We start from the raw sequence: 43,328 nt of genomic DNA on the forward strand, positions 1-43,328 counted from the left end.
GTCTTCCCGTCGGGCGTGCGAAGGAACTCGAGATACGGGCCGATGCCCTTGGCGGAGCGCAACCGCGCATGATCGTCGGTCACCTCGTGCGCACGCTTCGCCGACCCGTCCGGGCCTGGCCAGGAAGGACATGACGGAACCGCCGTACCGTGCACCCAAGCAGCAGCGGGGCAAAGACGGCGTCCGGAATTCACACTGCGGAACGGCAGCGCAAGGGCGGGAATTACCGGGGATCACAACGCACTGCGGACGCGGGAGAATGTTTCGGCCACGAGGTGTCCTGGCGCAATCTCTCCGTCCGGCACACCATTCCTTTCGTCCCAGGTGATTTCCGCCGTCCCCATGATTGTGGACCGGCGTTCGGGACGGTGGCATCTCCCGTGTTGCTCTTCCGTCACCTGCCGCGCAGGTCCTCGGAGTCCCACCAGCCGGGATGGTCCCGGTACCAGGCCACCGTCCGGGCCAGTCCCTCCTCGAAGGGGACGGAGGGCTCGAAGCCCAGCTCCTCGCTCAGCTTGGCGCCGTCCAGCGAGTACCGCCGGTCGTGCCCCTTGCGGTCGGCGACCGGCCGGACCCGGTCGGGACCGGCTCCGCACAGGGCGAGGAGACGTTCGGTCACCTGCCGGTTGGTCATCGGCGTGCCGCCGCCGACGTGGTACACCTCTCCGGCGCGACCCTTGGTGAGGATCAGCTGGAGCGCCCGGCAGTGGTCGTCCACGTGGATCCACTCGCGCACATTGGTGCCGTCGCCGTAGAGCGGCACCGACTTGCCGGCGAGCAGCCGGGTGGTGAAGAGCGGGATCAGCTTCTCCGGATGCTGGTGCGGCCCGTAGTTGTTCGAGCACCGGCTCACGGAGACGTCAAGACCGTGGGAGCGCCAGTACGCCCCGGCGATCAGATCGCTGCCCGCCTTCGTCGCCGCGTAGGGCGAACTCGGCTCCAACGGCCATCCCTCGGTCCACGAGCCGTCGTCGATCGAGCCGTACACCTCGTCGGTCGACACATGGAGCACCCGGGGGACCTCCGCGTGCAGGCACGCCTCCAGGAGCGTCTGGGTCCCGGCCACGTTGGTCCGCACGAAGGCCGCGGGGGCGGCCAGGGAGCGGTCGACGTGGGACTCGGCGGCGAAGTGCACCACCGCGTCGTGCCCCGGCAGCAGGTCGAGCAGGGTCGCCGCGTCGCAGACGTCGCCCCGGACGAAGGTCATCCGGGGATGGGCGGCGGGCAGGTTGCCGCGGTTGCCGGCGTAGGTGAGCAGGTCGAGGACGGTGACATGGGCGTCCTCGTAGCCCGGATACTCCCCCTTGAGCAGGGCACGCACGTACGCCGAGCCGATGAATCCGGCACCGCCGGTCACAAGGATCCTCATCGCCGCCGCCTCACCGGGCCGTCTGGAGGCGCACACTGGCGTGGTCGCCGACCATCAACCGGTGGCGCGGTTCGCGGCCGGACGTCACCTGGGCCGCCCGGCCGATCACGGAGCCGTGGAGTCCTCCGACACCGTCGACGGTCGCGGACTCCAGCACGATCGAGTACGACACCTCGGAACCGCTGATCACACAGTCGTCGCCGATGGTCGTGTCGGGGCCGACGAAGCTGTCCTCCACGACGGTGCCGCTCCCGATGCTCACCGGACCGGTGATGACCGAGTTGACCACCCGGCTGTCGGTGCCGATGCGGACCGCCCCGGTGATCCGGCTGACGTCGTCGACCTTGCCCGCCACCACGGGCACGAGCCCGCGCAGCATCTCCCGGTTGCACTCCAACATGTCGTCGACGCTGCCCATGTCGCGCCAGTAGCCGGTGTACCGGGAGGCGCGGACGTCGTGGCCGTGGTCGACGAGCCATTGGACGGCGTCGGTGATCTCCAGCTCGCCGCGGTCGCTCGGGCCGATTGCGGCGACGGCCTCGTGGATGTGCGGGGTGAAGACGTACACGCCGATCAGCGCGAGATCGCTGCGCGGCCGGGCCGGCTTCTCCACCACCCGCACGACCCGGTCACCGGCGCCGAGTTCGGCCACGCCGAAGGCGCGCGGGTCCGCGACCGGCTGGACGGCGAGCCGGGCGTGCGCCGGCCGCTCGCGGACGTCGCGGAGGATGCCGCCGATGCCCTGCGGGAGCATGTTGTCGCCGAGGTACATCACGAAGTCCTCGTCGCCGAGGAAGTCCCGTGCGACGGACACCCCGTGGGCGAGGCCACGGGGTGCGTCCTGCCGGAGGTAGGTGAGGCGCAGGCCCATGGCGCGGCCGTCGCCGAGCGCCGCCGCGATGTCGTCGGCGTACCCGCCGACCACGACACCGATGTCGGTGACGTCCTGGGCCCGCAGGTCCTCCAGGATGTGCACCAGAACGGGCTTGTTGGCCACCGGTATGAGCTGCTTGGGCATGGTGTGGCTGAACGGCCGCAGCCGGGTCCCGGTGCCGCCGGCGAGCACGAGGGCCTTCACGACACGGCCTCCGTCCCCGGCGCGGACCGCGACACGGGCTCCGTGGCGGGCGCCGCGGCCGACGGTGCGGTCCGGGTTCGGCCGTAGACCAGGCGGCGCAGCAGCGCGTCCAACGGGCCCTGACGTCCGGCGCGTTCCAGCGCGACGGCGACGGTGACGACGGTCAGCCAGACCGCGACGGCGATGGCGGCGGCCCCGGTGGCGTGGATGTGGTCGCCGACACCGAAGGCGACCCGGGCGAGCACCAGCGCGAGCAGCGAGGACTGGAGCAGATAGCTCGTCAGCGACCGGCGGCCGACCGCCGCCAGCGCGCCACCCACCCGTCCCGGGCGGAGCCCGCGGTCCTGAAGTCGGGCGACGTACAGACCGAACAGGGCCGCGTAGGCGAGCCCTCCGCCGAACCCGGTGATCACGTGCTCACCGGTCACCAGGCCGGTGGCCACGTCGCCGGGCTGCCAGACCCCGGCGCCGACGAGCGCCAGCGGCACACCGCCGAGCACGGAGACGGCCCCGCCCCAGACCGCCACCCGGGTGAGCAGCGTCCGGTGGGCGGCCGGGTCGTCCAGGTACCGCTTGCGGGCGGCCCACGCGCCGACCAGGATCGCGGCCGGGATCGGCCAGCCGATGAGGATGTGCACCGAGGCGAACGGCACCTGGGTCAGACGCTCGCCCAGCGCCGCCGTGTAGTCGTGGGCCCAGACCGTGCCCCGCGCCGTGGCCGGATCGGTCTTCTCCGTAGCGATGGCGACCGACAGCAGCACGGCGAGCACGGCGCCCAGCGCGGCGCTGATCGCGATGCCCCGCCCCAGCGCGCGGTCCCCGCGCAGGAAGAGCCAGCCGAACACGAGCGCCGCGACCCCGTAGGGCGCGAGGATGTCCGCGGGGAAGATCAGCACGAAGTGGACGAAGCCGAAGAGCACGAGGAACAGACCCCGCCTGCGCAGCAGACGTCCCGCGGCGCGCCCGGACGTGCCGGCGGCGCGCTGGCGGAGCACCAGCATGGCCATGCCGTAGCCGAAGAGCGCGGCGAACATCGGATAGGCGCGGTTGTCGACGAGGTCGAGGCCGAGGAAGGTGATGGTGCGGTCGAGCGTGTCACCGCCCTTCGGGTGCGTCACGGGGCCGGGGTCGGCGCCCGTGACGTACATCGGCGCGTGCGCCAGTGCGATGAGCAGCAGCATGAAGCCGCGGGCGATGTCGGGTGCCGGGGAGCGTTCGGCGGCGGTCACCCCCCGGCGTCTGACCGGCGTGGTCACAGTCCTGCGGGTCGCCATGGGGTCCTCCCAGGGATGGTGTCTGGCTCCGGGCCCGGCCCGGCCGGCCGGGCCGGATCCCCGCGACCGGGCATGGGCTTTCTGCTCACCGGGACAGGGCCCGGCAGGCGGCGTAGTCGGGCAGCAGGCCCGCCGCCCGCGCCTGCGCGAGGGTCGGCGCGACGGTGTCCCGTTCGGACATGACCGGTTCGATCCCGTCCGGGAGGGACAGCCCCAGCTCCGGATCGAAAACGGAGAGCGCGAGCTCGTTCGTGGCGACGTAACCGCTGGTCAGCATGTATGACATGACCGTGTCGTCTTCCAGCGCGACAAAGGCGTGGCCGACACCGACCGGGAAGTACATCGCCCGGAAGTCCACCTGGTCCATCAGGACCGCGTCCCACTTCCCGTAGGTCGGGGAGCCGACGCGGATGTCGACGACGATGTCGAGCGCGGCGCCGCGTGCGCAGTACACGTACTTCGCGGTCCCCGGTGGCGTCACCGTGTAGTGGATGCCGCGGACCACTCCGCGCTTCGAGCGGCTGTGGTTGGTCTGCGCGGCGACGAAGCCGCGGTGGCCGGTCGCCTTCTCGAACGCGTCCCCCTGGAACGGCGAGACGAACAGGCCGCGTTCGTCGGGGAAGACAGTCGGGGTGAACTCCACGGCTCCCTCGACGGCGAGTTCGCGTACTTCCATGACTCCTCCGGGGGCAGGACCCGTCGCGGACGGCCGACGGGAAGGACGGGGAAGGTGGCCGGCCACAGCACTAGAGCGCCGCCAGCACCTCGTGCAGGGCGTCGATCACTCGCTCCTGCTCGGCTACGGCGAGCGAGGGGTACATGGGGAGCGAGAAGATCTGGCCCGCCAGTGCCTCGGTGACCGGCAGGGACCCGGCCGGCACGCCGAGGCCGGCGAAGCCGGTCATGGTGTGCACCGGCCACGGGTAGCTGATGTTGAGTTCGATGTCCCGCTCGCGCAGCGCCGCCATGATCCGGTCCCGTTCGGGGTGGCGCACCACGTACACGTAGTACACGTGGTCGTTCCCGGGGGCGAGGGCGGGCAGCACCAGGTCGGTCCCGGCGAGGCCCTCGGCGTACCGCTTGGCGACGGCGCGCCGGGCGGCGATGTAGGAGTCGAGCCGGGTGAGCTTGCGGCGCAGGATCTCCGCCTGTACCTCGTCGAGGCGGGAGTTGTGTCCCGGGGTCTCGACGACGTAGTAGCGCTCCTCCATGCCGTAGTAGCGCAGCCTGCGCAGCCGGCCGGCGGTCGCCTCGTCGTGCACCAGCACCGCGCCGCCGTCGCCGTAGGCCCCGAGGACCTTGGTCGGGTAGAAGGAGAAGGCGGCCGCGTCGCCGGTGGTGCCGGCCAGGATCCCGTCGTGCCGCGCTCCGTGCGCCTGGGCGCAGTCCTCCAGCAGGACGAGGCCGTGCTGCTCGGCCAGGGCCCTCAGCGGTGCGGTGTCCACACACTGCCCGTAGAGGTGCACCGGCAGCAGGCAACGGGTGCGTGCGGTCACGGCGGCGGCCACCTGCGAGGTGTCCATGAGGTACGTGTCGGGGTCGACGTCCACGAAGACGGGCGTGGCGCCCACCGCGTCGATGGCGACCACCGTCGGCGCCGCCGTGTTCGAGACGGTGATCACCTCGTCGCCGGGGCCGACGCCGAGGGCCTGGAGCGCGAGCTTGACGGCGTTGGTGCCGTTGTCTACGCCGACGCAGTGCGGCATGTCGTGGTAGGCGGCGAACTCCCGCTCGAAGCCGTGGCTGCTGGCGCCGAGGACGAGCCGGCCGGACGAGAAGACGGTCTCGACGGCGTCGAGGAGGTCCTTGCGCTCGGCGGCGTACTCCTCCAGGTAGTTCCACACTCGGGTGGTCATGTGCGGTCCGCTCCTTCCTTCACGCCGAGGAACAGGCCACGGCCGGACTGGGAACCCTCGACGTACTCGGTGGCGAACCCCGCGTCGCGCAGCGTCCGCTCGTAGAGCGCGCGGGGGAAGAGCTGGTGGACGTAGGACTCGCTGAAGTGCCGGGCCCCGGACTTGGGGTCGGCGACGACGTAGTGGACGTCCATGCGCGAGGCGTCCCCCTCGCGGGTGGTGTGCGAGAGCCGGGTGACAGTGCGGTGGTCGGGCCGCAGGACGTCCGCGGCGACGTACCCGTCGATGAACGTCTCGGGGAACCACCACGGTTCGACGACCACGACGCCGCCCGGACGCAGGTGGCGTGCGAAGCACCGCATCGTGCCGCCGAGTTCGGACGGGTCCTGGTGGGCGACCGCGGCGAACAGGCAGACCACGGCGTCGTAGGTGCGCCCGAGATCGAAGGCGCGCATGTCCCCCTGGTGGAGGGTGGCCTCGGGCAGCCGGTCCCGGGCGACGCCCAGCATCGCGTCGGACAGTTCGACCCCCTCGGCGCGGTCGAACATGCCGAGGAAGTGACGCAGATGCCCGCCCGTCCCGCAGGCGACGTCGAGCAACGAGGAAGCCCCGGGCAGACGCTCGCGGACCAGCCCCGCGATGTACTCGCTCTCGCCCGGGTAGTCCTTGCCGCGCAGGGTGTACACGAGGTCGTAGATCTCGGCGAACTCCGTTCCGTACACGGTTCTTCTCCTCAGCTGTCGGACGTCGTGGCGTCGGCGAGGGCGGCCACGGTTCGCTCGAGCGCCGTGTGCAGCGGGATCCGGGGCCGCCAGCCGGTCACCGATCGGAAGGCGGAGGAGTCGATGGTCACGCTCCGGAAGTCCGTGGCCGGCGCGGTCGGCGGCGGTTCAACGGAGACGACGGGCACCGGCGGGCGGCCGAGCCGGGCGGCCACCAGGTCGGCCACCGTGCGGCAGACGTCGCCGAGCGGATCGCCCCTCCCGGCGCCGAGCAGCCAGTGCCGACCGACCAGGGCGTCCGCGTGGCCCAGCGCCACGACGAACGCCTGGGCCACGTCCTCGACATGCACGAGGTCCCGCTTGACCGTGCCGTCGTGCCAGAGGGTGAGCGGCTCGCCGGCGAGGGCGCGCCGCACCATGAAGGACACCACGCCCCGGTCGGCCGCGTGCGGGGCGTCGACATGACCGAAGACCGTCGGGAGGCGCAGACTGACGCCGCGCACCGCCCCGGCCGCGGTGGCCTCCTTGAGGACCTGCTCGGCGGCGAGCTTCTGTTCGTCGTAGACGGTGTACGGGGCGTCGGGCTCACTGCCGTCGAGGGGCCGGTCGTCGGTCAGACCGACCTGGGAGGCGGCGCCGGCGTAGAGGACCAGCGGGGGCGGCCCGGCGCGCCGCTCGTGCCCAAGGGTCCGGCAGAGGTTCTCCATCACGCCGACGTTGGCGGCGCGGGCGGCCGGGTCGCTCTCGGCCGCCCGCCAGCCGCCGCTGTGCATGACGAGGTGGACGACGACGTCCGCGCCGGCCACCGCGTCCGCGAGCTCCCGCGCACTGGTGAGGTCGGCCAGGCGGGTGTCCACGGTGGCGTCCGGGCGATAAGGGACGCTGCTGGGACGACGGGCGACGGCCCTCAGCCGCACCGGGTGGCGGGCCAGGGCGGCAGTCACGGCGGAGCCTACGAATCCTGAGGCGCCGAGGACGACGACGTCGAGCGGTCGGTGCGGGCCGTGTCCGGCCGCGCCCGGGCGTCGGGCCGTGGTGGTCATGAGGACTCCCCCCGCCCCGTCTCCCCCGTGCCGGGGTGCAGCAGGGCGTGCAGACAGGCCAGCAGGCTGCGTGCCTGCATGGTCACGTAGTGGCTGTGCCGCAGCAGGCCGGAGAGCTGGGCCGGCGTCAGCCAGCGGTAGCCCGGCAGGTCGGGACGTGCGTCGGTCTCGACGATCAGATGGCGGCTGCGGGTGTGGAACAGCCGGCCCCCCTCGTCCGACAGGACGACGTCGAAGAGGATCCGCTCCGGTCCGGCGGCCAGCACCTCGTCGAGGAACGGCGGCCGCTCGTCCTCGGGCTGTCCGCCGTCCGCCCGCGGCGTGCACTGCACGGTGGGGCCGAGTTCGACGACGTCCACGAAGCCCGGCTCGACGCGCTGCTGCACGAGCACGTGCAGCACGCCGTCGAGGCGGGTGACGAGGAAGGCCACCAGACCGGTGCCGTGCGCGGCGATCATGGGCTGGCCCCACTCGGCGACCTCGCGGCCGGCGGCCTTCACCCGGACGCCGATCACGTCGAAGTAGTGGCCGCTCTCGTGGCTGATGGCGAGCGGGTCGCGCCGCCACTGGCGCAGCAGCGGCAGTGGCAGGCTTTCGGTGGCGACCTCGATGCGGCTGCGGGCGTCGGTGATCCAGCTGAGGACGCTGGCCGTGGAGAGAGCGTGAGTCTGGGGGACGGACTCCGGCCCGGCGGGCTCGAAGGGCAGGCAGGCGAGGACACTGCGGGAGTCCATGCTCACCAGGTCGTCGAAGCGGAGCAGGCCGAGCAACTCGCCGAGCGGCAGCCACCGGAAGCCGTCGATCGCCTCGACCTCCGAGGTCACCTCGACGATCATGTTGCGGTTCCGCTTTCGCAGGAACCAGGAGCCCTGTTCGGACTGCCGTGAATCGGCGATGACCCGGTGCGGGGAGGTGTCGCGGAAGTATTCGAGATAGGGAACCGCTTTTCCGCGATGCACACCTGTGAAATTACTCCGGGTGGCCTGGACGGTGGGCGAGAGCTGTAATCCGTTGATGTTCCCGGGTTCCGCTTTCGCCTGCATGAGGCAGTGCAGTACACCGCCGGTCCGGCGCACGAGAATTCCGAGTATTCCCGTCTCCGGCTGGTTGATGATGGGCTGATCCCACTCCTCGACGGCGCCGCCGACATGGCGCGTGCGGATCCCCTCGACGGAGAAGAACCGGCCGCTGTGGTGGGTCAGAGCAGGTGCGTCGGAGGCACAGTGCCATCCACTGACGGAGGCGAGCGGGACCCTCTCGACATGGGTGTAGATGCTCTTGCGGGCGTCCTCGAACCAGTTCCGGAAAGCTGAAGGAACGGATGGAGAATCACCCATGGATTCATTCATCAGCAACTCTCGGGGACTAGGCCGGGACTGCGGCGGCGCTTTTCGTGTTGCCTGATTTTCTCGCAGTCCACGGCCGTGTGGCGTCTCCCAGATTGCTCATACCGGGCAGCGGGGAAATTCCATGCCGTGGCCCGGCGGCCGGCCGCGGCGAGCGGCCGGCCGGATCATTCCGGGACGCCGGTCAGATGGTGACAGTGACTTTCGTGGACCCACCGCTCCCACTCCTCCGGGGACCACCCGCGCTCGGTGACCAGCAGGTGGTACAGCTCGGGGCCCAGGAGGGCGTACGAGATGTCGACGGCCCGCTCCGGTGTGAGTCCCTCACGCAGCGCCTTCTTGGCGACCAGCGAGTCCACGAAACGCCGCTGGACCACCTGCCGCTGACGCTTGTTCGCCTCCCACAGCTCCGCGCCGTCGCCGCTGGTCGTCGCCGCGTTGCGCAGCACCTCCAGCAGCGGTCCGACGCGCTCGTAGACGACGCGCGTCAGATGCACCTGGAGCCGTAGCTGCTCACGCGGGTCCTCGGCCTCCAGGGCCTCGACGACCTGGGGGCGCTCCAGGGTCGGCACCGGGTCCTCGTCGCCCGCTATGTGAACGTCGATGAGCTCCTTGAGGATCTGCTGCTTGCTCCCGAAGGAGAAGTAGATCGTCTGGACGGCGACCTTCGCCTCACGGGCGATGGAGTCGATGGTCGTCGCCCCGTAGCCGTGTTCGATGAACAGCCTCATCGCGGCCTCGAGCATCCGGTTTCGGGTCTGCTGGGCCTTGAGTCGGCGGCCGGGGGACTTGCTCACCATTCGTCGATCACTTCCTCGTCACTGCTTGGCGTCCGGCGCCACTGGGTGGGAGCGGAGGACCGCCGGGCCGACCGCCGCCGCACCGGCGGACCAGCCAAGTATGACGGGCGGCCGCCGGCCGGGGCGGACGGCCCCGCCCGCGGGCGGGACGCTGCGGAAGGCGGCGGTCAGTCAAGGGCACCGCCCGCCGGGGACCGTCGCGCCGCGAGCAGCGATCGGACGACCCGGTCCGGACGGAACACCGCGGCGGGCTTGGCCAGCAGGTGCTGCACGTCGAGCATCACCCGGTGCGCGGGCACGGAGACATGGCTGGCGAGCATGGCCTGCCGGACGTAGCGATTGACCAGGTCGGTGCCGATCCCTTTGGCCCCGACCGTCTCCGGGTACATGAAGTCGCTGCTCGTCGACGTCCGCCACGGCGTGTCGATCACCCGGGCGGCCGCGCGGTAGTAGCGGCGCGCCATCGCGGGCGTCGCCGCCTTGTGGCGGTCGAGGGAACGGGCGAGGGCTACCGCTTCCATGGTGGCCGCGGTCATGCCCTGGCCGTACAGCGGGTTGAAGCTGCAGATGGCGTCACCGAGGGCGACGAAGCCCTCGGGCACCTTCTTCAGCCGCTCGAACCACCGCCTGCGGGCGGCCGGGTACGTGAAGCGCACGGCGTCGCCGTCCTCCACGGGCTTGGTGCGGGCCAGCAGGTCGGCCACGATCGGGGTGGGCAACTGCTCGGCGAAGTGGGCGAACCCCTCGGGGTCGACCGGGGCGTGAGCCCGGTGCCATCCGCCGAGGGTGACGATCCAGCGGTCGCCCTCCACCGCGAAGACGGCCGCGGCGCGCTTGTCGCGCGGCGGCACGGCGGACATGAGGAACAGCAGCCCCCCGTCCTGCAGTTCGCCGCCGGCGCGATGCATCATCCGGGTCGTGTAGCCGACGTCGATCTTGACGGTCGTGGTCCTGGGCGCCGGGCAGTCGAGTTCCTCCAGCCAGCGGTCGGTCCGTCCGGCACTGCGGCCGGTGGCGTCGACGACGAGGGAGGCGCCGAGGCGGGCGCCGTCGTCCAGGTCCACGCCCAGCACACGGCCGGACACGCCGAAGAGGCCGCTGACCGCGGTCTGGTCGCGGATCTCGACGTTGGGCAGGCCCGCCACCCGGCGACGGACGGCGTGCTCCAGGTACGCCCGTGTGAGGCTGATCCCGAGCTGCCCGCTCTCGAACCGACGGCGCAGCGCGCCCATCTGGTGGAAGAGCAGGTCGTACCCGGGGTCGAAGGGCACCGCGCCGCCGGCGATCAGCTCGTCGGTGAGGCCGGGGAAGAGCTGGTCCAGCTTCTGGCGCCCGCTGATGAGCAGCGCGTGGGCGTGCGGGCTCTGGGGCACTCCTCTGCGGTCCGCCGCGGTTTCGGGGAGCGTGTCCCGGTCGAGGACCGTGACCGACTCGAACCTGCTGGACAGCGTGCGGGCGGCGACCAGGCCCCCGATCGACCCTCCGATGATCACCGCGTGTCCGCCGATGACGCCCACGTGCCCTCCCCAGAACGACAGCGAATACGGCGCGGACGCACCGTTCGGCACATTCTCGGCGCCCTCTCGCGAATATGTCTTCTCCAGGGTTGCCCAGCCAACGGTGTTGCTCTCAGGAGGCGAAGAGTTCGGGGAGTGCAGCGCCGATGGTGGCGCGTTCGCGGTCGAAAAGCCGGACCCGGGAGGGTGGTTGGAGAACCAGGTCGACGATGACGTCCGAGCCGGGGGAAATATAGAAGGGTCCGGCCGTGCCGACCGCGATGGGCTGCTTTCCACCGCCCGCCCGGCGGGAAACCGCCTGAATGTGCCAGAGCCCTTCGGGGACGTATTCGATGCACCACGTCCCTTTTCCCTGGTTCATTCGGCAGCAACGGGCCGGCCGGTCCTGCCGGGTCAGCGGCGGAATGGCCGCGACGTATACCGGTTCACCCTCCTGGCCATCGCTGCGGAAAATCCTTCCGCGGAACGAACCGTAGGCGAAAGGCGCATCATCCTTGCGGCCCGCCGTGAAATAGACGGCGTCGGGGCCCAGTTGCGCAAGTCGCCGGAAACGCCCGGGTGAGACACCGACGCTCCGGGTGAACCTCGTCGTGAAGGTCCCGAGGCTGGAGTACCCCACCTGGACCGAGACGTCCGCGACGCGGTCGGAGGTGAACAGCAGCTTGCGCTTGGCCACCTCCTGCCGCACGGCCGTGAGGAAACGCGCCGGCGGCAGTCCTGTCTCCTGACGGAAGATCCGCGCCATGTGGAAGGAGCTCAGGCAGGCCGTGTCGGCCAGGATCCCGAGGGACAGTTCCTCGTCGTACCGGTGGCGTATCGCTTCGACGACGCTTTCGATCTCGGGCCGCATTCAGGACTCCCCGTGAGGTGAAACACGCGCCTGCGCATCCGCCTCGGAACCGGGGCCCGCCAGGGACGGGACGGACCTGCGGCGGAGGTGCCGATATTCGTCGAGCCGCTGGTCACCGCGGGGCGCCCGAGCGACTTGCCTGTAAGCGTAGTGTACCTCTAGAGTCCGACACGAGACAATGACTCTAGAGAGGGACTTGGCCATGACCGTCGTCCGGATCACGCGCTTCAAGACCGACCCCGCCAACGATGCCGAGATGATCGACAAGCGGGCCACTCTCATCGCCGCGGTCCGCGAGTCCTTCCCGGGACTCACCGAGGCTCGTCTCGGCCGGCTCGAGGACGGCACCTGGGTCGACCACTGGTACTGGGAGTCCACCGAGCACATGCAGAAGGCGCTGGCGGCCGCGCCCACCATCCCGGAGGCGGGTCCGGCGTTCGCACTCACCACCGACTCCACCGCCGAGTCGGCGGAGATCATCTCCGTCATCTGACCGGTCGGCGCCCGTACAGCAGCCTCTGCCCGCGCGATTCCTCGTGCGGGCAGAGGCATTTTCATTTCCCTGATGAACCCGGCGGCGGAAGCGGGCATCCCCCGCCGCAATGTGTCGCACTGGATCAATGCGACATCGCTTCGCCGGACAGCCTGAGCTTCCTCCCGCGAACAGACGCGAAAAATTCACCGAACAGGCACAGAGGCGCATGCGCACCAAACCCGACATCGCTGCCATACCTTGTCGTCGAAGTGCCTCCGGGAGGGAACCGCAAGAATGAAGAAGACATCGACACATGCCCTCTGCGAGGCTCTGCGAATAAGGCAGTCCAAGGCCGCCATTAAGGCTCCCCCGTCTTCCACAGAGACCGGGACCCAAAGCGGCGAAATCACGCACACAACGTGAGAACCAACGCGCCACCCCCCACTGATCGCGCATACGGGCCAAGCCTCCCAGCAGCGCCCGGCCGGAATGTTCTGCCCGCTCTTCTGACGACTGTCCCGTAATCCCTGGCGGGCGCCAGGGATTACGGGACGGCCCTTGGAAACCGGAGCATCTCTCCGCCAGGCCGCCCGGAGGTCCAGTTCGACGCGCGACGCTTCGCGCTGCACGGACACTTCTGCATCACGGACTTCCACAAGAAGAATCCACAAGGGGCCACCATGGAGTACGCAATACAATGCGCAGTGAAAACAATCCGTGAACGGTACTTCGAGCCGCTCACTCTGGACGAGCTGGCCCACGCCGCCATGGTGAGCAAATTTCACTTTCTCCGCTCCTTCCGGCGCATCACCGGCGTCACCCCGGGTCGTTTCCTCAGCGCGATCCGACTCCATGAGGCGAAGATCCTGCTGCTCACCACGGACCTCAATGTGAGCGACATCGGCGCGCAGGTGGGGTACAGCAGCACCGGCAGCTTCACCCGGCGATTCAGCGAGTCCGTGGGCTGCTCCCCGACCCAGTACCGCCATTCCGGGTACGCCGGGAACCCTCCGGTCGACCCGGGGATCGCTCTTGCGGGCGAGGGGCTCGCCGAGCGGGCGCCGGACGTCGAGGCCGAACAGGACCGGGAGGAGGAGCGGGGCTTGGTCACCGGCGTGGTGAAGTCGCCGGGCAGGACCGCATCCGGCATTTACATCGGCGCCTTCGAGAGCCCGATCCTGGAGCGCACCCCCGCCGCCTGTGCCGTCGTGGCACGCTCCGGGCAGTTCCGCATCACCGGTGTGCCACAGGGGACCTGGTACGTGCACGCCGTCGCCCGGGGCCCGCGCACAGGCGCCCCCGGCGAATCGGAGGCGCACCAGTTACTCGTCGGCACGGCAGGTCCCGTCACCGTGGGACCGGCCGCCGGCACCCCGATCGTGCAGATGACCCTGCACCCGCTGGGGTGGGCCAACCCTCCGGTCCTCTTCGCCTTCCCCGAGGACCCGGCGGCCTGACCGGCCGTCCACCACCGACACGGGGGCCGGTCCGAAGGTGCGGCGCACCTTCGGACCGGCCCCTCTTCCGTGCCGCCCGGGGCGGCTCCGGGAGCCGCGGAAGCCGGATCAGAAGGCGTACTCGCCGAAGCGCCCCCAGGCGACGAAGACCGCGGCCGCCAGCAGGACGACGTTGACGACGACGGCCGGCGCCTCCGAGCGCCGGATGTGGACGACGGCGGCCGCGACCATCGTCACCGCCAGACCGGTGGCGGCGACGGGTACGAGCACCGGGGCGACATCGAACACGGCGGGGAGCACGAGGCCGAGCGTTCCGAGCACCTCCACCGCGCCGATGCCCTTGACCGCACCGTCGGAGAAGTCCGCGGCCCACGGCATGCTGCCGGCCGCGAGCTCCGTGCGGGGCTTCATGACCTTCAGCAGCCCGACGGCAGCGAACAGCAACGCGAGGACTCCCGCTACGATCCACAGGGTGGTGTTCATCTCTCTCTTACCTCTGCTCTCTCTTCGTGATCAGGGATCAGCTGGTTCCCCCGAGGGCGGGCGAGGGCCCCGGCACGGATCCTGATCCGGGCCGGGGCCGTGTCATCTCGTGCGGACGGCCGTCACACCTCCCCCTCGATGTGGGAACGGATGAACGCGTGAGCCCTTTCGCCGATCGCCCGGCCCAGTTCCCAGGAGGCCTCGATCGCCGGCATGAAGTGGACCCCGCCGTGGAACCTGCTGAGCCCACAGTCCCTGGTCCAGTCGGTCCAGGAGGTCCAGCGCAGCTTGATCTCCTGATGGGGTGTCACTCCGGGCTCGACGACGGACGAACCGGCGGCGCGGGTCACCGTGATGTCCACCGCGTCCGTCCCGAGGAACCGGCGGGAGGCCTCCGCCTCCGCCGAGCACAGGGAGGTCGAACCCGACGGGTACTCGGGATGGTCGGGTGTGGCCAGGTAGCTCTGCCACTGGTCGGCGGGGATGGATACGGTCCCCCGGCCCGGGCCGCCCCAGGCGCGCACCGGCTGCTTTCCGTAGACGTGACGGATCGCGGTGTGCGGGCGGACGGAGTCGTAGAGCACCTTGTTGTACCAGGCGAAGACGCTCGCGTCGAAGGTGGCGGTGTCGGCCACGGTGTGCAGGTGCACCCAGCCGTCGAGGTCGAGTCCGGCCCCCACGGATCCGACGGCTGCCCCCAGACTCAGGAACTTGTCGTCGAACATCTCGCACTTCATCTTCTGCTCGTCCGTCAGCCGCGCCGACGCGGCGAGGATGTCGTCCACCTGGCGCCGGTACTCCACGCGGTTTCGGTGGTCGCTCGCCCTCGGCACGGGGGCCCGGAACTTCGCCGGGTCGCTGTACGAGTAGGGCCGCACCCGGGCCAGTTGCGGTGTCACGAACTGCTGCACCTGGAAGATCCCGTTGCCCCGGGTCACGACGAGCGGCTGCCACCGTGAAGGGTTTCGCACCTGGTAGGCCGTGTTCTCGGGCTGGTACCCGGTGTAGTCCTCGTAGGGTCGGCGGTTGAACTCGCGCCCACCGTGGTCGCCGAGCTGGTTCATGCCGTCGTGCAGCCGACTGTCGAGGACCGACCTCGCCGCGAGGTTGCCGATGCCGATGGGCGAGGTGGTGTTCTCCTGGTTGTCGTCGGGGTCCATGCCGACCGAGGCCATGGTGTCCCGCCAGAGCTGACGATGACCCGGCAGCAGCGCCAGGTACATCCGGTAGGAGGCGTAGAGCAGCGCGATGTTCTTGTTGCGGTAGGTCTTCGCCTCGGACGCGGGGCGGCGCCCCAGGTTGGAGTGGATTCCCACCGCCGTCGGGTGGTACGGCGCGATGGCGTCGAACCAGGCGTGCGCGACGAGGTTCGAGAAACGGATGATGAGCGAGGCGTCGCTGGGCCCGACAGCCGCGCGTGCGGGGCCTCCGGCGACCGGGCCGAAGACGTCGAGCGCGGCGTTGCCCCGGTCGAAGTCGAAGTTCTGAAGCCCCGCGGCGGCGGCCCGGCCGGTCGCGGCGGCGGCCTGCCCGGGAACGGCGACGAGCCCTCCGGCGGCGGCGATCCCGGCTCCCCCCGCGATGCCCCGCAGCACGGTCCGGCGCTCGACCCCCGGTCTTCCGCTCGCTGTCCACATCTTCATGACGATCCTCCCCTTGCCTGGAAACAGCCGACATGTGTGCCGGTGCAAGACCCTCACAGGAGCGGTGCGGGGTGTCACCTCCTGGATTGCCCGGCAGGACATCGGCCTCACTCACAAGAGGGAGACACTAGAGCCTTCATATAGTAACGTCTCCGGCGATCGGGGTCACGCAAGCGACGGGACGAGCCCGATGGCCCGTCCCGTCCGTGTGTCACCTGCCCTGGCGGCCGCCAGGGGGATCAGCGCGGTGAAGGGGGCTCCACCACGCCGACGAGGTGGACGTAGACGACGGACGAGTCGACTCCGTCCAGCCCCAGGGCGGCGTTGACCGTGTCGTCGTAGAAACCGCCGATCCCCACCGACGACTTGCCCAGCCACGTCGCGACGAGCGCAAGATTCTGCGCGAGGTGGCCGCTCTCCTGCAGGACGAGACGATAGGAGCGCAGGCCGTAGTGGAGCCTCTGGAAGGTCAGGTCCGCGACCGTGAAGACCCACAGCGGGCAGTCATCGGCGTACACCTTTCCGCCGGCCTTGGGCGGGAAGGCCACGCTGGGGTCGGTGGCGGGCGCCATCCGCATCAACTCGGCGCGGATGTCCTGGTCGTCGATCAAATCCAGTGCGTGCGCCTCGGGGTCGTGGAGATAGGTCCCGGGGGCGAGTCCCTCGACGTCGTGGCAGTACAGCAGGACCCGAAGCGGGTAGCGGGTCCCTCCGCTCGGATACGGCCGCACGGGATACGAACTCACGGCGCCGGGCATGGTCTTGTGCGCCGTGACACCTGCGGAGAAGTGGAGCAGGGTGCTCAGGTCGCCGAGCGTGAACGGACCGGTGTAGGTGCCGTAAGCGCTGCGGCGGGCCAGCAGCACGTCCTCGAAGGCCATCGCCCCGTCGGGCACGGCGGGCGGCTCCAGCGGGATGCGCGCGAGCGGTGGCGGCAGCTCCTGGCGACCCTCGGCCGTGGCACCGACCATGTCCGGGCGCTGGTCCACCAGCCGCGCTCCGAAGAACTTGCTGTGCTCGTGCATGAGACGGTCGGCGGACCTCTGGGTGTCGGCGAAGAACGGCTCCCGCGGCCCGCCGGACACCAGGTCCATCGACACCAGCCAGGCGGTGTACGCCTCGTCCTGCGCGGTCAGGCCGAGCAGGCCGACCACCAGCCGGGCGAGCGTCCGCAGCACCGCGGCCGGAGCGGCGGTGAGCAGGCCCGCCTCGTGCGCCGGCGCCAGTGCTGCCCGCAGCGCGCACTGGTCCCGGTACCAGTCGCCGACCGTGGTGCCCGGAAGGGCGAGCTCGGCCCGGGTCGCCGCGTGCCGCCGACGCCACTCGGCCTCGTTGCGGAAGTGGTCCCGCTCCGCGCCGCCACGTGCCGCGTCCCGGTCCTCGGCGAGCGTGGAGGTGTGGGTGCGCAGCCAGGACGCCGCGCGCCGGGGCTCCGGCTCCGCGGCCGTCGCCGCGGCGAGCAGCAACCCGGCTGCCACGCGCAGGCGCTTCTCGTGCGAGGGAGCCGTGCGCAGTGCCGCAAGAGCCGTCCGGGAGGCGCGGGCGAGGTACGGCGCACAGCGTGCGAGTCCCTCGGCGCCGCCGAACCGGGCGGTGTCCGCGCCCGGCCCGAGCGCCGGCCCGGTGACCGACGAGGGGTCGGCCACCGCGGCACGCAGCGCGTCAGCCAGCGGCGCGAGCGGGGCGCCGTCACCGCCGAGCAGACGGACCGTCAGGCGTCCACCGTCCTCGCCCGTACGCTCGGCGAACCAGACGGGCGTGTGCGCCTCCGCCGCGCGCGCGGCCGCCCAGGGGGCGACGGCGCCGAGCAGGAGGCGGTCCGCCGCCCCCTCGTCCTTCTCGAGCGCGACATGCAGGGAGTACAGGCGGTCCACCGCGTCCTCCGCGCCGTCAGCAGCCCGGGCCATTATCGTCATTCCCTCACCCGTCCTCGCTCCGCAGTTTGTCTGGGAATTCGCCCATGTCGCTTCGGAATTGGTGACGATAGTCGCGCGAACCAGGCGCCACAAGACCCGATGACACCGGGCGGAGAAAGCAATTTGGGATATTCTCGCGCCACCTCCCGCATGCGAAAATGCCTTAATACATAAGGGAGCCACCCCTCTCCCGGGAAAGAACGTCGCAACACGGTGTGAGCGCGGGAATCCCGCTCCCCCACCTCCCGGACCTGCGTCCGGGCTCGATTCGCCGCCCTGGCGCACACCGTCGGGCGGTGGTGTTGAACGTGGCAGAAGACAGCTCGTCCCCTTCCTCGTCGGGAACGGGGACATCAGCGCGGGAGAGTCGGAAATGAAGTCGATCAAAGTACTCGTGGCCGGCGGAGGGATTGGCGGACTCGCACTCGCCGTCGCCCTGCGCGAACGCGGCATCGCGGTGGAGGTCTTTGAACGGGCGAAAGGCTTCGGAAACACCGGTTCCGGCATAGAACTCACGCCCAACGGCGTGAAATCGGTGGACCGCATCAGCACTCGGCTGGGCGAGGCCGTGCGGCAGGCCGGCTGGTCCAGCGAGAGCCATGCCTGCGACATGCCGATCATGTCCTCCGACGGCAGGCTCCTGAAGAGCCGCGAGGTCGGCAACTTCCCCGTCAAGTGGGGCGCCCCGATGATAGGTATCCTCCGGGCCGACCTGCACCGGATACTGGCCGACGCCGTGAGCCGACCGGGCGCCGCACCGGTGACGGTCCATCACCAGGCGACCGTGGTCGGGGCGGCCACCGACGGACACGCCGCGAGCCTCACGCTCGCCGACGGCCGCACGGTCACCGGGGACGTGGTCGTCGGGGCGGACGGGGTCCGCTCCACCCTGCGCGGCATCGTCGCCGGTGACGTGCCGCCCCGGTACCTCGGCTTCACCTCGATCCGCGGCATCTCCAAGCGTCCGGCCCAGCACGGCGACGGCTTCGTCTTCGTCGGGCCCGGCGGGCACTTCTTCGCGGAGGCGTTCGACGACACCCGGCTGTTCTGGACGGCCACGGTGAACTCCTCCGAGCACGTCTGGCCCGCCAAGCCGGTGGAACAGGCCAAGTCCGACCTGCTGGACCTGTGGGGCGGCTGGGCGTCGCCGCTGCCGGAGACCGTCGACTCCTGCGCGCTGGAGGACATGGTCGTCACCGACGTGCACGACTGCCCTCCGCTGAAGCGCTATCACACGGGCAGGCTGGTACTGCTGGGCGACGCGGCCCATCCGATCGGCCCGGTGCTCGGCCAGGGCGCCAACATGGCCCTGGAGGACGTCGCGACGCTCGCCCGCCTGCTGGCCGAGCAGGACGTCCCCGCGGCACTCCGCCAGTACGGGCGAGTCAGGTCGAGCCGCGCCAACAAGATCGTCCAGCACTCCCGGCTGCTCGCCCGGATCGGCCACACCACGAACCCCCTGCTGGGCCGCATCCGCGACACGCTGATCCGTTCCATGAAGCGCCGCGAGGAGACCTACCGGGACAAGGAGCTGTTCAGCTTCACCCCATGACCTCCGCGAGATTCGCGCACCACGACGCCGGTTCCCATCACGACGAAGGACAGCCATGACCAACCTCGCCGATTACGTGTTCCACAACGTCCCCGCGCAGCTGAGCCCGCTCGAGAAGTTCCTCGACCCGTTCACGCTCGCCGAACTCGCCGAACTGGCACCCCCGAAGGGCGGCCGCTTCCTCGACCTCGGCGCCGGCGGCGGATCCGTGACCCGGATGCTCTCCAGGATCGCCGGCGAGGAGGGTCATGTCGTCGCCGTCGACCAGGACACGCACATGATCGCCCCCGCGCCGAACGTCTCCATACACACCCAGGACCTGAGCACCGGCGAACCCCTCCCCGCCGAGGGGCCGTTCGACCTGGTCCATGCGCGACTGCTCACCCACCACCTGGAGAACCGGGTGGAGTTCGTGCACCGGCTGGCCGAGGTGGTCCGGCCGGGCGGCTGGCTGCTGCTGGGCGAGTTCGTCCGCTCCACGCCGAAGGTAGTCGCCGCGCCCAGCGAGAAGCACGCCGAGGCGTTCGTGCGCGTCCTGGACGGCCTCTACGACGTCATGACGGCCCGTCACACCCATGGCGCGTGGGGCCACGAGGTGCACGCCACCATGCTCGACGCCGGGCTGACCGACGTGCGCACGCAGTGGCACTACCAGAGCTGGACGGGCGGCGGCCACGGCTGCCGTCTCTTCGAGAACAACGTGAGCCAGAAGCGCGAGGCGATGATCGAGGCGGGCGTCGACGCCGGCGACATCGACCTGTTCCTGGCGTCGATGCACGACCCGGCCATGGTCGTGCGCAGCCACGAGTTCGTCTCCATCCGCGGCCGTCGTGGCTGAGGGAGGACCCACCGTGAGCAGCCGGAGTCGGCACATCGCCTTCTTCAACGTCCCCGCACCCGGGCATCTGATGCCCACGCTCGCCGTCGTCGAGGAACTGGTGCGGCAGGGCCATCGGGTGAGCTATCCGGCGACCGCGGCCCACGCCGACGACGTGGCGTCCGCGGGCGCCGACGTCGTCCCCTACGAGTCCACCATCGACGTCCAGCGGGACTTCCCGGCCGGCACCGAGAACTGGCTGGCGAAGGTCCTGCTGAGCGGCGTGCGGGAGGGGATCCACACCACCCCGCTCTTCGACGCGCACTTCGCCGACGACCGTCCGGACGCCGTCGTCTACGACGGCTACGTGCGGTGGATCGGCGAGCTGCTGGCCGAGAAGTGGCAGGTCCCGGCGGTGCGGCTGTTCCCGGTGGGCTGTGTCAGCCAGCACGTCACACCGGCCGCCATCGGCGACGCGGCCTATGCCGAGCTGACCGGGGAGATGAACCGCTACGCGGCGATGAACGGGGTCGATGCCGCCTCGGCCTTCCACGGGCTGAAGGGCGACCCCGGGGCGCTGAAGATCGTCTTCTACCCGAAACGGTTCGGCTACGTCGACGCGGAGACCGACGACATGTTCCGCTTCGTCGGGCCCTGTCTGCGGGCGAAGTCCCTGGAAGGCGGCTGGCATCCGCCGGCGAGTGGGAAGCCGGTGGCACTGCTGTCGCTCGGCACCAGCTTCAACCAGCAGCCCGAGCTCTTCCGGATGTGCATCGAGGCGTTCGAGGGCCTGCCGTGGCACGTGGTGGTCGCGGTGGGCCCCGGGGTGGACGAGTCCTCGCTCGGGCCGCTTCCCCCGGACGTCGAGGTCCACCCCTGGGTGCCCTTCCAGGCCGTACTTGACCATGCGGAGCTCATGGTGTGCTCCGGCGGGACCGGCACGGTGATGCACGCCCTGCACGCCGGCACACCGCTGGTGGTGCTGCCGCAGCTCGCCGCCGCGGACGGCCTGGCGCGCCAGCTCGAGGAGTTCGGCGTCGGCCGGATGATCGGCAGGGAGGAGGCGTCGACGAAGGCGGTCCGGGCCGCCCTACTGGACCTGTCGGCCGACGACTCGGCGGCCGCGGCCGTCCGGGACATGCAGCGACACGTCCGCGAGTCGGGCGGCGCGGTACGGGCCGCGGCCGAGATCCTGGCCCACATCGGGCGCGCCGGGGCGTAGACGGAGCGGGCCACGACGGCTGCTGGACCGGTCCCGCCGGTTCAGGAGCCGTCGTAGTCGCTGCCCGAGAGCTGCTGCGCGAAGTTGATCAGCTCGGTCTCGAACAGGGCGCCGCTGTCGGTCACCGCCCAGTCCATGTGACCGAAGATCTCCATGGCGATGATGCCGTACAGCCGTGCCCAGACGGCCAGGAAGGCGAAGATGACCGGGAGTTCGAGCCCTTGCTCGCCCTCCAGGTAGTCCCGCAGTCCCGGGGCCAGCCGGTCCTCGATCAGCTCGACCGGCGGGGTGCGCAGTTGGCCTCGCCGGTCGAGCTCCGCGATCTCGCCGAGGAAGGTCACGCCCACGCACGCCGGGGCGTAGTCGGGCTCGGGCGATTCGCCCTGCTCGGCGCCCGGCGGCGGCGGTCCCAGCATCAGTCCGAATTCGGCGCGGTGTTCGAGTCCCCAGTCCCGGAAGGCTCGCGCCATCGCCATCAGACGGGGCAGCGGATCGTCGCCGGCCACGCCGTCGCGCGCCAGGGTCGTCGCCTTGCCGAGCTCCTGGAAGAGGTCGCTGCGCACATCGGCCAGCAGGGCCTCCAGGCTCGGGTAGTAGCGGTAGAGCGCCGAGGGTGTCATGCCCATCTCGCGTGAGATGGCGCGCAGCGAGACGGCGCTCGGACCACCCTTGACCAGCAGATCCTTGGCCACGTTCTTGATTTCGGCCACGGCGGACGCCCGCCGCTTCTCACGCCAGTTGGTTGCCATCCGCCTGCCCAGCTCCTCGCTTACGACCGTGTCCCAGCATTCCACGAGAACACGCTTGACAGTAGAGTACAGCCACATGCAAAGTTAACAGCGTTCTCGTTTCGGTGCTGTGTTTACGCGATGAAGGTGCGGATGTGAGTACCCAGACCCAGGCGCCGGCCGGGCCCGACCGGCCGAAAGACGTCACCGCAATCCCCGCGATCGAGATCAGCGGGTTGACCAAGACGTACGGCTCGTCCGAGACGCCGTCCGTCGACAACGTGTCCCTGTCCGTCCCGGCGGGCACGGTCTTCGGCTTCCTGGGCCCCAACGGCGCGGGGAAGACCACGACGATCAAGATCCTGGCGGGACTGCTGTCCGCCACCTCCGGCCGGACCCTGCTCAACGGCTATGACGTCACCAAGCAGCGCTCCGCGGCGATGCAGCAGTTCGGCGCGGTCCTGGAGGGTTCCCGGAACGTCTACTGGACGCTGTCCGCCTGGCAGAACCTCCAGTACTTCGGACGGCTGAAGGGCATGCGGAGCGCCGATGTGCAGGCGCGCGCCGAGGAGTTGCTCAAGGGCCTCGACCTGTGGGACCGCCGCGACGAGAAGGTCGGCGGCTACTCCCGCGGTATGCAACAGAAGGTCGCGGTGGCCACCGCGCTCATCGCCGATCCGCCGATCGTGCTGCTCGACGAGCCGACGCTGGGCCTCGACGTGGAGGCGACCCGCACGGTGATGGAGTGGATCCGCACGCTCTCACGCGAACGCGGCAAGACGGTCCTGCTCACCACCCACCAGATGAACGTGGTGGAGGAGCTGTGCGACCGGGTCGCGGTGATCCGCAAGGGCGTCGTCATCGCTGACATGACGACGGAGCAGTTGCTCGCGCAGTTCCGGGAGCGCGACGCCTACGAGGTCCGCGTGGAGGGCGAACTGCCGGAACTGGCGCTGCCGGCCGGCTTCACCGCGCGCACCGTCGAGGGGGCGACCGTCGTCTCCGGACGCGTCGCCGACCCGCAGGAGATCTACACACTCGTCGACCGGCTCCGCGAGCAGCACGCCGTGGTGCAGTCGCTCGCGCAGGTCGCCCCCGACCTGGAGGACGTGTTCATGGGTCTGATCAAGGCGCCCGCCCATGACTAGCATCGCCCCCCTCCCCGCACAGCGCACCGCGCGCCCCGCCGCCACCTGGCGGCTCACCCCGCGCAACGGACTGAGCGTGCTCGGCGCCGAGATCCGCAAGGGCCTCCTGTCCCAGCTCGCCCACCCCGCCGGCCACATCATCATGCTGACCATCAGCACCGTGCTGTACCTCGGCATGCAGTACGTCATGGGCCAGGGCTCGCTGCGCCGGGACCTCATCCCGGAGACCCTGGTCGCCATCAGCGGTTACTGGTTCCTCCACTACGGCAGCCTGGTCATGGTGGCGGATCTCGTCGAGGAGAAGCGCGGCGGGACGTACGCGCAGAGCCACATGTCGCCGGCTCCCCCGTGGGTCTTCATGATGGGGCGTCTGTTCACGGCCTCGCTGATGGGTCTCATGGTCGCTGTGGTGGCCACGCTGGTCCCGATGTTCGTGACCGGCGTGACGATCCCGCTGAAGGCCGCGGCGCTGCTGCCGTACGCGCTGGTCGTCGTCAACGTCCTGGCGTTCACCTTCGTGCTCGCCGCCATCGCCATCAACTCACCGATGGTGGGCGCCCTGCACTCGCTGTTCACCTCGCTCGTCATCCTGCTCAACGGCTCGATGATGCCGCTCGGTCTGTACCCGGACTGGCTGGCCGTGGTCGCGCGCTTCCTGCCGACCACGCTCGGGATCGAGGCGACGACGAAGGTCCTCTTCGACGGGGACTCGCTCGGGGACATCTGGTCGGACGGGACGCTGCCGTGGCTGCTCGCGTACACGTTCGTGCTCGTCCTCTTCGGAGGATGGATCTTCGCCCGTAACCACCGCCGTGCCGTCCGTGACGGTCGGCTCGGCCAGTACTGACATGAGCGGGGACCTGTCATGACGACGCTCAATCCCACCGCCGACCGCGTCGGCCCGGCCCCCGTGGCCGGCCGGCCCGGAGCCGCCACGTACTACAACGGCTTCCGCAACGAGGTGCACAAGGGTCTGCTGAACTTCGTGGCCGGATGGCGCGAGGTGGTGATCCAGATGATCACCTTCCCGATCTTCTTCCTGCTCCTCGTCCTCTTCATGGGCAAGGGCCAGATGAAGGACGAGCTGCTGCTGCCGGGGCTCCTCGGCATGGTCTCGCTGACCTTCATCCACGAGCAGGTGAACCGGGCGTTCTGGAGCTATCTCGGTGACATGCAGTCGGGCGTGCTGGAGCAGACCTATCTCACTCCGCTGCCGTCCTGGACGCTGATCCTCGGCCGCCAGGTCGCCGCGGTGGTCTCCGCCCTGCCCAGCGCGCTGTCCGTGCTCGTCGTCGGTGTCGTGACGATCGAGGCGCGCGGCGGGGACACACCCTTCGACGTCCAGATCCTGGTGCCGCTCGCCTCGATCGTGCTCGGCACCTGCGGCCTGGCGCTGATCCTGTGCGGACTGACGCTGGTGTTCAAGCGCATCCAGATCGTCACCCAGTTCACGATGGCCATCTGGTTCATCGCGGGCGGCACCTTCGTCCCGCTGGACAACATGCCGGGCGTCACCGCCTTCCTCAGCCGTCTGCTGGTGCCGATCGCCCCGGGCATCGAGGCCGTACGCGACATCCTGATCGGCGGTCGCTCACTGCTGGACCTCCAGACCGGCTGGGGTCTGTGGTGGGTGATCGCGCAGCCGCTCCTGCTGGTCGGCATCGGCGTGGTCCTCTTCGGCCGGCTGGAGCACGTGGCCAGGCGCCGGGGCACGCTGGGCCGTTACTGAGGCCGGCCCCATGACCCTCCGGGCCGTCGGCCGAGCCGCGTCAACCCCCGTCCGTGACACCGTGCCGGGAATCCCCCGTACCGGCCGGCCAGCGGCGGACGCGCTCGCCGACGGCCCGGAGTCCTCCGTCCGCCACGATCGAGTAGTGGTCACCCTCCAGGAACTCGACCTCGGTCCGCGGGCACAGCGCACGCCAGCCGCCCCCCGGTCCATGGAGGTCCCCGTGCCGCTGCCGCGCCACGAAGAGCAGCACGGGCACGTCGCACGGACCCGGGCGGTAGGCGCCGAGCACCGCCAGGTTGTGGGCGTGTGCGCCCGCCAGGCGCGCGAACTGCGCATCGTCGACCTCCGGCGGGAGCAGGCCGTGCGCGACGGCCACGGCCCGGGCGGCGGCCGGCAGATCGTCACCGGCCGCCTCGTGCACGGCGGCGGCCGCGGCGGCGGGCAGACGCCCGCCCGCGAGGTCCCCCAGGAACTCGACGAGGCGTTCGGCCTCGGTGTCCGGCAGCCGTTCCTCGGTCGCCATGCTGTCGATCATCACCACCCGGCATTGCTCGCCCTCGGCCGTCAGCTGCCGCGCCACCTCGAAGGCCAGCACACCGCCCATCGACCAGCCGCCGAGCAGGTACGGCCCCGTAGGCACCAGCTCCCTCAGCTCGCGGAGGTAGGAGGCGGCCATCGTCTCCAGGTCCGGGTCACCGGACGGTCCGGCGCCCTGGACGAGCATCCGGCTCTGGAAGGCGTGCACCGGACCGGGCCAGGAACGCGCCAGGTCCAGATAGCCGGCCACCGAGCCGCCCACCGGGTGGAAGAGGATCAGCGGCTGTCCGCCGCCCGTCTCCTCGCCGTCGGAAAGGGTCACCGCGCACGCCGCGGACGCTGTTCCGTCGTGCACGGCCGCCGCGAAGGCGCGCAGCGTGGGCGACTCGAAGATCCGGCCGAACGGGACGGCCGTGCCCAGCTCCGTGCGCACCCGGTTGACGAGCCGCAGGGCGAGCAGGGAGTTGCCGCCGAGAGCGAAGAAGTCGCTGTCCGGGCCGACGTCGGCGACGCCGAGCAGTTCCTCCCACAGCTCGCCCAGCCGGCGCATCACCTTGTCGTCCGGCGGCAGGGCGTCCGCGCCGCCGGACGCGGGTCCCGTCAGCAGCGCCGCGATCCCGCCCGTGTCCACCTTGCCGTTGGCCGTCAGCGGCAGCCGCTCCACGACGCCGACCCGGCCGGGCACCATGTACGCCGGCAGCCTCTCCCGCAGATGCGCGAGGATCTGTGCCTCGTCGACTCCGGAGCCCTCCTCGGGAACCACCAGCGACACCAGACGCAGCTTTCCGCCCGGCGCCCGGGTCGCGGCGACCACGCACTCGACGACGCCGGGGTGGCTGCGCACGGCGGCCTCCACCTCCCCCGGCTCGACCCGGAAGCCCTGGATCTGGACCTGGCGGTCCTCACGGCCGAGGAACTCGATCGTGCCGTCGGGCCAGTAGCGGCCGAGATCGCCGGTCCAGTAGAGCCGTTCGCCGGTGTGCGGGCAGCGCACAAAGCGTTCGGCAGTGCGTTCCGGGTCCCCCGCGTACCCCTGGGCGAGTCCCAGGCCGCCGATGTGGATGCGCCCGACGGCCCACGGCGGTCTGACCGCCATGCCGTGGTCGAGCACCCGCATCGTCTGGCCGTCCAGCGGCCTGCCGTACGGGATGCTGCGCCAGGACGGGTCGACCCGGTCCACCTCGAACCAGTTCGACCAGATCGACGCCTCGGTCGCCCCGCCGAGCGCGAGCACGCGCACCCCCTCCCACAGGGCACGCATCCGGTCGGGCAGTGTGACGGGTACCCAGTCACCGCTGAGCAGGAAGGCGCGCAGCGGCGGCAGCGCGACGGCTCCGGGCTGCGCCAGGACCTCGACCAGCATCTCGGCCAGCGCCGGAACGGAGTTCCACACCGTCACACCGTGCGCCGACGCCGCCTCGGCCCAGCCCTCCGGATCCGGGTGGTCGGTCGCCTCCGGGACCACCAGCGCGGCACCGGCCGCCAGCGTGCCGAAGACATCCCACACCGACAGGTCGAAACTGAGCGACGAGATACCGAAGACGCGGTCACCGGCGACCAGGCGCAGCCGGCGATTGATGTCGGCGACGGTGTTCAGGGCGGCACCGTGGCCGATCATGACGCCCTTGGGGTCACCGGTCGAGCCGGAGGTGTGGATCACGTAGGCGAGGTCGCCGCCGTCGCCGGTGCGCCCCGGGAGCGGCGGCCCGGCGGCGGACACCTGGTCGACGTGCAGGGCCGGACGTCCGCCGACGGCGTCGGGGCCGGGGGTGCGGTGGGACTGGACGAGCACGGCCCGCGCCGAACAGGCGTCCAGCAGCCGGGCGATCCTGCCCGGCGGCAGCTCCACGGCCACCGGGCAGTACGCGGCACCCGAGCGGAGCACCCCCAGCACGGCGGCGACCTGCTCCCACCCCTTGGCCATGACCACCGGCACCACGTCTCCGGGCCCGATCCCGTTGCCGGTCAGCCACTGGGCGACGGACCGGGACAGCCCGTCGAGCTCTCCGTACGACAGAGTGCGCCCGGCCGTGATGACCGCGGGACGGCCCGGGTGCGCGGTGGCCGCCCGCAGGAAGCCGTCCTCCAGCCTTCCGGGCGGGGGGCCGGCCGCCGCCGGTGCGTTGAGCCGCTCGACCAGCTCGCGGTGGGACGCCCCGGGCGGCTCGGGCGGCGCGTCGGCGCCCGTCGGGGCGGCGAGCTGCCGGATCATGCGGGCATACGCGTCGAACATGGCGTCCACCAGTCCGTCGGGGAACGCTTCGTCGACGGTGTCCCACACGCACTCGACGCCGCCCCCTGGAGCGTCCTTGATCTGCTGGTCGACGAGGACCTGAGGGGTTCTCAGGGCCGAGGTGACGGTGCGGCAGAAGCCGCGCGCGCCCTCCTGCCGCTCCGCCGGTCCGAGCATGCTGTTGAAGACGTACGGCAGGGCGGCCCGCGAGGTCCAGCCCCGGCGGGCGGCCAGCTCCCGGGTCACGCGGATCGCGCTCACGTCGGAGTGGCGCATGTCCTCCCACAGACGCTTCTGGAGCAGCGCGGCGCGGGTGAAGAAGTCCGGCGACCGCGTCAGGTCCACCTCCAGCGGCAGGGTGGCGCTGAACTGTCCCACCACGTGCGCCGCCTCAGGCCGCCGGGCCACCCAGTTCTGGTGCAGCACGTTCACGCAGAAGGCGGGCTCCGCCGCCCAGGCGCCCAGGACCTCCGCGTACACGTGCAGCAGTCCGGTCGTCGGCAGGACTCGATGGGCGCGGAAGTTGGCGCGGAAGCGCTGCCACTCCTGCGGACCGAGGACACAGGAGCGGCGCGTCAGACGGGCCGAGTGGATGCTGCTCTCCGGGCGGGCGAGCGGCAGCCGCGGGGCGCCGGGCAGTGTGTCCAGACGCTCCTCCCAGTACCGCCACTGCTCCCGGTGCGCGGGGGAGTCCTCCTCGGCGGTCCGGGCGAGCACGATCTCGCGGAACGTTCCGGGCGGAGGCGGGAGTTCGGCGCCCGGGTCGCGGTAGAGCGTCCACCACTCGGCCTGCAGCCTGCGGGTGCTCGCGGAGTCGAGCAGCAGCAGGCTCATCGCGAAGTGGACCCGGGTGCGATGACGCCGTATCCGGTTGGCGGTGATCTCGAAGAGCGGCCAGCCGGTGGGGGCCGGTCCCTCGTCCCGCATGCGCTCCCTGGTCCGCAGGAGCTCCGCCTCCCGTTCGCCGGGCGTCAGAGCGGTGAGGTCCGCGGTGCGCAGCCGGAAGGGGCGCACCTCCTCCGGCGGCAGGACCCGTTGCCCCTCCTCGGACATGACCGTGCGCAGGTGCTCGTGCCGGGCGATCAGCAGATCGACGGCGCGGCTCGCGGCCACGGGGTCGAAGCCGACGACGTCCATCTCGGTGTACAGGGTGGGCCGGAAGCCGCCGAGGTCCATGAGCGGGCTCGACCCGACCAGGTACGCCGCCTGGAGATCGGTGAGCGGAAAGGGGTCCCCGGGGCTCGAGGGTGTGTCGGCGGTCCGGCGGGGTTCCGTCGTCTTCACTGCTGCCTCCCGGTGATCGCGCCGCTGGGCCCCGGCAGTTCCGCGGCGATCGCCGCCAGGACCTGCTCGTGGGCTTCCTCGTGAAGAAAGAAATGGCCGCCGTCGAACATCCGGACCTCGGTCCGGGCGGCGGAGTGCCGCTGCCAGCCCGCGAGTTCCGCGGGGTCGGCCAGTGGGTCGTCCCGGCCGCCGAGGACGACGACCGGGCAGTCGAGCGGGCGGCCGGGCCGCCAGCGATAGGTCTCCGAGACGGCGAAGTCGGCGCGCACCATGGGCAGCAGTGCCGTGAGCGCCGCCGCGCTGTCCAGCACCTCGGGCGGGGTCCCGTTCAGCTCCCGCAGATGCGCGACCAGTTCGTCCCGCGGGGCGTCGTGCACGTCCGGCCGGCGGGAGGGCAGGTGCGGCGCGCGCCGTCCGGAGGCGACGAGCAGGTCGCAGGGGCGCGCTCCGCGCTCGCGCAGGCGCCGGCACATCTCATAGGCGATCAGCGCGCCCATGCTGTGGCCGAACCAGGCGTAAGGGCGGTCCAGCAGCGGCACGACCGCGTCGGCGAGGGCGTCGGTGAGCTCGTCCAGGCACCGGTGGGGCGGCTCGGAGAAACGTTTCTCGCGACCGGGCAGCCGGATGGACACCACGTCGGCCCAGGGGGCCAGGCGCTCGGCCCACCGGCGGTAGAGCGCGGCGCCGCCGCCGGTGTGCGGCAGGCAGAAGAGCCTGACGGGCGCGTCCTGGGTGGGCGCCCACCGCACGCACCACTCGCCCCGGCGGCCGTCGCCGGGCACGCGTGCGCGGTCGGGCGCTAGGGCCTGTGTGGAGTTGCCCGTCGTTCGCCCGGAGGGCGGGCGTCGCGGCGTCTGGGGCTGGGGGCACCTCCCACGCCCTTCAGGCAGTGGGGGAACATCGCAAGGCGGAGGGTCGTCCGCGTACTGGATGTACGCGGGCGATCCCGACAACGCGGCTGGGGGTCCCCCCTGCTCGAAGAGCTTGGGGGAGTGCCGTGCCAGACGCCGCGACGCAGGCGGGCAACTCCACACAGGCCCTAACGGCTCCACGACGCCGCCCTCTCACCGAGCATGATGGCCGTGAGGTTGACCGGCGCGGCGGGGACCGACGGCATCGCGGAGGCGTCCACCACACGCAGGCCGCGCAGCCCGTGCACCCGGAACCTCTCGTCGACGACGGCCTCCCGCCGGGAAGCGGGCCCCATCGCGGCCGTCCCGGCCGGGTGCCAGGACGGGCAGACGAACCGGCCGACCGCGCGGCGCAGCAGGTCGTCGTCGCGGACCGTCCGCTCGGTCCACAGGAAGAGCCGTTCCGTCAGCGGCGCGAGGTGCCCGCCGGTGACGGCGTCCCACAGCATCCGGACGCCGTGCATCAGACGGTCCACGTCCCACGGGTCGTGGGCGAGCCGCAGCTCGATCACCGGCGCTCCGTCCGGTGCGGCGGGGTCCAGGGCGACCCGGCCGCGCGAGCGCGGCGACAGCAGGGAGGCGTGCAGGGAGAACGCGGTGCGTCCACGCAGCACCCCGGCCATCCCGGGCACCTCCAGCCCGTTGACGGTGTTGACCAGGGTGAGGTTGAGCTCCGGCACACCGTCCGGCCCGGCGACCCGGGCCAGGACCTGGTGCATGGCCTCCCCCGGGCGGACCGCTCCGTCCGCGGGCAGGGCCCACAGGGCGACGAGCGGGTGCTCCGACAGGTTGGCGCCCACCCCTGGCAGATCCGCCACCGGACGGATGCCCAGCCCGCGCAGGTCGTCGGCGGGCCCCACACCCGAGCGCAGCAGCAGGGCCGGTGTGCCGATCGCCCCGGCACTGAGCGTGACGCGGTCCGCGTCGACACGCAGGGTGCGCCCGCCCCGTACGGCCTCCACGCCGACGGCGGTGTCCCCGGCGAACAGGACGCGGGTGACGTGGCAGTCGGCGGCCACGGTGAGCGAGGACCGGACACGGGCGGGCTCAAGGTAGGCATCGGCGGTCGACACCCTGCGGCCGTCCCGCTCGTTGCGGGGTATGGGACCCGCTCCGGCGGTGCAGCCGGGGGCGTTCAGGTCGGCGACCGTCGGCACCCCCAGGTCGCCGCAGGCGGCGAGGAAGGCCCGGGACAGCGGTCCGAGGGCGTCCTCGCCGAGCCGGCGGACCGGCACGGGACCGTCGGTGCCGTGCCCGTCCCCCTTGAAGTCCGCGTCGGACTCCAGCCGTACGAAGTGGGGCAGCACCTCCTCCCACGCCCAGGCGGTGTTCCCGGCGGCCGCCCACGCTTCGAAGTCCGAGGCCAGACCGCGCAGTGCGAGGGCGCCGTTGACGGCGGAGGAGCCGCCGACGGTCCGCCCGACGGCGTACGGGTAGCGGCGTCCGTCCCCGCCCGCCTCGCTCACATGGGCCGAGTGGTCCCAGTTGGCGCCCGACAGCACCGGGTTGTCGGGGGAGCCTGCGACCCTGGTGCCGGGTCCGGCCTCCAGGAGGAGCACCCGGCGGGCGGGGTCCTCGGACAGCCTGCCCGCGAGGGCGGCGCCGGCCGAGCCGGCGCCGACGACCACGTCGTCCCAATGGCCCTCGACGGTGTCCACGGCATACGTCCTTCCTCGTGTTCCGGCGTCCGGCACGGCGTCATCGCCCGGCGGCGAGCCGACCGGCGAGCTCGGCGACGGTCGGACACTCGAAGAGCAGTCCCAGGTCGTCCTCGGTGTCCTCCAGGAGGCCGAGCTCCTCGCGGATCCTGGTCAGGATCAGAACGGCGTGGAGCGAATCGCCCCCGAGTTCGAAGAAGTTGTCGCCGACTCCGAAGTCCTCCCGTTCCAGGACCTCCGTCCACATCCGCATCAGCCGCTCCTCCAGCTCGTCGCGGGGCGCGGTCTGCTCCTCGGGCGGCAGCGAGGCCCAGGGGACGGGCAGCGCGCCGCGGTCCACCTTGCCGTTGGCACTCAGCGGCACCTCGTCGATGAAGAGGAGGTGGTGGGGGACCATGTAGTCCGGGAGCAGCTTCTCGACGGCGGCGCGGACGTCCGCGGCGGCCTCCGCGGGGTCCGCGGGCGTACCGCCGGCGGCCACCAGGTGGGCCACGAGCTGGCGCCGCCCGGTGGACGGATTGCGTTCGACCCCGGCGAGCGCCTCCGCGACGTGGGGTGCCGAGCGCAGCGCCGCCTCGATCTCGCCGAGTTCGATGCGGTAGCCGTTGAGCTTCACCTGGAAGTCGGCGCGCCCGAGGAAGTCGATGTCGCCGCCGGGCAGATACCGCCCGAGGTCGCCCGTGCGGTAGAGGCGCTCGCCTGTCTCCGGGTGGACGACGAAGCGTTCCGCGGTCAGTTCGGGCGCGGCCCAGTAACCGCGGGCGACTCCAGTGCCGCCGATCCAGATCTCCCCCGTCGTCCACACCGGGCAGGGCGCGAGGTCCGCGTCGTACACGTACAGGCTCTGGTTGGCCAGCGGCTTGCCGTACGGGATGCGGGTCCACTCCGGGGGGACATCGCCGATCGGGTGGTGCACCGACCAGATCGACGCCTCGGTGGCGCCCCCGAGGCTGATCACCTGCGCGCCGGTGTGCCGGGCGCGGACGGCGTCCGGCAGGGCGACCGGTATCCAGTCGCCGCTGAGGAGCACCAGCCGCAGCGAGGAGGGGCCCTCGGAAGCGTCAGGAGCGGCCGCGCACGCCTCGGTCGCCGCCTGCATCAGGGCCGGCACAGAATTCCAGACGGTCACACGGTGACGGCGCACCAGCGCGTCCCAGTGCAGGGGGTCGTGCGCGCGGTCGGGACCGGGGATCACCACGGCGGCGCCTGCGGCGAGGGTGCCGAACACGTCGTACACGGAGAGGTCGAAGCTGAGGGCGGAGAGGGCGAGCACCCGGTCGTCCGGGCCGACGGCGAAGCGCCGGTTGATGTCCTGCACGGTGTTGGCGGCGGCACCGTGGTCGATCATCACGCCCTTGGGCTCGCCGGTGGAGCCGGAAGTGAAGATGGTGTAGGCGAGGTCCTCGGGCCGCACCCCGGTCTCGGGCGGCGTCGGGTCGGCCGCGCGCACCTCGGGGTCGTCCGGGGTGATGACGGTGACGCCGGCGGGCCAGTCGAACCCCTCGCCCAAAGCGCGGTCGGTGACGACGACGCGGGCCTCGCCCCGCTCGACGAGCCGCAGGCGGCGGGCGTCCGGCCAGTCGGGGCTGATCGGCAGGTAGGCGCTGCCCGAGAGGGCGACGGCGAGCACGGCCACGACCTGGTCCACGCCGCGCTCCATGACGACGGCGGTAAGGGTGTCGCGGCGAGCTCCGAGGCCGACGAGCCGCCGGGCGAGCCGGGAGGCGCGGGCGAGCACATCGGCGTAGGTGTGGGAGCCACTTGCGTCGATCACCGCGACGGCGTCGGGGCAGGTGCGGGCACGCGAGACGACGAGGTCGCCGAGGGTGCGCGCGGGGATCGGTTCGGCGGTGTCGTTGGCGGCGGCCCGCTCGGTGTGCTGCCACGCGGGCAGGGGTGCGGCCTCCCCGCTGCGCGTCCAGGCGTCCCGGTGGCCGGCCAGGTCGTCCAGCGCCGCACCGTAGGCGGCGAACATGTCGTCCAGCAGGCCCTCGGGGAACAGCTCCTCGACCGCGTCCCAGTTCCAGAGCAGCGCACCGCGCTCCTCCGTCACCTGGTGGTCGAGCCAGACCTGTGGGGTCTGGGTGATGCCGTACACCTCGTCTCCGAAGAAGCGGATCCCCTCCGAGGGGTCCTCGCCCCCGCTGCCGAGCACGAGCGCGCTGGTGAAGACGACCGGCATCGAGGCGCCGGGCCCGCCGCCGCCGCGGCGGGTGCGCTCGCGCAGCACCCGCACCCCACTGAACTCCGGGTGCTCCAGGTCGCGCATGAGCTGCTGCTGAACGCGGCGCACCCGGTCGGTGAAGGACTCGCCGGACCGCGCGGTGACCGCGAGCAGCGACACGGAGGTGAAGTCGCCGATCAGTTCGCCCATGCGGGGATGGGTCTGAGGGCGGTTGAAGAGGGTCAGGTCGAGGGTGAGGTCCCGCTTGCCCGACCAGGTGCGCAGCACGTCGGCGTACGCGGTCATCAGCACCGCGGACGGGGTCACGCCGATCTCGCGGGCGCGTTCCTTCAGCACGGTCCACTGCTGCGGCGACAGCCGTCCGCCGCGGTGGGAGAACCGGGGGCGTTCGATGGTGGCGGGCTGGACGGCGAGGGGCAGCGCGGGCGCCGAGGGCAGGCTGTCGAGCCGGTCGGTCCAGTACGCTTCGGCGGCCCGGTAGCGCTCCGAGTCGCGGGCCGCAACCTCCGCCAGCACGTGATCACGGTAGGTGAGGTCCAGCGGCTCGGGCGTCCACGCGGGGTCCTCGTAGAAGCGGCGCCAGTCCCGGAACAGGAGGTACATGCTGTATCCGTCGAGGATCAGTGTGTCCAGGCTGACATGGAGCCGCAGCCTGCCCGAGTCGAGCCGGGAGGCGCGGATGTCGAAGAGCGGCCAGCGGTCCGCGGGAAGGACCTGGTGGTCCATCTCCTCCCGGGTCCGCAGGATCTCCTGCTCCTGCTTCTCAGGCGCGAGCCCGCTGAGGTCGGCGACGGGCAGCCGGTAGGCCGGTACATCTTCGAGGACGCGCTGGGTGCCGTCCGGGGCGATGACGGCCCGGAGCATGTCGTGCCGGGCGATGACCGCCCGCAGGCTCCGTTCCAGCCGGTCGGTGTCGAGGCCGGTGCGTTCGAGTTCGAAGTAGATGTGGGTGGAGACGCCGCCGAGTTCGACGGCGGAGCCGCGACCGACCCAGTAGGCGTGCTGGATGTCCGTCAGCGGGAAGGGCTCGTGGCGGTCCTGGGGCCGCGGTACCAGATCGGGCGCCGCGGGTGGCCCGGACATGTCCCGGAGGACGGCGACGAGTTCGTCGCGGTGGGCGCGCAGCCGGTCGCGCAGTTCGGGGGTGAGGGCGCCGGCCGGGGCCAGCACGTCCAGTTTGCCGTCGGTCAGGCGCAGCCTGATGCCGTTGCGGCGCAACTCGCCGAGCAGGTCCTGAATCACCGTGGATCTCCTCCGTCTCCCGCGGCCGCGGTCACCGGGCCTTCGCCGCCCGGCGGGTCTTCCAGCGCGGCGGCGACGGTGCCGGCCGACGCGCCGGAGAGCAGGGTGTGGTGGGTGCCGGGCACCCGGTGGACGTCGACGGCACCGGTCGTCAGTGCGGCCCAGCCCCAGTCGGGGTCGTTCGCGTGGGGGTGGCCCGTGAACTCGCTGACCTCGCCGTCGGTGGCACGGATCACGGTGACGTCGGCGGAGACCGGGGACGCGGTGTACCGGGTGCACGCCTCCACGACACCCCGGAACACCGCGAAGGTGTCGGCCAGTTCGCCCCGGTCGGTGCCGGGCGCGGTCAGCCCGTGCGCGGGCAGGGCGTCGAGGGCGGTGGCGAGCCGTTCGGCGACCGGCGGCCCGGCGGGGCCGGGCAGTGCGGCGGCGCCCGGCGTCCGCGCGTCGAAGCCGATGTCCAGATCCTCGACGAACCAGAGCAGCATCCGGGTCTCGTCCACCGACTCTGCGGCACCGGCGACGGGTGCGGGCGAGTCGACGACGGCGAGCCGTTCGACCCGCTCGCCGCGCTCCTCCAGCAGCCGGACCACCTCGGCCGCGATCACCGCGCCGGACGACCAGCCGCCGATCCGGTACGGCCCGTGCGGCCGCTCGGCCGTGATCGCGTCGGCGTACAGGGCGGCGAGCGCCGGCACACTGTCCAGCGGCTCCCGGCCGGCCGCCGGTCCCGGTGCCTGGAGCGCGAGGAACGGTGCGTCGAGAGCTTCGGCGAGCGCCCGGTAGCAGAGGACGTTGCCGCCCGCCGGGTGGACGAAGAACCAGGGGACCGTGTCGGCGGCGCCGTTGCGCAGCCGCACCAGAGGACTCCAGCCTCCGGACCGGTTCTCCAGCCAGTCCGCGAGCCCGGCCACCGTACGGCGTTCGAGCAGCGTTCCCAGCGGGACCCGATGCCCGAGTGTGCGGGCGATCCGGCCGATCACCCGCAGGGCGGTGAACGACTGGCCGCCGAGGTCGAAGAAGTCGTCGTGCGCGCCGACCGGTCCGCAGCCCAGGACCGCTGCCCAGATCTCCGCCAGGGCCCGTTCGGTCGGCGTGGCGGGCGGGACGGCGGCGGCGTCGCCGCCCGCGGCGGTGGGACCGATCGCCTCCAGCGCTCGGCGGTCGACCTTGCCGTTGGAGGTGAGAGGGAGGCGTTCCAGCACGGTCACATGGGTCGGAACCATGTAGCCGGCAAGACGCCCGGCCAGCGCCTCCCGTACCCGGGCCGGCTCCGGCTCGGGGCCTCCGTCCTCCGCCGTCAGGTATGCCGCCAGCTGCTTGCCGGAGTCGGTCGGGCGGGCCACGACGGCGGCCTGGCCGACGCCCGGCAGGTCCAGCAGCGCGTGCTCGATCTCGCCGGGTTCCACGCGGAAGCCCTGGATCTTGACCTGGAAGTCCGTACGGCCGAGGAACTCGATGTCCCCGCCGGGCAGTCGGCGTCCCAGGTCCCCGGTCCGGTACAGCCGTTCCCCCGTTCCGGGGTGGCGCACGAAGGCGGCCGCGGTCCGCTCCTCGTCCCCGAGGTAGCCGAGCGCGAGACCCACGCCGCCGATGTGGAGCTGTCCCGCGACCCAGTCGGGGGTCTCCCGCCCGAGGTCGTCCAGGATGTACCAGCTCTGGTTGGCGAGCGGTCGGCCGTAGGGGATGCTCGTCCAGGCCGGGTCGGTCGTCTCCACCGGGTGACAGATCGACCAGATGGACGCCTCGGTCGCCCCGCCGAGGCTGACGACCCGCGCGCCGGGCGCCACGGCCCGGATCCGGTCGGGCAGGCCGACGGGGATCCAGTCGCCGCTGAGCAGCACGGTGCGCAGCGACGGGAAGGTGAGCCCGCTCCCCTCGGCCTCCTCCACGAAGAGCTGCATCAGGGCGGGCACCGAGTTCCACACGGTGACGCCGTGCTCCCGCACGGCCCGGGTCCAGGCGGCGGGGTCGGGCGGCCCGGGGTCGGCGAGCACCAGGGTGGCACCTGCCTCCAGCGTCCCGAAGACGTCGTAGACCGAGAGGTCGAACCAGAGCGACGAGACGCCGAACAGCACGTCGTCGCGGGTGATCCCGAAGCGGCTGTTGATGTCGACGATGGTGTTGAGCGGGCCCCGGTGGTCGAGGACCGCCCCCTTCGGGTGCCCGGTGGAGCCGGAGGTGTAGATGACGTAGGCCGGGTCGCCCGGGTCCCGGGCGGCCCGCGGTGCCGGGTCGGGCGGCGCCGGTGCCGGATCGTGGGTCTCGACCGCGAGCACCGGGACACCGTTCGGGGCGGCGATGCCGTCCCGGCGGGCGGCCGTGGTGAGCACGGCGGTGGCGCCGGTGTCCCGCAGGACATAGCGCACCCGGTCGGCAGGCCAGCTCGGGTCGACCGGCACGTAGACGGCGCCGGCGGTCAACGCGCCCAGGACCGCCGCGATCTGCTCCGGTCCGCGCGGTGCCGCCACGGCGACCAGGTCACCGGTGGCCACGCCCTCGGCGCGCAGCCGCCGGGCGATGTCGTGGGCGTGCCCGGCGAGTTCGCCGTAGCCGAGCGTGCGGTCCCCGGCGACCACGGCGGGCCGCCAGGGCTGCACCGTCGCCCGGCGGTCCAGCGCGTCGTGCAGCAGGCCCGGGGGCGGTCCCACCGTGGGAGCGTTGAGCGCGGCGTTCCGGGCGCGCTGATACTCCGGGAGCGGGGCGAACGCCCGCTCGCCCCATGCCTCGTCGCGGTCGGCGAGACGCAGCACCATGGTGCGGTACGCCTCTTGCATTGCGTCGATCAGCCCCGGCGGGAACATGTCCTCGATGACGTCCCAGATCACCCAGAGGCTGCCGTCCTTCAGGTCCCAGAACTCGCAGTCGATGAGCGTCTGGGGTGTCTCCAGGAGACTGTCCACGGGGCGTTCGGCGCCGCCGACGAACAGCGCGCTGCCGACGGCGTAGGGGCACACCGCTTTGCCCGGGGTGCGCCGGTGCTGGTTGAGCGCCTGGAGGACCTTCACACCGCTCCAGTGGACGTGCTCGACGTCCCGCAGGACCTGCCGCTGGAGCCGCTGGGCACGGTCCTCGAAGGTCTCGTCGTGCCGCCAGTCGACCTCCAGCGGGTAGAGCGAGGCGAAGTTGCCGAACACCTCGCCCATCCGCGGGTGCAGCGGGAGCCGGTGGGTGATCATGTTGTTGAGCAGGAAGTGCCGGGACCCGCTCCAGTAGGAGAGCACCTCGGCGTGCACCGCGCACAGGACGTTGGTCGTGGTCAGGCCCCGGGCGGCGGCCTTCTCCCGGAGCGAGGACCAGACCTCGGGCGGGAAGAGGAGCTCTCGTCGCTCCAGCCGCGAACGCCGCCGGGGGTCGGCACCGTTCGCGAGCGGGATCTCGGGCGCGCCGGGCCAGCCGGCTATGCGGTCGGTCCAGTATTTCCGGGACGCCAGGCCCAGCGGGGACTCCTCCAGCTCGGCGAGCGCCAGCACACAGTCGCGGTAACTGATCTCCAGTTCGGGCGGGTCGAACCCGGGGTTGTGGTAGCGGTGCAGCACAGTGTCGACGAAGCGCAGGGTGGCGGGCGCGTCGCTGAAGAGGTTGTTGTTGTTGTAGTGGAGCTTCGCTCCGCCGTCCGGAAGCAGGCTGAGCCGCATGTCCACCCACGGCCACCGGTCGTGCACCGGTTCGCGGCGCTTCATCTCGGCACGGACCCGGTCGATGTGGATGGCCACATCGTCGGCGCTTCGCCCGCGCATGTCGTACACCTCGATGCGGGCAGGCGCCGGGTCGCGGACCGTCTGGAGGCGCAGGTCGTCGCGGACGACGACGATGTTCCGCCGCTGGTGGTCGAGTTCCTCGTTGAGCGCCTTCTCCAGCCGGCCCGGGTCGGGGTCGGCGAGGTCGTACTCCATGTACTGGTGGGGGCGTACGTAGTACTCGAAGCCCTCCCGGCTGCCCATGATGAAGGACATCTGGAGGTCCGACGGGGCGAACGGCTCGTACAGGTTCGCCTCGTCCGCCTCGACGACCGGCAGCTCGTGCGCCGGTTCGCGGTGGTCGCGCCCGGCGAGCCAGGCGACGAGGTCCGGCTTGTGGCGGCCGAGGCGGTCGCGCAGGTCCACGGTGAGCGCTCCCCGGGGGGCGATCACATCGACCCTCTCCCCTGCGGCGAGCCGCAGTCTGATGCCCGCCCTGGCGAGGTCGTCGAGCAGTGCGGGAACCGCGGCCGAACTGTCCGAAGTCACAGCGGGGTCTCCTTGTCCGCCGGTTGACGTGTCGTGGGGGCCGGGTTCCGGCCGTCGGGAACGCGCGGGTGCGGTCACAGCGTCAGCACCTCGGTATCGGCGTCGTCCTGCCCCTCGTCGTCGGCGGCGAGCACGCTCATCGCGGCGAGCTGGTGCAGGATCAGGCCGGCGATCTCGCGGGCGGTGCCGCCGCCGAAGAGGAAGTCGGCGGGGACGTCCGCGAGGAAGTCGGACCGCAGGCGGTTGCGGAGCCGGATCGTGGTCAGCGAGTCGAAACCGAGTTCGTTGAGGCGCCGGTGCCCGAAGGAGGGGCGCATCGCCTCCCGTTCGGTCACGGAGAGACCGAGTACCGAGGCGACCACGTCCAGCAGGCTGCCGAGCACGGCCTGCGGCGCCTCGTCGGGCCGCTCGACGGCCAGCCGGACCAAGTCCTCAGCGGCGCCGCCGCTCCCGGCGTCGTCGGCGGGAGCGGTGTCCGGAACCAGCGCCGCGATCAGTGTGTCGGGACGGGTGCGGCCGGCCGCGGCCGCGAAGCGGGCCCAGTCGACGGCACCGAGCGCGAGGTGCCCGAGGCAGTCCCGCGGCGCCCGGTCGAGCGCGTCCAGCGCCGCGTCGGAGGTCATCCCGTGGAAGCCCAGGGCGGCGAACTGCCCGAGCAGCCCGCGGTCGGCCGCCATGCCGGTGCCGGACCAGGCGCCCCAGGCGACGCTGAGGGCCGGCAGGCCGCAGCGCCGGCGGTGGACGGCCAGGGCGTCGAGGAAGGTGTTGGCCATCAGATAGCCGGGTTGGCCGGTCAGCCCGGTCAGCGCGCCGAGGGCGGAGCAGAGCACGAAGAAGCCGAGGTCGAGCCCCCGGGTCCCCTGGTGCAGGTGCCAGGCGCCCTTCGCCTTGGCGTCGAGCGCCCGGCGCACACCGTCCCAGTCGGCGCGCTCGACGACCGCGTCGTCGCTGACGCCCGCGGCATGGACCACACCGTGCAGCGGCGGGAGCGTCTCCCTGGCGTGGGCCAGGACCCGGTCGACGGCGGCCCCGTCGGCGACATCGGCGGCGAGCATCTCGACCCGCACACCGCGCCCGCGCAGGGCCGCGACCGCCGCGGGCGGCTCCTGCGGCACGGTACGGCCGACGAGCAACAGGTTCTCGGCCCCCTGGTCGGCTAGCCGCCCGGCGACGGCGAGACCGATGCCGCCGAGACCGCCGGTGACGAGATACGTCGCCCCGGGGCGGACCGGCAGCGCGCCGGAGCCCGGTGCCGGGTCCCCGGCCGCGCCCGTCGCGGTCTCCCGAAGCCGGGCCTCGTACCAGCGCCCGTCGCGCACAGCGAGATGACCGGAGCCGCCGAGGGCGGCCGCCCGGTCGAGGATCTCGCCCGGCGCGGGCGCCGGTGCGGACGGATCCACGTCGACCTGGACGCAGGTGAGTTCCGGGTACTCGGCGACCACGGCACGGACCAGGCCTGTCAGCACGGACGCGCCCACGGCAGGCCCGGTGCCGCCTGGGACGGGAGAGGCCGCTCCCGCGGAGCGCACGACGATGTCGGGCCCGACCGCGGCGAAGCTCCGCAGGAAGTCGCCGAGGACGGCCGTGTTCCGCCGGGCCAGCCGGTAGGCGCTGCCGACCGGGTCCTCCGGCTCGGCCGCCGGGTCCTCGGGGTCCGCGAGCAGGACGAGTCCGCCGACGGTCCGCCGTTCCCCGCTCAGTTCCCGGAACACGTCCGGGGCGTCGCCGGACGGGTCTCCGTCCGGCCCGTCCGCGAGGTGCACCGGCGCCGTCGTGATGCCGCGCGCCGTGAGCTGGGCGCACCAGGCGGCGACCTCCTCGCGGCCGGTGCCGCAGACGAGCCAGGTGCCCCGGTCGGCCGCGCGGTCCGCCGCGCCGGCGGGCGCCGCCGGCTCCCAGGCCACGGCCCAGGTCCGGGGGGCGTCCACCCGCCCGGCCTCCGGCTCGGCGCGCGGAACCGTACGGAAGCGCAGGCCCTCCACTCCCGCCAGGACGCCGCCGTCCGCCGCGAGGACCTCCAGGTCGAGCAGGACGTCGCCGGTACCGGGCGTGTCCCGTCGCCGGGCCCGGCAGAAGACCTCGGTGGGCAGCGGGGCCCAGACGTCGAGGCGTTCGACCCCGACCGGCACGCGCAGGGCGCCGTCGTCGACGAAGGCGACGAGAATCTGGAAGCAGGCGTCCAGCACCACGGGGTGCAGCAGACAGACGCCCTCGTCGCGGGTCGCTTCGGGCACCTCGACGCGGGCCACGGCACGGTCGCCGTCCTGCCACACGCGCCGCATGGCCCGGTAGGCGGGGCCGTAGTCCAGGCCGACGTCCCGGTACGCGTCGTACAGCCGCCCGGTGGGCAGCTCCCGCATCTCGGAGCCGGGATGCGGGGTGGCGACCGGAGCGGGGCGCGGCCTGTCGCCGGGGCCCACCACGCCCGCCGTCACGTGCTCGGTCCACCCGCCCGCGATGTGCGGACCGGCATCCGGCCGCCTGCTGAGACACCGCACGCGGCGGGTGCCGGACGTCCCTTCGGCGACGGCCTGGACCGCGACCGGGGTGCCGTCCGCGGGGAAGGGCAGGAAGGCGTCGAAGGTGACGTCGCGCAGCGTCCAGGCGCCTTCGGTCCCCTGTGCGGGACGGACGGCGGCCAGTGCCCATTCCAGCATCGCGCTCGCGGGCAGCACGGCCCGGCCGTCGGCGCGGTGCCCCTCGACGAACCAGGGGTCGCGCACGGAGAGTTCGCGGCCGAACCAGCTCTCCCGGTCGGTCGCCAGCTCGATGCGTCCGCCGAGCAGGGGGTGCGCTCCCGCCGGGGCGTCCCCGCCTCGCGGCCGGCGGACGAGGTCCGGGCCCTCCAGCCAGTGGCGCCGCCCCTGGAACGCGTAGGTGGGCAGGTCCACCACACCGGTGCCGGTGTCGTGGCCGATGTGCGGGCGCTCCACCGCGATGTTGGCGACGTGGAGGGTGGCGAGCGCCGTGGCGAGGGTACGTGCCTCCGGGCGTTCGCGGTGGAGCGCATGGGCCAGGACGGGCGCGGGCGTGACGCAGTCGGCCGCGGTCTCCTCGACGAACGCGGTGAGCGTGGCGTCGGGGCCGATCTCCAGGAAGGTGACGACGCCGTCGTCGAGCAGCGACCGGGTCCCGTCCAGGAAGCGCACGGTGGAGCGCAGGTGCCGCACCCAGTAGTCCGGTGTGCGGAGGTCGTCGCCGGTGGCGGGCCGACCCGTGAGGTCGGAGACGACGGGCACCTGCGGCGGGTGGAACGTCAGTGTGCGGGCCACGGCCCGGAACTCCTCCAGGACGCCGTCCATCATCGACGAGTGGAAGGCGTGGCTGACCCGCAGCCGGGTGGTCCGCCGCCCGCGCGCCTCCCAGTAGGAGGCCATCTTCGTCACGGTCGCGTCATCGCCGGAGATGACCACGGCCCGGGGACCGTTGACGGCGGCGACGGAGACGCTCTCGTCGAACTCCCCGGCGCAGGAGAGCATCTCCGCCTCGTCGGCCTCGACGGCGATCATCGCGCCGTCGTCGGGGGCGGCCTCCATCAGCCGGGCCCTGGCGGCGACCAGGGTGCACGCGTCGGTCAGGTCCATGACACCTGCGGCGTGGGCGGCGGAGATACCGCCCACGGAGTGCCCGATCAGGTGGTCGGGAGCCGGGCCCATGGAGCGGACCAGGGCGTAGAGGGCGGTCTGCAGGGCGAAGATCGCGGGTTGAGCGTAGGCGGTGCGGTTCAGCAGCGCGGCCTGCGACGAGCCCGGCTCGGCGAACACCACGTCGCGCAGCGGGAGTTCGAGGTGACGGTCGAACTGCGCACAGACCGCGTCGAACGCCTCCGCGAAGACGGGGTAGGTGCGGTGGAGTTCGGCCCCCATGCCGGGTCGCTGGGCGCCCTGTCCGGAGAAGAGGAACGCGGTGCGGCCGCGTGCGGGGGTGCCCGTGACGAGGTGGTCGGTGGTTTCGTCGCGGGCGAGGGCGTCGAGTCCGGCCAAGAGCTCGGCCCGGTCCTGCCCCACCACGACCGCACGAT

The 43,328-nt window shown here is 72.0% G+C and carries 29 protein-coding genes and 1 pseudogene; 8 read left to right on the plus strand and 22 right to left on the minus strand.

What is annotated here, in order from left to right:
• The 12 genes and pseudogenes from ACWDEX_RS33075 to ACWDEX_RS33130 all read right to left on the minus strand — a co-directional run.
• Positions 1–89 (minus strand): annotated as a pseudogene (locus ACWDEX_RS33075) (VOC family protein); the annotation flags it as partial.
• 305 nt (positions 90–394) lie between these two features.
• On the minus strand, positions 395–1,369 hold the full coding sequence (rfbB, locus tag ACWDEX_RS33080; protein ID WP_450468154.1) for a dTDP-glucose 4,6-dehydratase: 975 nt from the start codon (positions 1,367–1,369) through the stop codon (positions 395–397).
• Between the two features lie 10 nt (positions 1,370–1,379).
• Positions 1,380–2,447, minus strand: coding sequence for a glucose-1-phosphate thymidylyltransferase (locus ACWDEX_RS33085; RefSeq protein WP_450468155.1), 1,068 nt, complete (start codon positions 2,445–2,447; stop codon positions 1,380–1,382).
• Positions 2,444–3,721 carry a DUF418 domain-containing protein gene (locus ACWDEX_RS33090; RefSeq protein WP_450468156.1) on the minus strand — a complete coding sequence of 426 codons (1,278 nt, stop codon included), beginning with the start codon at positions 3,719–3,721 and terminating at the stop codon, positions 2,444–2,446. The genes ACWDEX_RS33085 and ACWDEX_RS33090 overlap by 4 nt, the downstream gene beginning before the upstream one ends.
• Positions 3,722–3,806: 85 nt before the next feature.
• Positions 3,807–4,397: a dTDP-4-dehydrorhamnose 3,5-epimerase family protein gene (locus ACWDEX_RS33095; protein WP_450468157.1), complete on the minus strand. Its 591-nt coding sequence runs from the start codon at positions 4,395–4,397 to the stop codon at positions 3,807–3,809.
• 70 nt (positions 4,398–4,467) lie between these two features.
• Positions 4,468–5,577: a DegT/DnrJ/EryC1/StrS family aminotransferase gene (locus ACWDEX_RS33100; protein ID WP_450468158.1), complete on the minus strand. Its 1,110-nt coding sequence runs from the start codon at positions 5,575–5,577 to the stop codon at positions 4,468–4,470.
• On the minus strand, positions 5,574–6,299 hold the full coding sequence (locus tag ACWDEX_RS33105; protein WP_450468159.1) for a class I SAM-dependent methyltransferase: 726 nt from the start codon (positions 6,297–6,299) through the stop codon (positions 5,574–5,576). The genes ACWDEX_RS33100 and ACWDEX_RS33105 overlap by 4 nt, the downstream gene beginning before the upstream one ends.
• Before the next feature lie 11 nt (positions 6,300–6,310).
• Positions 6,311–7,342 carry an NAD-dependent epimerase/dehydratase family protein gene (locus ACWDEX_RS33110; RefSeq protein ID WP_450468160.1) on the minus strand — a complete coding sequence of 344 codons (1,032 nt, stop codon included), beginning with the start codon at positions 7,340–7,342 and terminating at the stop codon, positions 6,311–6,313.
• On the minus strand, positions 7,339–8,679 hold the full coding sequence (locus ACWDEX_RS33115; RefSeq protein WP_450468161.1) for an NDP-hexose 2,3-dehydratase family protein: 1,341 nt from the start codon (positions 8,677–8,679) through the stop codon (positions 7,339–7,341). Before ACWDEX_RS33115 ends, ACWDEX_RS33110 begins: the two co-directional genes overlap by 4 nt.
• Before the next feature lie 176 nt (positions 8,680–8,855).
• Positions 8,856–9,488: a TetR/AcrR family transcriptional regulator gene (locus ACWDEX_RS33120; protein WP_450468162.1), complete on the minus strand. Its 633-nt coding sequence runs from the start codon at positions 9,486–9,488 to the stop codon at positions 8,856–8,858.
• 167 nt (positions 9,489–9,655) lie between these two features.
• Positions 9,656–11,005 carry an FAD-dependent oxidoreductase gene (locus ACWDEX_RS33125; protein ID WP_450468163.1) on the minus strand — a complete coding sequence of 450 codons (1,350 nt, stop codon included), beginning with the start codon at positions 11,003–11,005 and terminating at the stop codon, positions 9,656–9,658.
• Between the two features lie 112 nt (positions 11,006–11,117).
• The gene (locus ACWDEX_RS33130) at positions 11,118–11,855 is read right to left on the minus strand and encodes a helix-turn-helix domain-containing protein (RefSeq protein WP_450468164.1); all 738 of its coding nucleotides are present in this window, start codon (positions 11,853–11,855) and stop codon (positions 11,118–11,120) included.
• 202 nt (positions 11,856–12,057) lie between these two features.
• Here ACWDEX_RS33130 and ACWDEX_RS33135 point away from each other — a divergent pair, with 202 nt between their 5' ends.
• Both ACWDEX_RS33135 and ACWDEX_RS33140 read left to right on the plus strand, forming a co-directional pair.
• Positions 12,058–12,348: an antibiotic biosynthesis monooxygenase gene (locus ACWDEX_RS33135; RefSeq protein WP_450468165.1), complete on the plus strand. Its 291-nt coding sequence runs from the start codon at positions 12,058–12,060 to the stop codon at positions 12,346–12,348.
• Between the two features lie 686 nt (positions 12,349–13,034).
• Positions 13,035–13,787, plus strand: a complete 753-nt coding sequence (locus ACWDEX_RS33140; RefSeq protein WP_450468166.1) for a helix-turn-helix transcriptional regulator — start codon at positions 13,035–13,037, stop codon at positions 13,785–13,787.
• Between the two features lie 108 nt (positions 13,788–13,895).
• Here ACWDEX_RS33140 and ACWDEX_RS33145 read toward each other — a convergent pair whose 3' ends face one another.
• From ACWDEX_RS33145 to ACWDEX_RS33155, 3 genes are all read right to left on the minus strand, one after another.
• Complete coding sequence (locus tag ACWDEX_RS33145; protein ID WP_450468167.1) at positions 13,896–14,270, minus strand: DoxX family protein; 375 nt, start codon at positions 14,268–14,270, stop codon at positions 13,896–13,898.
• Between the two features lie 122 nt (positions 14,271–14,392).
• On the minus strand, positions 14,393–15,913 hold the full coding sequence (locus ACWDEX_RS33150; RefSeq protein WP_450468168.1) for a DUF6851 domain-containing protein: 1,521 nt from the start codon (positions 15,911–15,913) through the stop codon (positions 14,393–14,395).
• A gap of 239 nt (positions 15,914–16,152) precedes the next feature.
• Positions 16,153–17,829, minus strand: a complete 1,677-nt coding sequence (locus ACWDEX_RS33155) for a SagB family peptide dehydrogenase (RefSeq protein WP_450468169.1) — start codon at positions 17,827–17,829, stop codon at positions 16,153–16,155.
• Positions 17,830–18,202: 373 nt separating this feature from the next.
• Here ACWDEX_RS33155 and ACWDEX_RS33160 point away from each other — a divergent pair, with 373 nt between their 5' ends.
• The 3 genes from ACWDEX_RS33160 to ACWDEX_RS33170 are packed head-to-tail and all read left to right on the plus strand — an operon-like array spanning position 18,203 to position 21,420.
• Positions 18,203–19,381 carry an FAD-dependent oxidoreductase gene (locus ACWDEX_RS33160; protein WP_450468170.1) on the plus strand — a complete coding sequence of 393 codons (1,179 nt, stop codon included), beginning with the start codon at positions 18,203–18,205 and terminating at the stop codon, positions 19,379–19,381.
• 55 nt (positions 19,382–19,436) lie between these two features.
• Entirely contained in the window at positions 19,437–20,219 is a 783-nt protein-coding gene (locus ACWDEX_RS33165) for a class I SAM-dependent methyltransferase (RefSeq protein ID WP_450468171.1), read from the plus strand.
• A 13-nt stretch (positions 20,220–20,232) separates the two neighbouring features.
• Positions 20,233–21,420, plus strand: coding sequence for a macrolide family glycosyltransferase (locus ACWDEX_RS33170; RefSeq protein ID WP_450468172.1), 1,188 nt, complete (start codon positions 20,233–20,235; stop codon positions 21,418–21,420).
• 41 nt (positions 21,421–21,461) lie between these two features.
• On the opposite strand, the gene ACWDEX_RS33175 is transcribed toward ACWDEX_RS33170, so the two are convergent.
• The gene (locus ACWDEX_RS33175) at positions 21,462–22,169 is read right to left on the minus strand and encodes a TetR/AcrR family transcriptional regulator (protein WP_450468173.1); all 708 of its coding nucleotides are present in this window, start codon (positions 22,167–22,169) and stop codon (positions 21,462–21,464) included.
• A 134-nt stretch (positions 22,170–22,303) separates the two neighbouring features.
• Between ACWDEX_RS33175 and ACWDEX_RS33180 the strand changes: the two genes are divergently transcribed.
• The 3 genes from ACWDEX_RS33180 to ACWDEX_RS33190 are packed head-to-tail and all read left to right on the plus strand — an operon-like array spanning position 22,304 to position 25,025.
• Complete coding sequence (locus tag ACWDEX_RS33180) at positions 22,304–23,296, plus strand: ATP-binding cassette domain-containing protein (protein WP_450468174.1); 993 nt, start codon at positions 22,304–22,306, stop codon at positions 23,294–23,296.
• Positions 23,289–24,143, plus strand: coding sequence for an ABC transporter permease (locus ACWDEX_RS33185; RefSeq protein ID WP_450468175.1), 855 nt, complete (start codon positions 23,289–23,291; stop codon positions 24,141–24,143). The genes ACWDEX_RS33180 and ACWDEX_RS33185 overlap by 8 nt, the downstream gene beginning before the upstream one ends.
• Before the next feature lie 18 nt (positions 24,144–24,161).
• The gene (locus tag ACWDEX_RS33190) at positions 24,162–25,025 is read left to right on the plus strand and encodes an ABC transporter permease (RefSeq protein ID WP_450468176.1); all 864 of its coding nucleotides are present in this window, start codon (positions 24,162–24,164) and stop codon (positions 25,023–25,025) included.
• 40 nt (positions 25,026–25,065) lie between these two features.
• Here ACWDEX_RS33190 and ACWDEX_RS33195 read toward each other — a convergent pair whose 3' ends face one another.
• From ACWDEX_RS33195 to ACWDEX_RS33220, 6 genes are all read right to left on the minus strand, one after another.
• The gene (locus ACWDEX_RS33195; protein WP_450468177.1) at positions 25,066–29,082 is read right to left on the minus strand and encodes a non-ribosomal peptide synthetase; all 4,017 of its coding nucleotides are present in this window, start codon (positions 29,080–29,082) and stop codon (positions 25,066–25,068) included.
• A complete protein-coding gene (locus ACWDEX_RS33200; protein ID WP_450468178.1) occupies positions 29,079–29,864 on the minus strand; it encodes a thioesterase II family protein in 786 nt (261 codons plus the stop codon). Before ACWDEX_RS33200 ends, ACWDEX_RS33195 begins: the two co-directional genes overlap by 4 nt.
• 257 nt (positions 29,865–30,121) lie before the next feature.
• Positions 30,122–31,651: a GMC family oxidoreductase gene (locus tag ACWDEX_RS33205; protein ID WP_450468179.1), complete on the minus strand. Its 1,530-nt coding sequence runs from the start codon at positions 31,649–31,651 to the stop codon at positions 30,122–30,124.
• Between the two features lie 40 nt (positions 31,652–31,691).
• On the minus strand, positions 31,692–35,078 hold the full coding sequence (locus tag ACWDEX_RS33210) for a non-ribosomal peptide synthetase (protein ID WP_450468180.1): 3,387 nt from the start codon (positions 35,076–35,078) through the stop codon (positions 31,692–31,694).
• A complete protein-coding gene (locus ACWDEX_RS33215; RefSeq protein ID WP_450468181.1) occupies positions 35,075–39,307 on the minus strand; it encodes an amino acid adenylation domain-containing protein in 4,233 nt (1,410 codons plus the stop codon). The genes ACWDEX_RS33210 and ACWDEX_RS33215 overlap by 4 nt, the downstream gene beginning before the upstream one ends.
• 74 nt (positions 39,308–39,381) lie before the next feature.
• Positions 39,382–43,328 (minus strand): SDR family NAD(P)-dependent oxidoreductase (locus ACWDEX_RS33220; RefSeq protein WP_450468182.1); only part of this gene is annotated, 3,947 nt, incomplete at its 5' end.

The organism is Streptomyces sp. NPDC001020 (assembly GCF_053599115.1).

Coding starts and splice junctions, on each gene's coding strand:
- rfbB (WP_450468154.1), bottom strand. CDS start 1,369: ATGAGGATCCTTGTGACCGGCGGTGCCGGATTCATCGGCTCGGCGTAC.
- ACWDEX_RS33090 (WP_450468156.1), bottom strand. CDS start 3,721: ATGGCGACCCGCAGGACTGTGACCACGCCGGTCAGACGCCGGGGGGTG.
- ACWDEX_RS33095 (WP_450468157.1), bottom strand. CDS start 4,397: ATGGAAGTACGCGAACTCGCCGTCGAGGGAGCCGTGGAGTTCACCCCG.
- ACWDEX_RS33100 (WP_450468158.1), bottom strand. CDS start 5,577: ATGACCACCCGAGTGTGGAACTACCTGGAGGAGTACGCCGCCGAGCGC.
- ACWDEX_RS33110 (WP_450468160.1), bottom strand. CDS start 7,342: ATGACCACCACGGCCCGACGCCCGGGCGCGGCCGGACACGGCCCGCAC.
- ACWDEX_RS33115 (WP_450468161.1), bottom strand. CDS start 8,679: ATGGGTGATTCTCCATCCGTTCCTTCAGCTTTCCGGAACTGGTTCGAG.
- ACWDEX_RS33120 (WP_450468162.1), bottom strand. CDS start 9,488: ATGGTGAGCAAGTCCCCCGGCCGCCGACTCAAGGCCCAGCAGACCCGA.
- ACWDEX_RS33130 (WP_450468164.1), bottom strand. CDS start 11,855: ATGCGGCCCGAGATCGAAAGCGTCGTCGAAGCGATACGCCACCGGTAC.
- ACWDEX_RS33135 (WP_450468165.1), top strand. CDS start 12,058: ATGACCGTCGTCCGGATCACGCGCTTCAAGACCGACCCCGCCAACGAT.
- ACWDEX_RS33145 (WP_450468167.1), bottom strand. CDS start 14,270: ATGAACACCACCCTGTGGATCGTAGCGGGAGTCCTCGCGTTGCTGTTC.
- ACWDEX_RS33150 (WP_450468168.1), bottom strand. CDS start 15,913: ATGAAGATGTGGACAGCGAGCGGAAGACCGGGGGTCGAGCGCCGGACC.
- ACWDEX_RS33155 (WP_450468169.1), bottom strand. CDS start 17,829: ATGACGATAATGGCCCGGGCTGCTGACGGCGCGGAGGACGCGGTGGAC.
- ACWDEX_RS33160 (WP_450468170.1), top strand. CDS start 18,203: ATGAAGTCGATCAAAGTACTCGTGGCCGGCGGAGGGATTGGCGGACTC.
- ACWDEX_RS33165 (WP_450468171.1), top strand. CDS start 19,437: ATGACCAACCTCGCCGATTACGTGTTCCACAACGTCCCCGCGCAGCTG.
- ACWDEX_RS33175 (WP_450468173.1), bottom strand. CDS start 22,169: ATGGCAACCAACTGGCGTGAGAAGCGGCGGGCGTCCGCCGTGGCCGAA.
- ACWDEX_RS33185 (WP_450468175.1), top strand. CDS start 23,289: ATGACTAGCATCGCCCCCCTCCCCGCACAGCGCACCGCGCGCCCCGCC.
- ACWDEX_RS33190 (WP_450468176.1), top strand. CDS start 24,162: ATGACGACGCTCAATCCCACCGCCGACCGCGTCGGCCCGGCCCCCGTG.